The sequence below is a fragment of the Limosilactobacillus reuteri subsp. reuteri genome, assembly GCF_000016825.1.
GTDB classification, from domain to species: domain Bacteria; phylum Bacillota; class Bacilli; order Lactobacillales; family Lactobacillaceae; genus Limosilactobacillus; species Limosilactobacillus reuteri.
In genome coordinates, this window is the sequence record NC_009513.1 from 57,672 (window position 1) to 115,342 (window position 57,671).

44 protein-coding genes and 1 pseudogene (2 of these 45 cut by a window edge) are annotated in these 57,671 nt (G+C 40.1%); 34 read left to right on the forward strand and 11 right to left on the reverse strand.

Annotated features, from left to right (window positions below; all coding sequences use genetic code 11):
• The 14 genes and pseudogenes from LREU_RS00255 to tnpA (LREU_RS00320) all read left to right on the forward strand — a co-directional run.
• On the forward strand, positions 1–2,186 hold the 3' portion of the coding sequence (locus LREU_RS00255; protein WP_003669564.1) for a PD-(D/E)XK nuclease family protein. 1,597 nt of this gene lie to the left of the window's left edge; the window shows 2,186 of its 3,783 coding nt (coding positions 1,598–3,783); the start codon falls outside the window, past its left edge; the stop codon is at positions 2,184–2,186.
• Positions 2,186–6,364: a helicase-exonuclease AddAB subunit AddA gene (addA, locus tag LREU_RS00260; protein WP_003669565.1), complete on the forward strand. Its 4,179-nt coding sequence runs from the start codon at positions 2,186–2,188 to the stop codon at positions 6,362–6,364. Before LREU_RS00255 ends, addA begins: the two co-directional genes overlap by 1 nt.
• Positions 6,365–7,300, forward strand: coding sequence for a LacI family DNA-binding transcriptional regulator (locus LREU_RS00265; protein ID WP_003669567.1), 936 nt, complete (start codon positions 6,365–6,367; stop codon positions 7,298–7,300).
• Positions 7,301–7,363: 63 nt separating this feature from the next.
• Positions 7,364–8,542 carry an acetyl-CoA C-acetyltransferase gene (locus LREU_RS00270; RefSeq protein WP_003669568.1) on the forward strand — a complete coding sequence of 393 codons (1,179 nt, stop codon included), beginning with the start codon at positions 7,364–7,366 and terminating at the stop codon, positions 8,540–8,542.
• A 311-nt stretch (positions 8,543–8,853) separates the two neighbouring features.
• A complete protein-coding gene (locus LREU_RS00275; protein WP_003669570.1) occupies positions 8,854–10,203 on the forward strand; it encodes an SLC45 family MFS transporter in 1,350 nt (449 codons plus the stop codon).
• An 88-nt stretch (positions 10,204–10,291) separates the two neighbouring features.
• Positions 10,292–12,544: a glycoside hydrolase family 65 protein gene (locus LREU_RS00280; RefSeq protein ID WP_003669571.1), complete on the forward strand. Its 2,253-nt coding sequence runs from the start codon at positions 10,292–10,294 to the stop codon at positions 12,542–12,544.
• Positions 12,545–12,562: 18 nt separating this feature from the next.
• Positions 12,563–13,225, forward strand: a complete 663-nt coding sequence (pgmB, locus tag LREU_RS00285) for a beta-phosphoglucomutase (RefSeq protein WP_003669573.1) — start codon at positions 12,563–12,565, stop codon at positions 13,223–13,225.
• A gap of 76 nt (positions 13,226–13,301) precedes the next feature.
• A complete protein-coding gene (locus LREU_RS00290; RefSeq protein ID WP_003669575.1) occupies positions 13,302–13,784 on the forward strand; it encodes an Lreu_0056 family protein in 483 nt (160 codons plus the stop codon).
• Between the two features lie 87 nt (positions 13,785–13,871).
• Positions 13,872–14,493: pseudogene (locus tag LREU_RS00295) on the forward strand (GTP pyrophosphokinase).
• A gap of 1 nt (position 14,494) precedes the next feature.
• On the forward strand, positions 14,495–15,160 hold the full coding sequence (locus tag LREU_RS00300; protein ID WP_003669577.1) for a response regulator transcription factor: 666 nt from the start codon (positions 14,495–14,497) through the stop codon (positions 15,158–15,160).
• 11 nt (positions 15,161–15,171) lie between these two features.
• Positions 15,172–16,419, forward strand: coding sequence for a sensor histidine kinase (locus LREU_RS00305; RefSeq protein WP_011953360.1), 1,248 nt, complete (start codon positions 15,172–15,174; stop codon positions 16,417–16,419).
• Between the two features lie 2 nt (positions 16,420–16,421).
• Positions 16,422–17,603, forward strand: a complete 1,182-nt coding sequence (locus tag LREU_RS00310; RefSeq protein ID WP_003669581.1) for a chloride channel protein — start codon at positions 16,422–16,424, stop codon at positions 17,601–17,603.
• Positions 17,604–17,754: 151 nt separating this feature from the next.
• Positions 17,755–19,095, forward strand: coding sequence for a glutamate--cysteine ligase (locus tag LREU_RS00315; RefSeq protein ID WP_003669583.1), 1,341 nt, complete (start codon positions 17,755–17,757; stop codon positions 19,093–19,095).
• A gap of 245 nt (positions 19,096–19,340) precedes the next feature.
• Positions 19,341–19,799 (forward strand): IS200/IS605 family transposase, encoded by a 459-nt coding sequence (gene tnpA, locus LREU_RS00320; protein ID WP_003664118.1) that lies wholly within the window; start codon positions 19,341–19,343, stop codon positions 19,797–19,799.
• 198 nt (positions 19,800–19,997) lie between these two features.
• On the opposite strand, the gene LREU_RS00325 is transcribed toward tnpA (LREU_RS00320), so the two are convergent.
• Positions 19,998–20,726 carry a gamma-glutamyl-gamma-aminobutyrate hydrolase family protein gene (locus LREU_RS00325; RefSeq protein ID WP_011953361.1) on the reverse strand — a complete coding sequence of 243 codons (729 nt, stop codon included), beginning with the start codon at positions 20,724–20,726 and terminating at the stop codon, positions 19,998–20,000.
• 118 nt (positions 20,727–20,844) lie between these two features.
• Between LREU_RS00325 and LREU_RS00330 the strand changes: the two genes are divergently transcribed.
• On the forward strand, positions 20,845–21,711 hold the full coding sequence (locus LREU_RS00330; RefSeq protein ID WP_003669587.1) for an aldo/keto reductase: 867 nt from the start codon (positions 20,845–20,847) through the stop codon (positions 21,709–21,711).
• A gap of 138 nt (positions 21,712–21,849) precedes the next feature.
• Positions 21,850–23,637, forward strand: a complete 1,788-nt coding sequence (locus tag LREU_RS00335) for a glycerophosphoryl diester phosphodiesterase membrane domain-containing protein (RefSeq protein WP_003669589.1) — start codon at positions 21,850–21,852, stop codon at positions 23,635–23,637.
• Positions 23,638–23,689: 52 nt separating this feature from the next.
• Here the strand turns inward: LREU_RS00335 and LREU_RS00340 are convergent, their stop codons facing one another.
• The gene (locus tag LREU_RS00340) at positions 23,690–24,187 is read right to left on the reverse strand and encodes an ECF transporter S component (RefSeq protein ID WP_003669591.1); all 498 of its coding nucleotides are present in this window, start codon (positions 24,185–24,187) and stop codon (positions 23,690–23,692) included.
• 268 nt (positions 24,188–24,455) lie between these two features.
• Here LREU_RS00340 and LREU_RS00345 point away from each other — a divergent pair, with 268 nt between their 5' ends.
• Positions 24,456–25,805, forward strand: coding sequence for an FAD-dependent oxidoreductase (locus LREU_RS00345; protein ID WP_003669593.1), 1,350 nt, complete (start codon positions 24,456–24,458; stop codon positions 25,803–25,805).
• A gap of 59 nt (positions 25,806–25,864) precedes the next feature.
• On the opposite strand, the gene LREU_RS00350 is transcribed toward LREU_RS00345, so the two are convergent.
• Complete coding sequence (locus tag LREU_RS00350) at positions 25,865–26,839, reverse strand: GMP reductase (RefSeq protein WP_003669595.1); 975 nt, start codon at positions 26,837–26,839, stop codon at positions 25,865–25,867.
• 195 nt (positions 26,840–27,034) lie between these two features.
• Between LREU_RS00350 and LREU_RS00355 the strand changes: the two genes are divergently transcribed.
• The 3 genes from LREU_RS00355 to pyrR all read left to right on the forward strand — a co-directional run bounded on the left by LREU_RS00355 (position 27,035) and on the right by pyrR (position 29,931).
• The gene (locus LREU_RS00355; protein WP_003669597.1) at positions 27,035–28,333 is read left to right on the forward strand and encodes an adenylosuccinate synthase; all 1,299 of its coding nucleotides are present in this window, start codon (positions 27,035–27,037) and stop codon (positions 28,331–28,333) included.
• Positions 28,334–28,443: 110 nt separating this feature from the next.
• Positions 28,444–29,229, forward strand: a complete 786-nt coding sequence (locus LREU_RS00360; RefSeq protein WP_003669598.1) for an immunoglobulin-like domain-containing protein — start codon at positions 28,444–28,446, stop codon at positions 29,227–29,229.
• Between the two features lie 165 nt (positions 29,230–29,394).
• The gene (gene pyrR / locus LREU_RS00365) at positions 29,395–29,931 is read left to right on the forward strand and encodes a bifunctional pyr operon transcriptional regulator/uracil phosphoribosyltransferase PyrR (RefSeq protein WP_003673063.1); all 537 of its coding nucleotides are present in this window, start codon (positions 29,395–29,397) and stop codon (positions 29,929–29,931) included.
• A 118-nt stretch (positions 29,932–30,049) separates the two neighbouring features.
• Here pyrR and LREU_RS00370 read toward each other — a convergent pair whose 3' ends face one another.
• Both LREU_RS00370 and LREU_RS00375 read right to left on the reverse strand, forming a co-directional pair.
• Entirely contained in the window at positions 30,050–30,436 is a 387-nt protein-coding gene (locus LREU_RS00370; protein ID WP_003669602.1) for a hypothetical protein, read from the reverse strand.
• 248 nt (positions 30,437–30,684) lie between these two features.
• Entirely contained in the window at positions 30,685–31,941 is a 1,257-nt protein-coding gene (locus LREU_RS00375; RefSeq protein ID WP_003669603.1) for an RNA-guided endonuclease InsQ/TnpB family protein, read from the reverse strand.
• A 74-nt stretch (positions 31,942–32,015) separates the two neighbouring features.
• On the opposite strand from LREU_RS00375, the gene tnpA (LREU_RS00380) reads away from it, so the two are divergent.
• The 5 genes from tnpA (LREU_RS00380) to LREU_RS00400 all read left to right on the forward strand — a co-directional run bounded on the left by tnpA (LREU_RS00380) (position 32,016) and on the right by LREU_RS00400 (position 35,842).
• Positions 32,016–32,471, forward strand: coding sequence for an IS200/IS605 family transposase (gene tnpA, locus LREU_RS00380; RefSeq protein WP_011953362.1), 456 nt, complete (start codon positions 32,016–32,018; stop codon positions 32,469–32,471).
• Between the two features lie 127 nt (positions 32,472–32,598).
• Positions 32,599–33,330, forward strand: a complete 732-nt coding sequence (locus tag LREU_RS00385; RefSeq protein WP_035164208.1) for a gamma-glutamyl-gamma-aminobutyrate hydrolase family protein — start codon at positions 32,599–32,601, stop codon at positions 33,328–33,330.
• Positions 33,331–33,335: 5 nt separating this feature from the next.
• On the forward strand, positions 33,336–34,730 hold the full coding sequence (locus LREU_RS00390; protein WP_003669609.1) for an APC family permease: 1,395 nt from the start codon (positions 33,336–33,338) through the stop codon (positions 34,728–34,730).
• Between the two features lie 471 nt (positions 34,731–35,201).
• Complete coding sequence (locus LREU_RS00395) at positions 35,202–35,399, forward strand: hypothetical protein (protein WP_003669611.1); 198 nt, start codon at positions 35,202–35,204, stop codon at positions 35,397–35,399.
• The gene (locus tag LREU_RS00400) at positions 35,387–35,842 is read left to right on the forward strand and encodes a TetR-like C-terminal domain-containing protein (protein WP_003669612.1); all 456 of its coding nucleotides are present in this window, start codon (positions 35,387–35,389) and stop codon (positions 35,840–35,842) included. Before LREU_RS00395 ends, LREU_RS00400 begins: the two co-directional genes overlap by 13 nt.
• Positions 35,843–35,906: 64 nt before the next feature.
• Here the strand turns inward: LREU_RS00400 and LREU_RS00405 are convergent, their stop codons facing one another.
• Positions 35,907–36,311, reverse strand: a complete 405-nt coding sequence (locus LREU_RS00405; RefSeq protein WP_003665350.1) for a hypothetical protein — start codon at positions 36,309–36,311, stop codon at positions 35,907–35,909.
• Positions 36,312–36,449: 138 nt separating this feature from the next.
• Here LREU_RS00405 and asp1 point away from each other — a divergent pair, with 138 nt between their 5' ends.
• From asp1 to LREU_RS00430, 5 genes are all read left to right on the forward strand, one after another.
• Positions 36,450–37,991, forward strand: a complete 1,542-nt coding sequence (gene asp1 / locus LREU_RS00410; protein ID WP_003669615.1) for an accessory Sec system glycosyltransferase Asp1 — start codon at positions 36,450–36,452, stop codon at positions 37,989–37,991.
• Position 37,992: 1 nt separating this feature from the next.
• Positions 37,993–39,495 carry a glycosyltransferase gene (locus tag LREU_RS00415; RefSeq protein ID WP_003669616.1) on the forward strand — a complete coding sequence of 501 codons (1,503 nt, stop codon included), beginning with the start codon at positions 37,993–37,995 and terminating at the stop codon, positions 39,493–39,495.
• A 111-nt stretch (positions 39,496–39,606) separates the two neighbouring features.
• Entirely contained in the window at positions 39,607–41,424 is a 1,818-nt protein-coding gene (locus LREU_RS00420) for a fibrinogen-binding adhesin SdrG C-terminal domain-containing protein (protein ID WP_011953364.1), read from the forward strand.
• Between the two features lie 183 nt (positions 41,425–41,607).
• The gene (locus LREU_RS00425) at positions 41,608–43,290 is read left to right on the forward strand and encodes a glycoside hydrolase family 13 protein (protein WP_003669620.1); all 1,683 of its coding nucleotides are present in this window, start codon (positions 41,608–41,610) and stop codon (positions 43,288–43,290) included.
• Positions 43,291–43,307: 17 nt separating this feature from the next.
• Positions 43,308–44,693 (forward strand): SLC45 family MFS transporter, encoded by a 1,386-nt coding sequence (locus tag LREU_RS00430; protein WP_003669622.1) that lies wholly within the window; start codon positions 43,308–43,310, stop codon positions 44,691–44,693.
• A gap of 77 nt (positions 44,694–44,770) precedes the next feature.
• Here the strand turns inward: LREU_RS00430 and carB are convergent, their stop codons facing one another.
• From carB to rlmD, 5 genes are all read right to left on the reverse strand, one after another.
• The gene (gene carB / locus LREU_RS00435; protein WP_003669623.1) at positions 44,771–47,941 is read right to left on the reverse strand and encodes a carbamoyl-phosphate synthase large subunit; all 3,171 of its coding nucleotides are present in this window, start codon (positions 47,939–47,941) and stop codon (positions 44,771–44,773) included.
• Complete coding sequence (carA, locus tag LREU_RS00440; protein WP_011953365.1) at positions 47,934–49,022, reverse strand: glutamine-hydrolyzing carbamoyl-phosphate synthase small subunit; 1,089 nt, start codon at positions 49,020–49,022, stop codon at positions 47,934–47,936. The genes carB and carA overlap by 8 nt, the downstream gene beginning before the upstream one ends.
• A 381-nt stretch (positions 49,023–49,403) precedes the next feature.
• Positions 49,404–50,777, reverse strand: a complete 1,374-nt coding sequence (locus LREU_RS00445) for an SLC45 family MFS transporter (protein ID WP_003669627.1) — start codon at positions 50,775–50,777, stop codon at positions 49,404–49,406.
• A gap of 159 nt (positions 50,778–50,936) precedes the next feature.
• Complete coding sequence (locus LREU_RS00450) at positions 50,937–51,947, reverse strand: LacI family DNA-binding transcriptional regulator (RefSeq protein WP_003669629.1); 1,011 nt, start codon at positions 51,945–51,947, stop codon at positions 50,937–50,939.
• Positions 51,948–52,085: 138 nt separating this feature from the next.
• Entirely contained in the window at positions 52,086–53,492 is a 1,407-nt protein-coding gene (rlmD, locus tag LREU_RS00455) for a 23S rRNA (uracil(1939)-C(5))-methyltransferase RlmD (protein ID WP_003669630.1), read from the reverse strand.
• 255 nt (positions 53,493–53,747) lie between these two features.
• Here rlmD and LREU_RS00460 point away from each other — a divergent pair, with 255 nt between their 5' ends.
• The 4 genes from LREU_RS00460 to ltrA all read left to right on the forward strand — a co-directional run.
• Positions 53,748–54,320: an NADPH-dependent FMN reductase gene (locus LREU_RS00460; RefSeq protein ID WP_003669634.1), complete on the forward strand. Its 573-nt coding sequence runs from the start codon at positions 53,748–53,750 to the stop codon at positions 54,318–54,320.
• A complete protein-coding gene (locus LREU_RS00465; RefSeq protein ID WP_003669636.1) occupies positions 54,320–55,570 on the forward strand; it encodes an NAD(P)H-dependent oxidoreductase in 1,251 nt (416 codons plus the stop codon). Before LREU_RS00460 ends, LREU_RS00465 begins: the two co-directional genes overlap by 1 nt.
• Positions 55,571–55,572: 2 nt before the next feature.
• Positions 55,573–56,499: an FAD:protein FMN transferase gene (locus LREU_RS00470; RefSeq protein WP_003669637.1), complete on the forward strand. Its 927-nt coding sequence runs from the start codon at positions 55,573–55,575 to the stop codon at positions 56,497–56,499.
• Positions 56,500–56,996: 497 nt separating this feature from the next.
• On the forward strand, positions 56,997–57,671 hold the 5' portion of the coding sequence (gene ltrA / locus LREU_RS00475) for a group II intron reverse transcriptase/maturase (protein WP_003666987.1). The gene runs 708 nt beyond the window's last position; the window shows 675 of its 1,383 coding nt (coding positions 1–675); the start codon lies at positions 56,997–56,999; its stop codon lies off the right edge, out of view.

Genomic DNA, 57,671 nt, shown 5'->3' on the forward strand with positions numbered 1-57,671 from the left:
AAACAGGACAAGAACTTGCCACTGCGTTATACCAGTTCTTAGCTGCCATGGGAGTTACAGACCGGTTATATGCTTGGCAGCAATACCAGAGTACCCGAGATTTAGATCTCGCGCGCCAACCACAACAAGTCTGGACTACCTTTTGCCAAATTCTCCAAGAATATGTGGAAATCTTGGGCCAACAAGAACTACGAGATGGAACTAATGAGGTCCTTGCAGATTTCAGTGAATTGCTCCAGGCAGGTTTTGCGGCGGCCCAGTATTCTCAGATTCCGGCAACGTTAGACCAAGTGGTAGTCTCTGAAACTGGAATTGTCCAAAGTGAAAACCGAAAAGTAGTTTTTATGATTGGGTCAACTGATGATGTGATGCCTGAGATGCAAGAAAGTGATAGTTTGCTAACGGACCAAGATAAGGATATTTTGAGTGCTTATCTTGATGAAGATTTCCAATACCTTCCTGGAACGGCAATTGACCAACTGATTGATGAGCCATTTGTCCACTATACTGGCTTTATGAACGCTAAGGAACAGTTGATTTTCTCGGCACCGCAATCAGATAGTGATGATAAGGAACTCAGTATATCGCCATATATGCACGATATGGCTCGCTACTTTGGTCAACCGGTTCGTGAATATCCATTAGCTACTAGCAAGGCCGGACAAGACAATGCTATTGATTTTGTTAGTGCCCCGCTTGCAACAATAAACCGGTTAGTTGAAGTTAGCCGACAAATTCGTGATGAGCAAGGGGTTGGCATTGATCGTCAACCGGTCATGCCTGTTGGATGGCAAACAGTTGCTGAATCGTTGGTTAAGTTAGCTAAGCAATGGCAACAATCAGCGGATGCTAAGGTTCAAGCAGAAGGAATATCACTAGGTCAGCGTCTATCTTTAGTTGCTGCTGGTTTCCATTATCAAAATAAGATTGATTCCCTGGGAAATAAATTGGCTCAGGCACTTTATCTCCGGGCAGCTCCAGATGATGAGCGCGGGCGGGTATTATATGCCTCGATTTCGCAGTTGCAAGATTTTTATATTAATCAGTACGAATATTTCCTTAAGTATGGCTTGAGGTTGCAAAAACGAGATGAGTTAACCTTATCTAATGACCGTATCGGTACCTTCTTCCATAAAGCAATGGAGACTTTTGTTACAACAATTCGAGAAAATAATTTGTCATTTGCAGACCTTGCCCACAAAGATAATCAGATGCAACGTGACCAGCTGATTGACCATGCATTAGTTACAGCGCAAGAGAATCAGCCAACTTTATTGCGTCTCATTAATTCTTCAGCCCAAGCCCAATTCCAATATCAGCAATTAACCGCCATTGTTAAAACAATGTTAATTACATTATGCCGCCAAGCTGAATATACCGGCTCGCAGCCAGTAAAAACCGAAGTTCAGTTTGGAAGAATTGGTAACCAACAGCCGGGCAACCTTGGTTCTCTTGATTATCCGCTTAAAGATAATCATCATATTTATCTGCGGGGACGAATTGACCGAATCGATAATCTTAAGCAAGGAAACAATAATTTCTTGACGGTCGTTGACTATAAGTCGAGTAATCATCTTTTTGACCTCACTTCGGCTTATTATGGACTCTCTCTCCAACTTTTAACCTATCTTAACGGGTTACAGGCAAACTTAACTGAATTGGAAACGAATAATCCTCGACTGGCAGGGGCATTATATCTTCGTTTGAATAATCCGACAATTAAGGCTGCTGAGTTAAAGAAAAGTTCCCTTGATGATTTGAAATTAAAAGAGCACCAATACAAGGGAATCCTCTTGAATGATCCACAATTATTGCGGGAGTTAGATAAGAGCTTAGATAAACAAGCATTCTTATACCCACTTAAGGAATATAAGAATGGAAAAATCAAAGCTAATAAAGAAGCGCTTCTCGTTACTCCGCAGCAACTTGATTGGCTGCAAAACATGAATAAGGAACTTGTAATTAATGCGGGTAATCAAATTTTGAGTGGTGACTTGAAACTGAATCCTTACCGGTTATTAACTGGAAGCAACCGCCGCACAGGACTTGATTATAGTGACTTTTTAGATGTATTTCAGTTTGATAATATGCTTGACCAGCAAAACTACCGCGACTTAAATCCTAATTTAGCAAAAGAAGCATTTGATAATGTAGTCCAAGACGATGATGAGGAGGATAAGAAGTAATGGCTGGATTTAAACCAACGCCTGCTCAATCCAAGGCGATTAATGACCGTGGCGAAAATATCCTAGTTTCAGCTTCCGCGGGATCAGGAAAAACGGCTGTGCTAGTAAATCGGACAATTGAATTGATTAAAGAAGGGCAAAGCATTGATCGAATGCTGCTCGTAACATTTACGGATGCAGCAGCAAAGAATATGCGGGATAAAATCAGGGCAGCCTTGCAGAAAATAGTACAAGATTCCGCTAATCCCAAAGATTTACGTGACCGGATGAGTAATCAAATTAACCGGCTTGCGGCTGCAGATATCAGTACAATTCATGCTTTTTGTTTAAAGTTAATAAAGCGCTACTACTACTTAATTGATCTTGACCCACAATTTCGGCTTTTAACTGATGAAACGGAGCGATTATTACTTCAAGAAGATGTCTGGCATGAAGTTAGCGAAGAATTATATAGAAATGCTGAAGAAAAAGTTTCGGGAAAAGCTTCCTTTAGCGAACTAGTCCTCAACTTTTCTAGTGATCGTGATGACCAAGGACTCGACGACTTGATTTTACGATTATATGAAATTGCTAATGCCCAGCCTGACCCCGAAAAGTGGCTCCAAAAATTACCAGATAATTATGATTTAGGGTCGGGCTCACTATTAGAATCTAATTTTTATCAACAACAGCTAAAGCCCCTAGTCATCGAAAAGCTCAATCAGTTCATTCAAGATTATCGTGAATTAGTAACAAGAGCTAGTGATAACGGACTAGACCAAGCAGCCGAGGTTATTAAGAGTGATGAAGAGTTGATGCACCAACTTCTTTCTTCACTAGGGGGGATTACCGTCAGTGATGTTTGTCAAATGATGGCGCAGCAAAAGTTTGGTAGTTTTCGGGGACGACCAGCGGCAGATGATCCACGGATTGATGTATTTAAAGACATTCAAAAGCAGCGTAATCAGCTAAAGAAGCAGTGGGAACAAATGGTTAGTACTTACTTGGGAAAGCAGGAAGCACAGGAACCAATTGCAAAAGAAGAGCTGCTAACTGAGCTAACGACTTTCAGTGATCAATTTACAGACTTGTTAAGCAAAGCAACGGAAAGTCAATTAGACGCTAAAACTGTTGATTCATTGCAAAAAGACCAGCAGATGATGCAGGAGCTTTTAGACTTATTGCAGCCACCTACTTGGAATACTATTCGGGACCTATTTGCTAATGCTAAATTTGCACGAATGGGTGGTAAACCGAAAGACGATGAGCTAGCTGAGGAAGTATATAAATCACTAGGAAGTGCTCGCACAGGGATAAAAAAGCAATTTGATCAGTTAGTCGATCGCTTCTTTAATTACCGTGAAGACCAATTTCGATTAATTTCAACGCATGCCCAGGAACTTTTACGCGAATTGAGCGCGGTAACGATTAATTTCCGTCGGCGATACCAACAAACTAAGCTGAATCGGCATGTCCTTGAATTTAGTGACTTGGAGCACTACGCGTACGCCATTTTAACGCCACCAGACGACCAGCCAAACTGGCAAACCCTTGTCAAAGATCTGCAAAATCATTATCAGGAAATTATGATTGATGAATATCAGGATACGAACCGTCTTCAGGAAAGTATTTTGATGAAATTGACATCTCCTGAACGCAAGAACCTATTTATGGTGGGGGATGTTAAGCAATCGATTTACCGCTTCCGTGAAGCTGATCCAACATTATTTCTCGGGAAATATCAAAACTATCGTCAAGGCAGCGACGGGGAAGCGATTGTTCTGGGAGAAAATTTCCGGTCGATGACTAATGTAACGAGCTTTACCAATATTCTTTTCGAACAACTCATGGATAGGGAAGTTGGTGAAATTGATTACGATGAAGATGCCCATTTAAAATATGCGGCAACTTATTACGAAGAAAATCAAGATAATAAGGTTCACCCAACAGAAGTGTTACTGTATGACGCTAATGCCCTTGATCCAGAAAAAGAAGATGTTGAACATGAGGATGATAAATTAGCTGGAGAATTTCGGATGATCGGGATGCGAATTAAGCAGATGGTCGAAAATCAAGAGTTAATTTTTCATCCAGAAGATGGGCAGATGCATCCAATTCAGTACGGTGATATTGTTTTGCTTGAGCGGACAAAGGCAATTAATAATTCATTGATGGAAGAGTTTAATAAACTTAATATTCCATTGACAGTTCACGATGTTGAAAGCTATTTTCAAGCTACTGAAGTGCGAGTAATGATGTCCTTGTTGAAGATAATTGATAATCCACAACAGGATATTCCATTAGTTGCGGTTTTACGGTCACCGATTGTCGGGTTAACTAATCAAGAATTAGCTTTTATCCGTCTTCAGAATCGATCTGTCGATTACTACGCCGCCTTGCAAACATTCATGAGTAATTACCAGCGAAAGGCTCTTCGCCATCAATCGCTTCTTACTTCTGAACAGGTAAATGCCCTTTATGAAAAAGCAGATCACTTCTTAGGTTTGCTTCGTGTCTTTCGACAAACAGCTCAGCAACAAACCCTTGTTGACTTGATTTGGCAGATCTATGACCAAACAGGTTACCTTGATTATGTCGGAGCAATGCCAGGAGGCCACCAACGACAAGCAAACCTTCATGCCCTTTACCAACGTGCGCACTCCTATGAACAAAGCAGTTTTAAGGGCCTTTACCAATTTATTCGCTTTATTGAGAAAATGCAGGAACATGATAAAGATTTAGGAGTAGCACCGACACAGTTAACTGCAAATACGGTTAATGTTATGACAATTCACGGAAGCAAAGGTCTTCAATTCCCCGTGGTCTTTCTAATTGATGCCACGCATGGTTTTAACAAAGGAGCAGCTCGTGAAAATGCAGTTGTCGATGCTGTTGCCGGGGTAGGAATTCGTTACATGGATGATCAACGGGTCATTTATGATACGCCACAACGACAAGCAGTGATTGAAGAAATCCAGCGCGGCGAACGGGCAGAAGATCTTCGAGTTCTCTATGTTGCACTGACCCGTGCGGAACAACGATTAGTTATTACGGGATCCTTTAATGAAGAAATGCGGACACAAAGTCTTGCTGGGTCATGGCAGCGGTGGCAAAAAGCTTATCAGAGTAAGAATTTACTAATTGGCCCGCAGCCACGGATCACTGCAAATTCATTTATGGACTGGGTCGGCCTTGCCCTGGCTCGTTATCCAGAATTCAACGCGCAACAATTGAGTCGTGGAAATGTCACGTTAGAAGAAAGCACACTTGCTGATACTAAAGTTACTGGTTTGGCGGCTGATCCTCACTTTACTGCAAAAACATATACCGCACTTGATGTTAGCGATGGATTGGCAAAAATTGGGCAAAATGCTAGTGCTAATGTAACGGAAAAGAACAATACAGTCGCAACTGATGCTTCTGAACAAAAGATTGAGCAAATTTTGCGCTATCGTTACCCCCATCTTGTCGCTACTAAAACAACTGCTTACCAATCTGTTACAGATGTAAAACGAGTCTTTGAAGATCCTGATACACGTGATATGGCGCGGTGGGATTATGATCAACAACAAAAGGTAAAGACACAAGGGATTTATTTAAATAATAACTTTGATGTCCCGGCTTTCATCCAACAGACTACTCATGAACCAGTAGCAACAGAAATTGGAACAGCAACTCACCTTGTTTTCCAAAAACTTCCGCTTGATGAAGGCCTGATTAACGTTGAATTTGTTGATCAAGAAATTCAAAAATTGGTAGGAGAAAAATTGATCAATCCAGTTGTGGCAGCACGGATCAATCGTGAGGGAATAGTGGCCTTTTATCAGACCGCTGTTGGTCAGAAGATCTTAAAGCATCCCGCAGATTATCATCGCGAAGTACCCTTCTCAATGATTATGAATGGTCATGAATTATTTAAAGGGGTAAATGTTAGCGATGATGAGCGTATTTTAATTCACGGAATCATTGATGGCTACTTAAGAACTGACGAGGGAATTATTCTAGTTGACTATAAGAACGATCACCTTAATAAAGATTACCGCGACTTTGATCTGGCACGGATAAAGGACCGCTACCGGGGACAATTAGAGCTCTACAAAGAAGCTTTGAACCTAATGGAAGGGATTCCAGTTGTCCAAATGGGGCTTTACCTGTTAGAATTAGGAGAGTTCGTGTTATTTACAAAAGAGGGTGATTAGTTGGCGACAATTAAAGATATTGCACAAAAAGCAGGGGTATCGGTTTCGACTGCTTCTCGAGCTTTAAACCATAATCCACGAATTAGTGAAAAAACACGACAACGAATAGCGACGATTGCTAAAGAGTTGGGCTATCAACCAAATTACAATGCACAGAACCTAACACGGGGCGAATCAAACATGGTTGGAATTATTTTTCCGGTAACCAGTGATACAGCACCTGCCAACCCTTTCCATATTGACCTGTTACGGGGAATTAGCATGGCATTAAAGCCGATTCACTATGAAATGGTTGTGGCAATTGCGCCAACTACGACCGACCTTTTACAAAGCGTAAAATCGATGGTCGAACAGTCGAAGGTGCATAACTTTTTAGTACTTTATACGGTTAAGGATGATCCCATTACTAATTACCTGCGCCAAAATAACCTTAATTTTGTGGTAATCGGTCACCCGGATAAGGTCCAAGATCGCTTTGTCGACAATGATAACGTAGCGGCAGGGCAAGCGGCGACTGATTATCTGATGGATCATCAGGAGGTCAGTCACCCCGTCTTTCTTCAATCTGCAAGTAATTGGGCATTTGAACAAGATAGGCATCAAGGTTATGAGCAGAGTATGCAAAATCATCAACTTCCTGCTCTTAGCTGGCGATATTCACCAACGGGGACCGCAGTTAAAGATTTTATTAAACAACATCCGCAAATCGATTCAATTGTTTGTGTTGATGACTTGTTACTGGTACGATTAATACGGCAACTACAAGAATTTAATTTACCAACTATTTGTTTTAACAATAGTCGGTTGATGGGGATGTTAATTAATCAAGAAGAAAAGGTTGACTTACAACCCCGCAAATTGGGTCAGCAAGCGGTCGAATTGCTTTTTAATCCAGAAGAGCAGTATCGGATTGTTGATTTTAAAATAAATAGTTGATAGAAAGGACCACGGAATTATTTGCCACGGTCCTCTCTTATTTTTACATGGAGGGAAATCGGAATGGAGAAGGTTTACATTGTTGCTGCTCAGCGAACACCAATCGGTAAGTTTAACGGTCAGTTAGCTTCAAAGTCTGCAGTTGAATTAGGAGCGATTGCAATTAAAGCGGCTGTTGAAAAGGCAAAGCTCAGCGAAAACGATATTGACCAAGTGTTAATGGGGAATGTTATTCAAGCAGGAACGGGACAAAATCCAGCGCGTCAAGCATCAATGGCCGCTGGATTAGGTGAGCAGGTTCCGGCAATAACGATTAATGACGTCTGTGCGTCGGGAATGTCCAGTGTTGACCTGGCAGCAAGTTTGATTCGCGCAGGACAGGCTAATGTAATTGTTGCCGGGGGGATGGAAAGTATGTCCCAAGCTCCATATGTTCTTCCTAAGGCACGGAATGGCTATCGATTTGGGAATGGAACCTTGCTTGATGCGATGCAAAGTGATGCATTAAATGATGTTTATGGCGGTTATCCGATGGGAATTACTGCTGAAAATATCAATGATAAGTATCAGATTACTCGTCACCAACAAGACGAATTTGCTTTGATGAGCCACCAACGTGCGGTAAAGGCTCAAAAAGCAGGCTATTTCGATTCAGAAATTGTACCAGTTGAAGTTAAGCAGAAACGAACAACAGTGACTGTAACTGTTGACGAAGCTCCACGACCAGATACTTCACTAGCGGCTTTAGCAAAATTAAAACCAGCTTTTAAATCTGACGGAAGTGTGACTGCAGGGAATGCCTCGGGAATTAATGATGGTGGAGCTGCCTTGGTTCTTGCTTCTGAAAGTGCAGTCAACCGATTAGGATTAACTCCATTGGCTGAGTGGCAAGGATCTGCAGTTGTTGGTCTTGATCCAGCATTGATGGGTTTGGGACCATATTATGCAATCAAGAAGCTCTTAAAAAATCAGCAGCTGTCGGCAGATGACGTAGATACTTACGAAATTAATGAGGCGTTTGCGACCCAAGCCCTTGTCTGTCAGAACTTGCTTCATCTTGATCCTAGGGCTGTCAATCCTTGGGGTGGGGCAATTGCATTAGGCCATCCTGTTGGGTGTTCAGGAGCACGAATTATCGTCACGATGATTAGTGAAATGCATAGGGATAATCATGAACTCGGCATTGCTTCGCTGTGTGTCGGGGGCGGAATGGGTGAAGCGGTTCTGCTTAAGAAAATTTAGTACCAAGAATAACTTTCATCGTAAAAGGCAAGTAATTGAGGAAACTTGAAGTTTTTCTCTATTACTTGCCTTCTTTATTTTATTAAGCTAAATATGTTTTAAATAATTAACTATAACGGACCTGCTTGGCGGAAACTAAACAGTAAGAACTTTAAATTATAAAAATCTGCAACCGTTTTCTAAAATTTTGCGCAAGCGGTTGCGCAAAATTTTTAAATTTGATATTATTAATATTGCAATAATTCATGAAGCGCTTACAATAATCACAAGTGTCTTTTAGAACTATTTTATAAGTTAAGGAGTTGTTAGCAATGAGTCAAGAAAAGTCCACGGGGGCTGGATTACCTACTCTATCAAAGAGTACCATCTGGATGATCAACTTTGGATTCCTTGGTGTTCAGACAGCTTTTACTCTGCAGAGTTCTCAAATGAGTCGGATTTTCCAAACTATTGGGGCCGACCCTAACAACCTTGGCTGGTTCTTCATCTTACCACCATTAGCTGGTTTGATTGTTCAACCAATCATTGGTTATTATTCAGACCGTACATGGGCACTAAAATTAGGTGGTCGGCGGTTGCCATACTTACTATTGGGAATGATTGTAGCTGTTATCGTTATGATTTTGCTTCCTAATTCAGGAAGTTTCGGTTTCGGGTATGGTTCGCTTGCTGCCCTTTGGTTCGGTGCAATTACTGTTGCTTTACTTGACCTTTCATCAAATGTGGCAATGCAGCCATTTAAGATGATGGTTGGTGATATGGTTAACGATGACCAAAAGAGTTATGCCTATGGGATTCAAAGTTTCTTATCTAACACAGGTGCTGTGTTAGCTGCTGTTTTCCCATTTATCTTAACTGCTTGGTTTGGGGTTCGTAACACTGCAAAACGAGGCGTTGTTCCAGATTCAGTTATTATCGCCTTCTACGTTGGAGCAGCCTTGTTAGTTGTTACTAGTTTGTTTACAGTTTTCCGGGTTCATGAATATGATCCAGCAACTTATGCAAAGTACCATGGCATTACTGAAGATGACAACAAAGAAGGTGGAAACTGGTTTACACTTTTGAAGCATGCTCCAAAAGCATTCTGGACAGTTACCCTTGTTCAATTCTTCTGCTGGTTTGCATTCCAATACCTTTGGACATACTCAGCTGGTGCTATTGCCAAAAATGTTTGGAATACTGTTGATGCTACCTCTGCTGGTTATCAGGCTGCTGGTAACTGGTACGGTGTGCTTGCGGCTGTTCAATCAATCGCTGCGGTTATTTGGTCATACGTATTAGCTAAGGTGCCAAACAAGTACCACAAGCTTGGTTACGGTGGTAGTTTACTTCTTGGTGCTCTTGGGTTCATTTCAGTGTTCTTTGTTCATGATCAATGGACGTTGATTGTTTCATACACCCTTGTCGGAATTGCTTGGGCTGCGATGAACACTTACCCATTAACAATTGTTACAAACGCATTGACTGGTAAGCACATGGGTACATACCTTGGATTATTCAACGGTTCAATTTGTTTACCACAGATTGTTGCTTCAATATTGAGTTTTGTTTTATTCCCATTATTTGGACACTCACAAGTTCACATGTTTATCCTTGCTGGTATCGTAATGGCTCTTGGAGCTCTTTCAGTTGCCACAATCAAGGAAACTTATGCTGAATAGGAGTTATTTAATAAAACAAATTAATTAAGTTATAATAAAGGCAGGTTAAAGACTACCTTTATTTCAGATGAAAGGAATTGAGATTTAAATGAAACGTACATTTGATATTGCCCCTTGGCATGTTGCTACTCACAAATGGGACCCACAAGACAAGCGTTTACAAGAATCAATGACTAGTTTAGCCAATGAAAATCTTGGTATGCGTGGCTTCTTTGAAGAAGGTTACAGTGGTGACCACATGGAAGGTATCTACCTTGGTGGAGTTTGGTTCCCTGACAAGACTCGTGTTGGTTGGTGGAAGAATGGTTATCCTAAGTACTTTGGTAAGATGATCAACGCTGTCAACTTCATGAAGTTAATCATTAAGGTTAATGGTGAACAACTCGACTTAGCAAAGCAAACACCAAAAGACTTTAAGCTTGATCTTGACATGAAGCGTGGTGTTTTAGAACGACGCTTTACTGTTGAAATTGGTGGTACTGAAATGTACTTCAATTTTGAACGTTTTGTTAGTGTTACCCAAAAAGAATTAGTTGGTCAACGTCTCCACATTAAGAACCGTGGCGACAGTGATGCTAAGGTTGAAATTACCAGCATGATTGATGCTGATGTATATAACGAAGACGCTAACTACGATGAACAATTCTGGAACGTTTTAGGCAAGTCTGCTGATGGCGAACATGCTGAATTAACTTCTATGACTAAGAAGAATGATTTTGGTACTCCACAATTCATCGTTGGAATGAAGACTACTTCAAAGACTAACCTTGACCACGTAGATGATGGTACTGACGAAAAGCACGCTTACAACACATTTGCTGGTACTGTAGCTGCTGGTAAAGAAGTTAACTTTGAAAAGCGTAGTATCGTAATGACTTCTCGTGATTACGATTCTCAAGCAGATATTGAAAAGAACTTGGATGTATTAGGCGACCAACTTGATAATCAAAGTTTTGACGATTTACTCGATCCACATATTAAAGAATGGGCAGATCGTTGGGTTAAGTCTGATGTTGAAATTGAAGGTGACGAAGGAGCTCAACAGGGTATTCGTTTCAACCTCTTCCAACTCTTCTCTACTTACTACGGTCAAGATTACCGTCTTAACATCAGTCCAAAGGGATTCACCGGTGAAAAGTACGGTGGTGCTACTTACTGGGATACTGAAGCTTATTGTATTCCAGTTTACCTTGGGGTTGCAGACCCAGAAGTTGCACGTAACTTATTAATGTACCGTTACAAGCAATTAGATGGTGCCTTTGTTAACGCTAAGGAACAAGGACTTGATGGTGCATTATTCCCAATGGTTACCTTCAACGGTATCGAATGTCACAACGAATGGGAAATTACCTTTGAAGAAATTCACCGTAACGGGGACATTGCCTTTGCCATTTACCTTTACACTAAGTACACTGGCGACAAGTCATACGTTCTTAACGAAGGGGCAGAAGTTCTTACTGAAATTTCTCGTTTCTGGGCTGACCGTGTTCACTACTCCCAAAACAAGAACAAGTATATGCTTCATGCCGTAACTGGTCCTGATGAATACGACAACAACGTAAACAACGACTGGTACACTAACCTTCTTTGTCGCTGGACTCTTCAATACACCCTTGACATCTTAGACCAAGTAGATGAAAAGGTAGCTAAGAAGCTTAATGTTTCAGAAGACGAAAAGCGTAAGTGGAAGGGTATTGTAGACAACATGTACCTTCCTTACGACAAGGAAAAGGACATCTTCCCAGAAAACGATGGCTTCATGGACAAGGACTTGACTCCAGTTTCTGAAATTCCAAGTGACCAATTACCACTTAACCAACACTGGTCATGGGATAAGATCTTACGTTCACCATACGTAAAACAAGGTGACGTTATCCAAGGTCTCTGGGACTTCATCGATGACTTTACTAAGGAAGAAAAGAAGAACAACTTCGACTTCTACGAACAATTTACTGTTCACGAATCAAGTCTTTCTGCTTCCGTTTACTCAATTATCGCTGCTGATATTGGTTACGAAGACAAGGCCGTTGAATTGTATGAACGTTCAGCACGTCTTGACCTTGATAACTACAACAACGATACTTCTGATGGACTTCACATCACTTCAATGACTGGTTCATGGCTTGATATTGTTCAAGGATTTGCTGGTATGCGTGTTCGTGATGGTCAATTACACTATGCACCATTCTTACCTAAGAAGTGGGATTCATACCAATTCCGTCAAATGTTCCGTGGTCGGATCTTGAAGGTTAAGGTTGACAAGCATGGTACTAAGATTGACCTTGTATCAGGTGACCCAATTACCATTGATCTTGACGGTAAGAAGCTTGAATTAAAGTAATTCTTGGAGGCATTTGAGATGAAGTTTGAAGATTTGAAAGGTTTTGCATTTGACCTTGACGGTGTTATTGCTGACACTGCTCGTTTTCATGGTCAAGCATGGCACCAATTAGCTGACAAGGTTGGAACTGAATGGACTCCAGAATTGGCTGACGCATTAAAAGGTGTTAGTCGGATGGATTCTTTGGAATTAATCTTGAAGGCTGGCGGTCATGAAAATGACTATACTCAAGAAGAAAAAGAAGCTTTGGCAACTGAAAAGAATGATAACTATATTAAATTAGTTGAAACTCTAACACCTGCCGATATTCTTCCAGGAATGAAAGACTTCTTAGATGAATTGAAAGCTAACGGTTACCACATTGTATTAGCTTCTGCTTCTAAAAATGCGCCAAAGGTTCTTAAGTATTTGCAATTAACTGATTACTTTGAAGGAATCGTTAATCCAGCAAACTTAAGCCATGGTAAGCCAGATCCAGAAATTTACCAAGAAGCAGCTAAATTAATGGATCTTCCAGCTGACCAAGTAGCGGGACTTGAAGATGCCCAAGCCGGAATTGAATCAATTAACCGTGCTGGTGAATTATCAATTGGTTTTGGTGCTGATTTGAAGGATGCTGATGTTAAGTTCGATAAGACTGGCGACGTATCCTTAGCTGCTATTAAAGCGCAAATGAATTAAGATCCAATTTCTCTCTTTTAACAATCCGTAAAGACGTACTTAGAATAATCTAGGTGCGCCTTTTTTATGTGAAATTATGAAAAGAAAAGTAATTATAACAATCATTATTTTAATTAGTTGCTTATGGGTGGCAGTTACAATTAACTTTAATCGGCCTTCCTCTCAGCAAGTTCAGGATGAAACACAGTCAAGTCAACAGCCACGGCCAAAATTTACCGACCAACAAATTGGGGTTTTAGCGGGATTGGCAATATCTCCCGAGTGGTTAAAACAAAATATTGCTGCAAATCAACTCGTTTATGGAATTGTTAAGCCCTCTGACACCGTTCCAGCAGGGGTAGATGATTATAGTTATTTAGTAGCCGCTGACGACCAAGATGGGACGATAATTTTCTTTAAAGCGGAAGGACAAACCGTGATTATAAAATATACTTCTCAGCGAAATACAAAACTAAAAGCAAAGGCCTTAACCTTATCGCAATTAAAAAAAGAATTTTACCAAACTAGGTCACAAAAAAGAGAAGTAGACGACTACGTAGCAGGATTGCGGACCGAATAAAATTTAAGGCATCTTAAAAATGCTATTTTTAGGGTATTCTTTAGTGGTGAGTACTGTATAATATTCAAATTAAAGGAGGAAAATGTGATGTCAATTTATGGCCCATATGAGCAGATTTTGTCAAATATTCTTTCCCTCACAACTGATCGGATCAAAGAGCTAAATCGGCAAACAGTGCAGGATAAGCAACCAAAACTTTATGAACATTTAATTGCTCGGGTGAAGACTTCCGAGAGTATGGCGGAAAAATGCCAACGAAAAGGCTATCCGGTCTCTACTGAATCGGCCTTACGAAAATGTCGCGATGCAGTTTGGAATCAGAATTGTTTGTAACTTTATCGATGATATTGACCGTTGCCTTTGCCAATTACGTCAAGCTGACTGGTGTGAGGTTATTAAGGAAAAGGATTATATTACAAATGCAAAGCCAAATGGGTATCGGAGCTATCATGTCATTATTGATGAAAAAGTTCCATATCAAGATATTGAAGGAAATAACCCGGGACATTTTTATGTTGAAATTCAGTTACGAACGATTGCAATGGATTCATGGGCAAGTCTTGAACATGAGATGAAATATAAACATAATATTAAAAATCCAGAGCGAATTGGTCGCGAACTTAAACGTTGTGCTGACCAATTAGCATCATGCGACGTTCAAATGCAAACAATCCGGCAATTAATTAATTCTAGTGAGGAAGGCGAATAAGATGCGAATCCTTGTAGCAGAAGATGAACAGCAGCTATCTCATGTATTAAGTTCAGCGATGACAGCGAGTGGTTATCAAGTTGATATTGCTAATAATGGCCAAGAAGCCGTTGAGCAGGCGAAAGAAAATGCCTATGATGTCATAATTTTAGACATCATGATGCCTGTTAAATCTGGACTGGAAGCATTAAAGGAAATTAGAGCAACTGGTAATCGAACATATATTATGATGTTAACGGCTATGGGTGAAGAAGATGATAAGGTAACTGGTCTTGATGCCGGTGCTGACGATTATTTATCTAAGCCCTTTTCCTTAAAAGAACTACTTGCTCGTTTGCGTTCCCGTCAACGCCGAGATGATTCTTACCAAGTAGATGTTCTTGAATTTGGTGATTTGACCCTTAACGGTAACGATCAATCGCTTGAAAGCCATAATTCGATTAGTTTAACGAATCGGGAAAATCGTTTACTTCAGTATTTTATTTTGAATGCTAATAAAGAATTATCAGCGAATGAACTTATTAACCACGTTTGGGATGAGAATGAAACCGCTGATCAAGAAGATCTCTGGATTAATATCTGTTATTTACGGCAAAAATTACAGGCAATTCAATCTCAAGTAACAATTAGTGGTGAAAAAACTGGACCGTTTATGATTGCATGCTAGGGGGTCAAGGAATGATTCAACGTTTTCGCTATAAATTTATTGCAATCTCAACTGCGGCATTATTATTTGTAATTTTGACAATTGTTGGCAGTATTTGCACCCTCACTTACTATCAATCGCACCAAGAAATTGAACGGGTATTGACGATTTTGGTAAATAACGACGGCCAAATTCCCCGAAAAGGGATCCGGACTACTGACAATAGTCAACCTCAATTTTCACGTGAGGGCCTTCATCAATATCGTTATTTTGCTGTACTGGTTGATAATAAAAATCAAGTAACGGAAGTGCAAGATGATCATATTGCAACGGTTACGCCGCAGGATGCCCGAGCAATGACAGACCGTCTTGTAAGAAGAAAAGTGCATAGCGGGCAGTTGCTATATCGAGGGGTAAATTATGCTTATAAGATTCGGAATAAAAACGGCGAGAAAGTAATTGTCTTTCTTGATGAATCACTCCTCATGGCCCGGACACGATCACTAATGCATACAGGGTTGATCTTAGGGGTAATTGTTTTAGTTCTGTATACCATTGTTTTAACCCTTTACTCGCGTCGTGCAATTCGGCCAATTATTGAAGCAGAGCAGCGGCAAAAAGAATTTATAACTAATGCTAGTCATGAATTAAAAACGCCATTGACAGTTATTTCAGCGAATAATGAAATGCAAGAGATTATCAATGGTGAGAATGAATGGACAACAAGCACCAAGCAACAGGTTACTCGCCTGACAAAGTTAATTAATAACCTGGTGTCACTTGCGCGCATGCAAGAACAACCGACATTAACGATGTTGCCGGTAAATGTAAGTCAAATTGCCGGGGATGTGGCTAGTAGTTTCAAGAGTGTGATTTCAACCGAACAGAAACAATTCAATGTACAGATTGATGAAGGCTTGGTAGCAAACGCTGATGAAAATACACTACGGGAACTGTTGAATATTTTGCTTGATAATGCGAATAAGTATTGTGATCCTCAGGGTGAAATTGATTTTACAGTGTCCTCGTCTAATCATAGTAAAAATATAGTTATTACGATTGCGAATAGCTATAAAGATGGTAAAAGCCTGGATGCTAAAAAATTCTTTAACCGCTTTTATCGGGTTGATGAATCGCATACTCAAGGAAAAAAGGCAGGCTTTGGTATTGGGCTTTCGATGGCTCAATATATCGTTAAACAATTCAAAGGGAAAATTACGGCGAAGTATACAAATGGTAAGTTAGCTTTTATCGTAACGTTAAAAGAAGTAGGAAAGTAAGAATGAAATTTTGGCGACTTAAGATTGGAATATATGCAGTTGTTTGGAGCCTAATAATTGGTATGCTGACAGCGGCGTATTTAAACTTAGTTAACTGGGTAATTGATTTAGTTTGGCATCAATACCTAGATCCGGCAGTTAGTAGTAAATGGTATCCGTTTTTAGTATGTATTCCATTGGGATTTTTGATTGGTTTCTTGAATGAGCGATGGGGTAATTACCCGTTAACGATTGAACAAGTGCTGACGCAAGTAAGGTTGAAGGGGCAATTAAATTATCATAATTGGTGGAAGTCTTTTATTCTTGGCTTATTGGCCCTCGGAGCAGGAGGAAGCATCGGGCCGGAAGCTTCTACAACAGTCTTAACTAGCAGCATGATTAATTGGCTTGGTGACCGTATGCGCTGGGCAACTTCAATGCGCCAGAAAGTTTCTCTTTGGTACGGTAAAATGCAAACGCAAGATTTAGCCCGTGCTCCTAGATTCAGTCAGCTTTTTAAAAATAAATCTCAACGAGTCTTTGTTATTTCAGGATTAGTTGGAATTGGAATAGTAGGCGCGGCGATTGTTTTTAAGCTTTTTCCTGAAGAAGGTGTTTTTGGGATTCATCACCGGATCATTAATTGGGAGTGGATCAATTTATTAACGAGTATTCCAACGATTATCATTGGGATTGCTTTTGGGTGGCTGTTTGTTCACTTAGAAAATTGGGCTGCACTGATAATTAATGCAAAAATAAGTAAGATTTGGCAAGGTGGGATTTTTGGGTTAATTTTAGCGATCAGCTCGTTGATTACAAGCGATATCTTATTTTCTGGTGAGTTTAGAATTGTTCCTTTTACCCACGAAGCCTTCAATCATTCAATCATCTTCCTATTAGTTGTAGCACTCGTAAAAGCCGTAATGAGTAATCTGGGTTTTGCAATGGGATGGCGGGGAGGAACTATTTTCCCGGCTATCTTTTCGAGTGTCGCGGTAGGAACTGCCTGTGCGATGATGTTGCCTGGAGACGTACGGATAAATGCAATTGTTGTAATCGCGGCAAGCCTTACCTTTATTTTAGAAAAACCGTTATTAACAATTATCCCGCTGTTATTATTGGTACCAATTGAACTAGCGCCGGTTATAATTGTAGTTGCATTTTTAGTAGGAAGGATTATTAAACTTTTTCCTGCTAGTGAATAGAGAATCTTTAATATCTTTTGTGTAATAAAGAAGATTGAGTACTTGCTAAGCGTGAAAAATTATTTAAATTTTATTTTATTAATATTTTGTTGTTTATATGAGAAAAGTCCTGTATCTTTATTAAAAAGCAATTAGAGAATGGGGCGATAATGTGTTTAGCAGAATTGGTCAATTAATATTCGATAATGAAGCTGTTGCAAAGACTTCTGATTTTACAATGGGTCTTGAGATTGAAATGCAACGAGTAGACGAAGATGGCAACCTAAGCCTTGAGCCATATCCGTCAGCGATTGGGGATGAGAAGACTAATCCATGGATTACCAATGATTTTTTAGAAACAATGGCTGAAATGGTAACTCCTTCTGCCCAACATGCTCTTGATGCAATGCATTATTTGTATGTTATCAATAATACATTGCGATCAGCTCTTGCTCCCGGCGAGTTATTATGGCCGTTATCCATGCCCCCACGACTTCCTAAAGATAAGACTAAATTACGGTTAGCTAAAATGGGACCGAAAAAAGAAGCTTATTTGAAGGAATGGGCAAAACGTCATGGGTACTCGCAAGGAACGCCTTGTGGAGCGCATATTAATTTGAGTATTGATCAGCACATTATTGAGCTAGTCCTTAATGCTTTCCCGGAACGCTTTAATAGTGAGCGTGAAGTGCGGAATTATTTATATACTATCTTGGCACAAGGTTTTGTCCGATATCGATGGCTTCTTACGTATCTTTATGGTGCAAGCCCAATTGTTGAAGGAAATTATTTTGAACCGGGAAAAGAGTTGCCTCATCCGATTCGGAGTGTGCGGCAAAGTCAATACGGCTTTGGGATCAAATTTACCGGTGATTTTACTAATCTCGATCGTTACATTGCACGGATTGAAGAAGGAGTTAAAGCAGGGATCTTAACATCGGATTACGAATTTCATGGTCCGGTGAGGTTCAAAGGAAACACGGATTTAAAAAAGTTGCCTGAACATGGAATTGAGTATTTAGAATTACGAATGCTCGATTTAGATCCTAGCAGTTCAGTAGGAGTTCGAACTGGTACACTAAGATTTATTCGTTTATTAGCAAGTTACTTGATCATGCAGCCACCATTAAAAGAAAACGAAGTAGAAGAAATATTGGTGACTGCCGATAAAATGAATGAAGTTGTAGCCGAGGAAAATCCCCAAGCAACTTGTAGATATCAGGCCAAAGCTCGTGCTGTCCTCAAAAGTTTAGAGCGGTATGCCAATCAAATCCAACTCGGTCCAGAATATTCCGAAGTTCTGGAAGACTTAGAAGATCGGGTCGAAAATCCGTTAACTACCCCGAGTGCTAAACTCTTAAACTATGTAAAGAATGGTTCACTCACCGAGTATGCGTTGCGTCGTGCCAAACGTTACCAACAAGCGGCACAGGAAACAATCCATCCTTTCAAAGGGTTTGAAGATGGACGAATCTATACTGCTGATGAGCTTCGAAAAGAATTAACATTGTAACCTTTTCAAGGAGAAGCTAGCTCCAGTAAGCAATAATAGGCCTCCAACGTTCGATTTTACCGGGCGTTGGAGGCCTATTATTAATGTCTTTAGACCTGGTTGAGTGCGCGAGCAGAGCGAGTGCACGAAACAAAAAACCACCTGCTATGCGGGTGGGCGATAAAAATTATATAAAAAAGGCCTCTTTTGCCTTAAGATGTAGGTGTTCAAGCCAAAGTCAATAAGGGAAAAGAGGTTATATAAATATGGCTAATAAATTAAATAGCTTAGCCCATACGAAGTGGTTATGTAAGTATCACATCGTATTCATACCAAAGTATAGACGTAAAGCGATCTTCAATCAATACCGAAGAGACCTGAGAGATTATATTCGTTTGTTGTGCAAATATAAGGGAGTAGAAATAATTGAAGGTCATATGATGCCAGATCATGTGCACTTGTTAGTAAGTATTCCGCCGAAGCTAAGTGTATCGCAGTTTATGGGATACTTAAAAGGGAAAAGTGCATTAATGATGTTTGATCGACATGCAAACTTAAAATACAAATATGGGAACCGACATTTTTGGGCTGAAGGCTACTATGTAAGTACAGTTGGATTGAATGAATCCACGATAAAGAAGTATATCCGAGATCAAGAGAAACATGATATAGCAATGGATAAGCTAACAAGTGTGGAATATTCAGACCCTTTTAAGGGTAAGTGAGGTAGTACAAACACCGCTTAAAGCGGTGGCAAAGTAGTCAGAGCATTTTGGCTTGAGCAAAGCGAAAGCCAGCGCCTTGAGACGCCGGCTTTTATTATCGGCTTATAGCCGATGTGCAAACCACCCGTTTGACGGGTGGTTATGATTCTATGTTTTTTTCTGAAAGTAACTTAGCTTATGTCACAGCCCCTCCACTATTTATTTAACCGCTTTTTTCGCTCTAGCAATTAAGTCAGCAAAAATAGCGCGCGAATAATCGTAATGTTTAAACATGTTTTCTGGATGCCATTGAACTGCTAAAATTTGATCAGAGTTAATGGTTTCCACGGCTTCTGGTACCTGATCATCAGCCCATGCCGTTACATGAAGTGGTTCAGCAATCTGATTTAGTGATTGATGATGACGTGAATTAACATATGGTCTGGGTCCTACTAAGTTAAATAATCGACTTGCCTTGTCTGTATTAACGTGGTGGGAAGGAAAATTTCCTGGGGCATCTTGGGAATGCTTAAGGGTTTGATGGGGATTTTCCGAAAGGTCTTGGTATAAAGTCCCGCCAAGCGCAACATTTAATACCTGCATTCCACGACAGATCCCCATTATTGGTTTTCCAGCATTAAATGCAGCTGTAGCAAGACTAATTTCAAATTGATCTCGTTTAAGATATGTGGGACCTAATTTTTGATGCGGTTCTTCGTTGAAAAAGGTTGGATCGACATCACTTCCTCCAGCAAAGATAATCCCATCAAAAAGATCAAGGTAGGATGGTGCTAGTGAAGCAGCAACACTAGGAAGAATAACGGGTAATCCTCCTGACTTGATAATGGCTTCGATTAATGGGCGAGGTGCGAAGGCAGCATTTCGCTCGTTAATGATGTTTGTAGCTTCAGTTAATGTATCTGCAGGAATAGCAATTCGTGGATGCATATAACCCCTCCTCATTTAGTTCTCATGATATTATAATCAAAGCATAATTCATTTGGAATAGCAATCAATATTTTTAATAAAAAAAGATATAATAGAAGAAGAAAGAAGGAATGTAAAGATGCTTGAATTAACTAATATTAACTCAACGTTCAACTTAAATAATGAGGTCAAGATTCCCTGTGTGGGATATGGTACATTTAGGACTCCGGCAGATGTAGCTGAACAGGCCGTGAAAGAAGCAATTGAAACTGGTTATCGACACATTGATACTGCGGCTGTTTACGGAAACGAAGAAGCAGTAGGCAAGGGGATTAAGGATTCGGGAATTAAGCGTGAAGACCTTTTTGTGACTAGCAAGTTATGGAATACTAATCGTGGCTATGAACAAACGAAGAAGGCTTTTCAAGAGACGCTTGATCGTTTGCAGATGGATTATTTAGACCTTTACTTAATTCACTGGCCCGCCAATGAAAAGCAGTTTGGAGATGATGCTGCCAAGATTAATGCTGAAACGTGGCGCGCAATGGAAGACCTTTACAATGAAGGTAAAATTCGGGTAATTGGGGTAAGCAATTTTATGCCTCACCATATTGCGGAATTAATAAAAACGGCCAAAGTAGCGCCAGCAGTTGATCAAATTGAGGTTCATCCGGGTTGGCCACATACGGAAGAAATTAAATACTTACAAGCACACAATATCTTAGTTGAGGCATGGGCTCCTTTAGGTGGTCAAGGTGCTAAAGTATTAACTAATCCAACAATGATTCAAATCGCTGATAAGTATCAAAAGACGCCAGCGCAAGTCTGTTTACGTTGGATTCTCCAACAGGGGATTCTTCCATTACCGAAGTCTGTCCATAAAGAACGGATGATAAGTAACCAAAATATATTTGATTTCGAATTAACTGATGAGGATATGCGCAAGATTAATTTATTGCCAAATCTTGGCGGTCAATGTGCTGATCCAGATGAGGTTGATTTTTAACGATAAAAAATATGAAATTGATGCAGTAGTATTGGGTATCCAGTCAAATAAAAATAGTATGCTAAAAAGTCTCGAACCTTCACGGAAGAGGCTTTTTTGATATAATTTCTTTTAGCTAATAATGAGGAGAATTTGAAAATGAAAAATGCTTATCGCGCTTTTCGCCAATACTCTTGCCAGTTCAGGAAAAATTGGCTTGAATATTTAATATTATTTGGCGGTCTTGATATTTTAAACCAGTTTCTGGTAATTCCATTTTTTCGCTGGATAACTACCTTTGTCCTGCAGGCAGGAGAAATTCCGTTTATTTCATATCAAAATATTGTAATTATTCTGACCCATCATCCATTAGTTGTAGTGAGCCTTTTAATTGAATTAATATGTCTAATGGTAATTATCTATGGCGAATTTATGCTCTTGTTGACGGGCTTTCGTGAAATTGGCTTGCCAGAGTTTAGCTGGCGCCGAATGTTTAGGCAAACAAAAGAAACTTTATCGTTACTAAATTTTGGATCGTTAATTCTATTATTAGGTTACTTTTTGCTTATTATTCCATTTGCGGATATCATCTTTCGAACTCCCCTGCTGGCGAAAATTCAAGTTCCTCAGTTTATTGTTGATTATCTTACCCGTAATGCATGGCTTATTGGTGGATTGACCTTGTTCTATCTTTTGATGACAATGATCGGTATTCGTTTAATATTGACAATGCCGTTAATGGCTTATCAACATTTACGGTTAAGAGCTGCTATGTCTCAAAGCTGGCAAATGACAAGTAAGCTAAGATGGTTGAAGTTTTTAATTCAAATTGTGCTGATGACAATAATTGTAGGTAGTATAACGGTTGTTTTTTACCTCATGATTTACATTCTCCAGGTTGTTTTGGATTTATTACCCGGGAAATTATCTTTGATTACTGCTATCTTTAACTTGTCGATCTTACAGCTTGGTGGGGAAGTACTAGCAGTATGGGCAGGAACAATTATCTTACTGGTAGTCGTTAACCCCTTAACTAGCATTAGTGAACTAGCGACAACTCCTGAACATCCATCACGAGGATTGCTAACTTCCTTTATGCTTGTCTTCCTTGTAATCGGCTTGGCGACTCTTGCAAATAATACTTTTTACATGATGGGAACGGGGATTAAACGCCCAATAACTATCTCTCATCGGGGAGTTACTGAAAAAAACGGGGTGCAAAATACTATTCCAGCAATGGAAAAAACAAGTAAACTTAAGCCTGATTATATTGAAATGGATTTGCATGAAACAAAGGATCACCGGTTTGTTGTGATGCACGATGAAAATCTTAAAGACCTAACAGGAGTAAATAAAACACCTCATGAACTAACATTGAAGCAATTAACACGACTAACAGCACGCGAAAATGGCTATCATGCTAAGGTTGCGAGTTTTGATCAATATTTAGCAGCGGCTGAGAAATATCATCAGAAACTTCTGATTGAGATAAAAACAACACCCCATGATTCAAAACAGATGCTCCAGAATTTTAATCGCCGGTATGGGAAAAGGATTTTGCAAGATCATGACCAAGTTCACTCGCTTGATTACAGTGCTGTGACTAAGCTAAAAAATATTAATCCGCGGTTAACAGTTTTGTATATTCAACCCTATAATTTGGGTAATCCCCAGGGAGTTGCTGACGGTTTTTCGATGGAATATTCAACATTAAATCAGGACTTCATTACTCAAGCCCAGTGGCAACATAAACCGGTATATGCATGGACGGTTAATGACACCGATTTAATGAAACAGACTATGTATAACCACGCTAATGGGATAATTACCGATGATTTAGGGGAATTAAATGCGGCAATAAAAGATTTTACTGGAAAGCAGAGTTATGCTAATCGAATTCTAAATTATATTATTGTCGTGCCCACAAGTGGGGGAATTGAACCGTAAAAAAATACTCGAGAACAGATAAGCCGTTAAGGCGATCAGTTCTCAAGTATTTTTATCCAACGTGATGCTTCTTCAATTGCCTAATAACAATTAACGCCACTATTCCACCGATCATTCCTTGGATAAAGTTTGAACCTAAACTTAAAAAACCAGTAATTACATGGTACATAACGGTATTGCAGATAAAGTAGATTGCAATCATTACGATTGTTCCGACCAAGATTGCGGTCCATTTGCCCCAGGTGGTGTTGCCATATTTTTTATAAATCCAGCCACTGATAAATCCTTCTAAACCATGAGCGGCAAAGGAAAATAAGGCATCTTGGGGGAAGCCGGAAATAAGGTCAAGGAACATTCCGCCAAAGCCACCAACAATTGTCCCTGCTCCTGGTCCTAAAAGCATGGCAGCAATGAATACACCAGCATCACATAAGTTGACGTTACCATGTGTCCATGGAATAGGGATAAGAAAGAAGCGGCCGAGGACAAGAGTTAATGCTAATAACATTGCGGCAATAATTGAGCGGCGTAACCGAAAAGTAGATTCCATATTAAAACTCCTAACATAGTCAATTGTGAGTAATTTTACAATAATTTTCAAAAAATTTCAGAGAAAAAATGTGTAGTTATTTATCTATCGATACAAACAAAAATTAACTTAACATCTTGTATCATAGTAATTACATTGAAATATTATGTAATAAAACTGATAATTGATTTTCAACTGATAATCAATATTCCTATTTTATATATTGATTAAATGAAAATAATGCGTATAATAAATTGTGAAAATCAGAACATGATATGAGGTGTGTGTTATGAAGGTTATTATTGTTGGTTGTACACATGCGGGAACAATTACTGCCACTCAAATTTTACAGAATCATCCAGAAACAGAAGTCACAATTTATGAACGGAATGATAACGTTTCATTCCTCTCATGTGGGATTGCAGTTTACTTGAGCGGTGATGTTGGTAATCCAGATGCGATGTTTTATTCAAGCCCTGAACAACTTGCTGCCATGGGTGCAACAGTTCATATGCAACATAATGTAACTGATATTGACCCTAAGACTAAGACAGTCACAGTGACAGACCTTGTGACAGGCGAAACAAAGACCGACCATTATGATAAGTTAGTTGATACTACTGGTTCTTGGCCAGTAATTCCACCAATTGAAGGTGTAGATGGCCCTCATGTTTATTTGTGCAAGAATTACCATCATGCTAAAGAATTATTTAACGTTGCTAAAGATGCGCAACGAATTGTTGTGATTGGTGGAGGTTATATTGGGGTTGAATTAGTAGAAGCTTACACTCGTCAAAATAAGGACGTTACATTGATTGATGGGTCTCCACGGATGCTTCATAAATACTTTGACCGCGAGTATACGGATCGAATTCAACAGGAATTTGTAGATCACGGCGCCCACTTTGCTTTTGACCAACGCGTAACTGGATTTGAAAACCACGAAAATGGTGTAACCGTTAAGACGGATAAGGGCAACTACGAGGCAGATATTGCTATCCTCTGTGTTGGCTTCCGTCCTAATACTGATCTCTTAAAAGGTAAAGTTAAGATGCATGATAATGGGGCAATCATTACGAACGAATACATGCAATCATCTGATCCAGATATTTACGCTGCCGGAGATTCAACGGCTGTTCACTATAACCCAACTGGCAAGGATGCATACATTCCATTAGCTACTAACGCTATTCGGCAAGGAACAATTGTTGGAACAAATCTCTTTGGTAATACAATGCGCGATATGGGAACCCAATCTAGTTCTGGCTTAAACTTATATGGAACAACGATGGTATCATCTGGCTTAACTTTGGAGAATGCCAAAGAAGCGGGCTTTGATGCAGCTGCGGTGACAGTTGAAGACAACTACCGTCCAGAATTTATGCCGACAACAACTCCTGTATTAATGACATTGGTGTGGGATAAGAAGACTCGGCAAATTCTTGGTGGACAGTTTATGAGTAAGCATGATGTTTCTCAATCTGCTAACATTATTTCCTTATGTATCCAGGATAAGCACACGATTGATTATTTAGCATTTGTTGATATGCTTTTCCAACCACACTTTGATCGTCCATTTAACTATGTAAATATTCTTGGCCAAGCGGCGGTAAAGAAACAAGCTGAATTAGAAAAATAATAACTAAAAAGGTTAGAAGAGAAAAAGTTTTCTTCTAGCCTTCTTTTTTACGCTTATTTTTAAAAATCGCCGTTCATGATTGAATCTTTTACAATCATATAATCGACCTTCCGAATAGCTTCAAGGTCACGACCACCCGAGTAAGAGATGGATGATTGTAAGTCTTCCTGCATTTCGGTTAAAGTGTCTTTGATGGAGCCACGGTAAGGAACGAGCATCTGCTTTCCTTCAACATTTCGATAAGCACCTTTTTGAACCTCAGATGCAGAACCCCAATATTGTTTGTATTGTTTTCCATCAATGTTGATGACATGTCCTGGTGATTCGAGGTGACCGGCAAGCATTGAGCCAATCATCACCATTGAAGCGCCAAAACGGACAGACTTAGCAATGTCCCCATTATGTCTAATACCGCCGTCAGCGATGATTGGTTTCCGCGCGGCTTTAGCACACCAACGAATAGCGGATAATTGCCAACCGCCAGTACCGAAACCAGTCTTTAGCTTAGTGATGCAGGCTTTACCGGGACCAACCCCAACCTTAGTAGCATCCGCCCCAGCATTTTCAAGGTCGCGAACAGCTTCGGGAGTTGCAACGTTCCCCGCGGTTACAAAAGTGTCGGGAAGTTTTTCTTTGATGTATTGGATCATTTTGATCACAAAATCAGAATGACCATGGGCAACATCAATTGTAATATACTCTGGATTTAATTGTTCGGATTTTAGTTGATCAATAAAATTATACTCATCATCCTTAATCCCGACCGAAATCGAAGCAAATAATCCTTTTTCGTGCATCATTTTAACGAAAGCTGCTCGTGTCTCTGGATTAAAGCGGTGCATCACGTAATAATAGTCATTTTGGGCAAGCCAAATTGCTAAATCTTCATCGATGACGCTCTCCATATTTGCAGGTACAACAGGGATCTTGAATGTGTGAGGGCCAAACTTGACGCTTGTATCTGCATCCTTACGGCTTTTGATCACACATTTATTTGGGACCAACTGAATATCATCATAATCGAATGTTTTCATTAGGGCAGCTCCTTTTTAAAAATTTACCGTAATTATTATGCGCTAAAATATATGAAGCGTCAATGAAAATAGCGTACATTTGCTGAGTGATATCAAAAAATAGTTCGATAAGCTGTTGACGACAAGGAATTAATCCGGTAGAATAGCGAAGTAAAAACGTTAATTTTAGAAAATATAACTATGAGGTGAAAATAAATGTCATCAGTTGTTATTGTTGGTAGTCAATGGGGCGATGAAGGAAAGGGTAAGATGACCGATTACCTAAGCCAAGAAGCGGACGTTGTTGTTCGTTCACAAGGTGGTAATAATGCAGGTCACACAATTGCATTTGATGGTAAGAAGTTTGCCCTCCGTCTAGTGCCATCTGGGATTTTTGCTAAAGACAAGTTAGCGGTGATTGGTAATGGAGTGGTTATTAATCCACCTGCATTATTAAAGGAATTGCATTATCTTCAAGACAACGGGATCGACATTTCAGGTTTACGGATTTCTAGTCGTTCACACATCACCTTCCCATACCATATTCTTCTTGATAAATGTCAAGAAGAGGCAAAGGGTGATCACAAGGTGGGAACGACCAAGAATGGGATCGGTCCTACCTACATGGATAAGGTTTCTCGTGTTGGTATCCGGATGTGTGACTTGCTTGAAAAAGATACCTTTAAGGAAAAACTTGAACGTAACCTCGCTGAAAAGAACGAATTATTCACTAAGTTATACCATGTTGACCCAATTAGCTTTGACGATATTTTTGAAAGTTACTACGAATATGGTCAAGAATTAAAGCAATACGTTACTGATACAGCTCAAATTGTCAATGATGCCCTTGATCAAGATAAGAAGGTCCTCTTTGAAGGGGCACAAGGGGTTATGCTTGATGTTGACCAAGGAACCTATCCATATGTTACTGCCTCTAACCCAATCGCGGGGGGAGTATGTACTGGTGTTGGCGTTGGCCCTAATAAGATCGAAACAGTTGTTGGAATTTGCAAGGCTTACTCTACGCGTGTTGGTGCTGGTCCATTCCCAACTGAATTAACTGATGAGATTGGTGATCAGATTCGTGAAACAGGTCATGAATACGGAACTGTTACTGGTCGACCACGGCGCGTTGGTTGGTTTGATAGTGTTGCAATGCGTCACGCACGACGGGTTTCCGGAATTAGCTGCCTTAGTCTTAACTTGCTTGATGTCTTGACTGGTTTGAAGACCGTTAAGATTTGTACCTCATACAAACTTGATGGTAAGCAAATTGATTACTACCCAGCTAGTTTGAAGGAACTTGAGCGTTGTGAACCAGTTTATGAAGAACTTCCGGGATGGGACGAAGATATTACTGGTGCGAAGAAGTTTGAAGACTTACCAATCAATGCTCAAAATTATTTGAAGCGGGTAAGTGAATTGTCAGAATCACCACTTGCAACTGTTTCTGTTGGTGCTGACCGGATTCAAACGATTATTGTTAAAGACCCTTGGGAATTCGCACATAAATAAAATAGATGAAAGCTTCTAATGTTTGAATAATCTTTAAGCATTGGGGGCTTTTTATTTTCCTTGATTCCTCTATGGTATAATCGAGGCAAATAAACGTTATAGGAGGCAAGATGATGACACAGCCAACACTAACAGTAGAAAAACATTATTTAAATTGGCCACTTAACCGTCCTTTAAATCAAGCTGACATAATGCACGAGTTGGGTGTGCATGCATCCGATGAAAAGGGCCAAGATTTAACGAGTAAGGTGATGATGAACCTAACTCAAGTAGATGTTAACAAAGCAGGAGAATACCCTGTGATGTTAAGTGTAATGGATAATAACGGGCAAAGTACTCAGGTAAGTATCACCTTAAATATTCAACCGATGCGGACACAGAATGCAACTCAGGAAACTGCAACGCCTCAAAAATCAAGACGGGGATGGTTATGGGTTATTATCGCAATTGTTGTTATCTTATGTGCATGGTGGGCAATTAGTTCTCATAACCGGCAAGCAGCCAACCAAGCGGCCACTGATAGCCAGCAAAGTAGTCAAATAAGCAATAATTCAAGCAGTATCAGCGATTTAACAAAAGATAATCAACGTCTCGCTAACCAAGTGGCAGAACTTAAAGGAGCAACTCAACAATATCAAAAGGACCATGACCAACAAGCACTAGAAAGTCGCCTTGATAAGATTCAAAGTCAAATTCAAGATTTGCAAAATCAAGTTCAAAGTAACAACGTGAAGCAAGATTTAAACCAAGTTAACGAAACGGTTAATGAAGTACGGGAAAACCCAGCGAATGGGACGAAAATTGTTAACAACCTAAAGAATAAGGGTGATTTTCAAGAAATCTGGGGAAATATTAGCCAAGAAGTGCAGAAGTGGCTAGATGAGTTTGCCAATTAGTGAGTTTGACAGCGACAAGCTAGACCCTTAAAATGGTAATAATAATTAGCGAGCTTTCCCGTTAAATTGTTAGGGAAAGACTCAAGTAAATGCTGGATCCTTCCTTAAATTAGCGGAGGGTCTTATTCTTTTGAAAGATTTTAAATTAATTAAGGAAGTGACATGATGGCTCATGAGATCTTAGACGGTTCAAGTATGCAACGTGCATTGACCCGGATTACTTATGAGATTATCGAACAAAATAAGGGTGTCGATAACTTAGTATTTGTTGGAATTAAGACGCGGGGGGTATATTTAGCAAAGCGCCTCGCCAAGCGACTAAATCAGTTGGAAAATGTAGAAATTCCTGTGGCACCACTTGACGTCTCACTTTACCGTGATGACCGTCATGTACCAGATCATACTCAAGAACCAACCGTAAAAACTGATCAATTAGATATTGATATTACTAACAAACATGTTATTTTAGTTGATGATGTGCTCTTCACTGGACGGACAGTTCGGGCGGCCTTAGATGCTTTAATGGATATGGGTCGGCCAACCCGAATTTCATTAGCGGTCCTTGTTGATCGGGGACACCGTGAATTACCAATTCGACCAGATTTTGTTGGAAAGAATATTCCAACTGCAATGAATGAGACTGTTCATGTAGCCGTTGAAGAATATGATGGCCATGAAGATGTAACAATCGAGCATAACTAAAAGGGGAACGAGGCAAAAGCTCCCATATAACAATAGGCCTCCATCGTTCGGTTTTACCGAGCGGTGGAGGCCATTAATGTACTGCGCTTGTTACTGTTACTTATTATGGAATTCCCTTTTATCTTATCTTACGCCACCAATCCACCGTTGAATGTTCATTAAATACCCGGGTACCAAATTTTTTTTGAAACCATCGGACTTGTTTGGGAGTAAATCCCCGGAATACTAATGGTAATTTTTTCCAATGAGAATAAAGGGCATAGAGAAGAAGAATGTATTGTTCTTTACTAATCTCATCTATTGGAATCTCACTAACCATAGTCATTGAAATGCCTGTTCCTAGGGCGGGAAAAGTATCAAGGCTAATCTTATAGATTGGGTTATTGCTGATGTTAGTAGTAAATACTATTAATGCTTGTTTCTGTCGCGGACGATAAACTTTTTCGATCCGCTTATTAATCTTATGGACTTGGCGTTTAGTTGGATTAAGAATTATATTCCGCATATGAAAGCCTCTGATCGAACATCTGTTTAGGGAATAGTATATCATAGCAGTAAATGGGATCAAGTCAACCACCATCGACTAAAGTCGATGGCTTGTGAGCAGACACCCCTATATTGAGTATCTGAACCACAATTTGCATAGATACGGATGGTTTATCCAAACAACCGTAGTTGTTTGGATAGTGACTATCTAATTACCAATGCCTTTTACATTCCCAGGTTGCCATAGGAATGAGTCTAGCCTTTGGGCTAGGATTTTTGTTGTTTCTGGAATCCTTTTTCCAGAATATTCAATGCTGCATTGTGATCACGAATATGATGAGTATGGCATTGCGGACACGTCCATTTACGATCTGCCAGTGTTAGCTTTTTAGTCCCACCACTACCCATAACAAAACCACAGTCATGACAGGTTTGGGTCGTATTTTTAGGACTGACCGTAATGAATTGACGCCCATAGAGATCCGCCTTGTAAGCCAACATGTTCAAGAAAGACCGCCAGCCAACGTCAGCAATGCTCATTGCCAAAGCATGATTCTTGAGCATGTTCTTACTACGCAACTCCTCAGCTACTACTAAATCGTGGTTCTTGATTAGTGCAGTAGAGATTTGTTGGAGAAAATTATGTCTTTGGTTCATTACTTTGACATGGAGTTTGGCAACTAACAAGCGTTGTTTTTGGTAATTTTTACTATCACGTAAAGAACGATGTTCTTTTTTGATACGTCGTTGCCGTCTAGATAAAATACGCTGTTCTTTGGCTAATTTGCCTTTAATAGTGCGATAATATCTTGGATTAGGAACTGTGTTACCTTCACTATCGGTTAAGAAATTATCAGTATTAAGATCAATTCCAATATGTTCGTGATTAGCTTTGGACACTTTAACAAAAGATTCATCAGAAGCTAGTTGCATTGATAGAAAGAAGTGATCTGCTGGATCTTTAGTCAACGTCACAGTACCAATTCTAGTCTCACACATTCTCTTCAAAAGACGTGCTTGAGAACCGGCAACCCGTAACTGTCCTATTTTAGGGACTTTGACATGGCTATTATCTAGAAAACAGACTGTACCGTTAGTTAGCAACGCAGTCTTTTGCCCTGGGTATTGACAATTGGTTTGATAACGCCAGCGATAACTCTTTCGATGAAACTTAGGAACACCAGCGGTGTGAACCTTCCGAAAAGAGTTCCAAGCTTTTCGATAGTTCTGAATGGCATTAGCTTTCGTCAAACTGTCAATTCGTTTATCTTCTAAAAATTGATAGTGATTCGACATTTGTTTAGCGTTTTGGCGCATAGTTAGTTGCTTAATACGATCTTGTACCGTATCAATTGGTAGTTTGACTCGGCTTAATTGCCAAAGTTCTTTACCAATTGCGACCATTTCGTTGTAAATAAAACGACTAGCATCACTATTAACCTTAATTATTTGTTTCTGTTGGTCACTAGGATAGCAACGCATTTTCAATCCATAATGGTATTCCAATTGTGCCATTGACTTCATTTTATTTCACCTCCTTTATTGATATAATATAATCATATCATCAGACAATGACTATAACAATTGAGGTGTTATTAATGGCAAAAGAAAAGATCCAAGACGCTATTTATACCCGTCGTTATGTCTATAATTTCCATTACCATTTAATCTGGGTAACTAAGTATCGCCACCAGGCTTTTTCAACTAAGGAACTGGTAGACGAAATGAAAGACATATTGCGAATGGTTGCAAAAGATAACGAAATTGTAATCGAAAAGATGGAAGTAATGCCAGATCATGTTCATGTACTGATCAGTTTTCCACCTAGCAAGGCGCCAACCAGCGCTATCAAAGCACTAAAGGGGCGTAGTGCATTTATCTTTCTCAAACGACATCCAGAAATTCGACAATCACAATATTGGGGTGGTCATTTATGGTCGCCTAGTTACTATATGAGCACGTTAGGTAATATGAGTAAAGATGTAGTGGAAAACTATATCAACAATCAAAAATACAATGCACTCCAAAAGAAAAAACGTCCAAATGGACGTTGAGTGAGCCTATCCATCCCATGACTAAAGTCACGGGATTTCCGGCTAAATATGATTAAAAAACGTTATTTACTTATTTTTTATAAACATTTATCATAAATCTTATGAAAATTAGGGAAGGAGAAAAATGATGACAAAACCGATTATTGGAATATCAGGCTCACGGATTATTGATCAACAAGGACCATTCCCCGGTTATCGCCGGAGCTATGTAAATGAAGATTATGTTAATGCAGTGATTCAAAATGGTGGAATTCCTTATATTATTCCATTTAATGAAGATCCAGAAGTGACAATTGCACAAGTTGCAACCGTTAACGGGCTTATTTTGTCTGGTGGCCATGATATCGATCCACGTCTATATGGCGAGGAATCATTGCCTCAGATTGGCGAGATTTGGCCACAACGGGATGCGTTTGACCTCTTATTGCTTAAAGAAGCGGAAAAACGCCATAAGCCAGTTCTAGGAATTTGCCGAGGAGCACAGTTGCTCAATGTCGCTCATGGTGGTTCGCTTTATCAGGATATTAGTTACCGTGACGAACCAACACTTAAGCATAGTCAGGGACACACTACTAACCTTGAAACCCAGACAATCATCCTTGCTTCTGACAGTTACCTTGCAAGCTTATTTGGTGAAGAGCAGCTGAGCGTTAATTCTTTCCACCACCAATTAATTAAAACAGTGGGGAAAGATCTTTATCCAGTTGCCAAAGCAAAGGATGGAGTAATTGAAGCAATTGAAAATGGGGATGGGTCAGTGCTTGGCGTTCAATGGCATCCAGAAATGCTTCATTCTAGTGATCAGCAAATGAATAAATTATTTAGTGATTTAATAACTAAATCAATGAAAGAAGGTTAACAAGCATGACAAAAACTAAATTAGGTTTTTGGTCAATCGTATTATTAGCGATCAATTCAATCATTGGGTCGGGGATTTTCCTGACACCGGGCTCGGTTGTTTCAATGGTTGGAACTAAGGCGCCACTTGCTTACTTTTTTGCGGCAATTTTTGCTTCAATCTTAGCCATCACGTTTGCGGCGGCAGCAAAATATGTAAATAAAAGCGGGGCGGCCTATTCTTATGCAAAGGCTGCATATGGTGAAAATATGGGCTTTTACATGGGAGTGGTGCGATTCTTCTCAGCATCTGTTGCGTGGGGAGTAATGGCTGTTGGGGTTATCCGGACTACCTTTTCAATTTTTGGCTGGAATCAATCGTTTGGCAATATCACCTTAGGATTTGTGGTGTTAATGCTGATTATCATGGTAATTAATATGATGGGAAGACGGATTTTTACAATCATCAATGACCTATCGACAGTCGGGAAATTAGGAGCTTTGGCATTAATTATTATTGCTGGAGTTATTATCCTTCTTAAGACTGGTGAAAATCATTTTAACGAACTTAATCATTTAACTGATAGTACGGGAAAGTCCTTGATTCCTGCGTTTACAACGTCTGGATTCGTTATGGCCGTTATTTCAGCATTCTATGCTTTTACTGGATTTGAAGCGGTAGCAACTGGTTCTGAAGATATGAAAGATCCAGAAAAAAACCTTCCACGAGCTATTCCTCTTGCTATCCTAGTCATTGCAATTGTCTATATTTGTACGATTGCAGTAGCGATGATGGTTAATCCTGCTGCAATGGTAACAACGAAGCAGGTAGTTGCCCTTGTTGCAATTTTTCATAATAAAGTTTTGCAAGATGTGATTTTAGTTGGTGCCATTATTTCAATGTTTGGAATTAACGTGGCATCATCCTTCCATACTCCCCGAGTTTTGGAAGCGATGGCTAACGAAAATCAAGTCCCCCAATTTATTGCGCGACGGACAAAACGGAACTTTCCGCTAGTATCCTTTATCATTACTTTAGTATTAGCGGTTGGAATCCCAATGGCTTTTCAATATAACTTGCCAACAATCATTGTGATTAGTGCAACGGTGCGTTTTTTTGAATTTATTGTTATTCCACTTGGGGTGATCCGATTTTATCGGGGAACAAATCGTGAGAAAATTTTACCAGCTCATAAAAATTTCTTTACTGATGTAATTTTGCCAATCCTTTCCGTTGTAATTACACTATTCTTATTAATGCGGTATGATTGGATTAGTGAGTTTAGTATTAATCGTGCAGGACATCTAATGCCAAATTGGTTTGCAATTTTTGGAATGGTTTTTGGATTTGTGATTTTACCGTTAATCTTATTCTGGTTAACGCGTCGTGAGCGAGCTGAAAATGATGAACGAGTAAAATAGAAGAATAGAAAAAACGCTCAATGACTGCACAAATCATTGAACGTATTACTTTAGGGAATAATAGTAGCCGATATCGCACATTATCTGCTACTAGTAAAATGTTAAGTCTAATTGAGGCGAATAACTAAAAACAATTATTGGCACCACCCTAGAAGAAAGAACAATTTAACTTTGGGAGTTTATTAGGATTTTTGTCCTTATTAAAATGAGAAAAAGTTAAGGACACTTTAGAAGTCATTAAGTAATAAAATTGATCTCTTCACGAATTGCTTTTGATGTTAAAGCTTCAATTCGTTGATATTTTACCAAGTAATTTATCAATAGTTAATAGTTTTACGAGATTATGCACTCACTGTGTACAAGGAACACCAAGAATATACTTTGTTCTAATAAGAGTGTTATTTTACTATATTTTTACTAATTGTTTATACTAAGATAATATAGTTTGGAGTTTATATAGGAGAAAAAAAGATGGATATTCGTAAAATTAATACGTTAAATAGAATTAAGGAAGGATTTATTACTGTTTTAGATACTAAAAAATTATCAGAATGTACTACTAATGATATTGTAGATAGCGCTGAAATTAGTAAAAAACTTTCTACAACTATTACCAAAATAAACAAGATCTTCTCCATGAAATTGAAAATGATCTATTGGGAGGTCTAAAAGAAGCTCTCGTAATTGATCGGGAGGAGCTAAAAGATGTCAAGCATTTACCAAGTGCAGACGAAATTAAGGAATTAGCAGAAGTGGCATTTAATCATACGTTGGCTTTTTGTAATGAAAATAAGCATGCGTTGTCAAATTTGCTTTCCTCAAATGGAGATATGCAGTTTTATCAAATGATTATTGAAGTAGCAAATAATGAATTTGATGCGCGAGTTCCATATTTGTTTGGGGATATAAATATTAAAGAAGCTAATGTAAAATCGTCATTGCCATTCTCATTTATTAAAACCCTCTATATCAATACAAGTGTTAATTTGTTAATGCTTTGGGGTGCCGCACCAGACTCTTTAAGCATTAATGAAATTAAGTCAATTGCAGGCTTGATTCAAACAAAATCACCAGTTGAATTGATTCAAATTTATAAATCATATTTAAACTAGAAAATGAGGAGCCGAAAATTTTTTCTCGGTCTCCTCATTTTTATTATCAAAAATTCTTTTTAAATTAATTGCCCTTCCAATAACGTGCCCGGGTAAGCAGTTCCCGTGAACGCTGGTCAGCTGGTCGATAACCCTTAGTAAATAGGTGTCGGAAGTACATCATATTATAGAAAAAGCCAAAGAAAACAGAAGGCCATGGGAATTGGAGCAGGGCATTAAGTCCAAAGAAAAGGGCTACCAAAGCATAATCGAGGGTTAATACAATCATTAAAATGAAATTATAGTAATCCGCGCGAAAAAGAGCTGGCAGTGGCCCGAACCAAAGAGTTGTCCAAGAAAAGCCGACTTTGGCGATTCGGATATCCCCCTGGTCATTAACGATTTTAGCGTAATTTGGTGGGAGGGGGAGATTGTTTAAGTTAAACGGATTTTGGTTATCATTATTGTTATTACCAAATGGGTTTTGCATATCTCGTCCACTTCTTTCTATAAATAATAATATTAACACATTGAGTGAGGGATAGGAAACGTCTCTATTAGGCTTTCAAGGAATGTTAACAATTATATGGTAAACTCAAAGCGATAACCATGAAAGGGGAAATCAAGGATGCTTTTTTTCCTAAACGATAATATTCAACGAAACAAATCAGGAATTGAGCATGCGCAAATTAAGCGTCTGCATCTGTTTGAAAAATATCATCAACCAGCTAAGATTGTTACCCGGCAATATTCGAATGAATTACACTTGGTAACAGCAGAAGCAGGGATTGATGATCGTAACTTTATTAACTTGTTTGATTATTTTCAAGAGGCTTGTGAGGTCCCGCAAAAGAATATTCGGATTAAAGATATTCCGGTTAACCCCCATTGGGAGCGCAAAGCTGATGGGATTAATTATAATTATTATCAAAATGGCAAACGTATTCTCTATATTCGTCGGCGCAGTGATACTGATCGGCGGGTAATTAATATTCAATATTTTGATCATTATGGAAAGCTTCTCAAAGTTAGTTGGTTTGACAGCCGCGGTTTTATCTCGGTCGAACAACTTTATGACTGGGATGGAAAAATGGCAACGGAAAACTATTACCGTCCAGATGGAACCTTAGCAATCCAGTTAGCCCACCAGCAGGATAAGCGGGGAAATGAAATTAAAACTTATCATCTCTTTAATTATCATGGTCATGACTACCAGTTTAGTGGATTCGACCAGTTAACCCGGTTCTTCCTTGATGAGCTGGTTGCTGATAAACAAATCTGTGGTGAAGGTCCGATTGGCTTTATCGTTGACCGGGTTTATGAATTAGGCTGGGCAGTTCTGCACATGAAACATCATGTTTTTCGGGTTCTCCAATTGCATAATGACCATGTCAATAATCCTGATGATATGCTTCATTCTCCCCTTAATTATAACTATGATTGGGGACTTAAGCACCTCCAAGATTGGGATGGGGTCATTGCCTTAACTCCGCAACAACAAGAAGATCTTCAAGACCGGTTTGGCAAGTTTGGTGTAAAGATCTACCGGATTCCTGGTCCGATTGTTCCGGCGGCAGTTATTGATAAGCGCCATGTTCCATTTAAAAAACGAACGAAGAAACAAGTTGTCATGGTCGCCCGCTTGTCTCCTGAAAAACAGCAAGATCACCTATTAAAAGCATGGCCACAAGTACTAGCAGCAGTTCCAGACGCCAAACTTGATTTTTGGGGTTATGCCAATGATGACTTTGACAAGACACTCAATAAAATTGTAAAAGAGGAAGGGATTAATAGTTCTGTGACCTTCCATGGGTATACAGATGACGTCAATTCGGTTTACGAAGATGCGCAATTACTTATTTTGCCAAGTCGAGCTGAAGGGTTACCACTATCTCTAGTTGAGGCCCAATCCCATGGTTTGCCGATTATTGCTAATGACATAAAATATGGTCCTTCAGATGTCGTTATTGATCGACAGGATGGATTGCTGACCAAGAACGGTGATATTGATGGACTGGCTCAAGCGATCATTCGCTTATTGCAAAATCAAGAGCAGTTAGCGCAGATGAGTGAAAATGCGTATGCTGATAGTGAGCGTTATTCTGAACCAAACGTGATGAAGCTATGGAATGAACTAGTTAATGACATGAAGGAAAAGGGAGAAGAGTAAAGTGTACTTTTTTGTAAATCAATACTTATTAAGTAGCAATTCCAGTGTTGAACACGCTGAATTAAAACGACTAGCCCTATTTAAAAAGCATGGGAGGAAAGCTAAATTGGTGACCCGTGACTTTGACCTCGTTCTTCATGATACAATCAAAAAATTTGGCTTAACTAACGACCAGATTGTTAATATGTATGATTTTTTTGCAAATACGACTGATTACCAAGGCGAAAAGCTCCATACTGAGGATTTGCCTTTACCAATTGACTATCAAGTAGGAACTGGAAATAACTATCGCGAAGTAAAAGACGGTGACCGACTCGTTTGCGAAGTTCACTTTGCGGCTGGAACGATTGGGCAAGTTAACCATGTTGATTACTTTGACATTGCTGGTAACATGACTCTTCGCCAACAATATGATATTCGTGGCTTTAAGGCAGCTGACGAATTCTTTGGTGAAGATGGACAAGAATATTACGCGCGTTATTATCGCCCAGATGGAGAAACGTATCTTGAACGGTATTTTGTAAAATCGGTTGAAAATACCCCCATTAATTCGCTGAATGTCTTACGTAATTATCAGGGGCAAGATCGCTTTTTTGATTCTTTAGAAGACCTCTTTATCTTCTTTTTAGATGAATTGAATAAGGCGAATGGCGAGAACAATGTGTTTATTGCTGACCGACCAGCTGTTGCGATTAAACCGGTTCAATCAATGATGACAAAAGCAAAGAAATTTTTGTGGCTTCCGATGAACCAGATTAACGATGGTCAGAACTTAATAAATGGTCCCTTAAATCCGATGTTGCAAGGTCCTGTTACTACGGATGCGGACAAGTGGGATGGTGTAATCGTCATGACTGCTAAACAAGCGGAGATTCTCCAGCAACAAATTCACAATACTGTGCCAATCTATGTAATTAATGGGAGCCCCGTTCTTGCTAACTATGCACGGATTAATGAAGCTGATCGGACACCGGGTCAATTGATTTACGTTGGAAGATTGGCAGAAGATAAGCAAACTAGTCAACTAATCAATATGTTTGCGCAGATTCATCAGCAAGTACCTGAAAGTAAGCTAACTTTCTATGGGTATGGCACTGGTGAAGATATGGATAACTATAAAAAACAGGTTAAAAGCCTTGGATTAGACGAGGCAATTGAGTTTGCCGGTTACCAAATATCATTAGATGAGGCATATGATCAAGCTCAATTATTTGTTGATGCAAGTCGAATCGATGCACAGCCATTAGCGATGGGCGAGGCCTTAAACCATGGGGTACCAGTGGTTTCTTATGATTACCTTTATGGACCACGTGAAATGGTAACTTCAGGTAAAAATGGCGAGATCATTCCTTTGAATAACCAGGGACAGTTCATTCAAACCGTTGTCAAATTATTACAAGACCAAGATAAACTGCAAAGCTTGAGTACTGGTGCCTATGACAATCTAGATGAATTGGCAGAAGAAAAAACTTGGAAGCAATGGCAACAACTATCAGCTATTTAGTCAAAATTGGTTATAATATATTCAGAAGACGAAAAGCAGAAAATAATCAAATGTTTTTGAAGCCTTTGGTCGTTATCCTTTGATAATCTAAAGACGGAAAATGAGGACGGAATGATGGATAATTATCAAGCAATGAATTTTTACTATGGACTTCTTAATTTGCGTGCCGGTTTTTTTAAGGCTGACTTATGCGAAATACTAATGGCGATCGCACAGAGCGTACCTGATAAAAATCGACAATCAGCAACGGCATACCATACTGTAGAAGAGAATTTAAGTCAAGACCGTGAACAATTGAAGCATGATCAAGTTGAATTTGGATCATTTTATGAAGATGGTCATATTTTACATAATGTCAAAATTAATACCCAATCAGACTTTTTCCTCGATCCGACCCGGGAAGATACCGTCAAGTGGCATGTTAGTTTCACGGTTGCTAAAGATGTCCGACCAGCCGATCAATTTACTATTCAGCTATCATCAAATTTGATGGTTGCGCCTAATGGTCATCCTGAAAAACCAGTTCCTGACTTTAGTGATCAAGATGGGGTTGTTATTGCGATGGGGGCCTATGACCGTGATAAGCACGAACTTGTCTATACTTTTACCAATTACGTAACCGAGCATCGCCAAATAATTGGTGAATTAGAGGGAGAATTAGCAATTGATCCACTCACAACTCCAGAGAACGAATTTGGCTTGGAATGTTTTATAAGTGTTGATGATCACCGAAAAGACTTTACGATTGATATCGACTATCCAGATCTTGCTAACGACATGTTTCTCGGGATTTCTAGCCGGATGATGCATTTTGATAAGGATCAGCAGCTCTTTGAGGACATTATCTATGTTAATCCAGCACAAAAAGACCTTAATCATGCCTATATTGTCTTTAACACGAGTGACCTAGTAGAAGAGTTATCTAATGCCGTAGTAAAACCGTCAACAATGCGGGTTGAGATTTATCGTAATTCACGGGGATTAAAATTACCTCAATCATATGGGGTAAACCTTCAGCGACTGCGGGATATTACTAATCGATTCCCGGTAGTGGAAGGCGATCACCTTGTCGAGGCACCTTATACAATGTCCTTTGCTGATAACAAGATGCGGTTGAATTTTGGTGCAGACCAGACTAATGATTCCTATATTATTAGGGTGGTTGGCCAATATAATGATGAGCTTGATGGAACAGTACGATTACGGGCTCGTTTATTTGGGATGGACCAGCAAAATGTTTATATGAGTAATTCTACGGCTGCAACAGCTACTGGCACTTCGATGGTCGCAAGTGGTCATGCTATTTCTAAGGAGAAGTTAGCGGAGGAGACAGCGGACACAACAGAAGACTTGAAGCAAGAAGAACCTTTTGAATCTTCAGCAATTGAAGGAGTGGCGGAAGATGTTGGTATTCCATCTGCTTCTGATAGTCAGGAACAGTTTACTAGTTCTCAAGCGGAAGAAGAGGAAATGCCGATCGAAGAAAACCAGGAAGATATCCCGATTAATGATGTTGCTGCAGAAGAGCAAGTTGAACCTCAAGAAGATTTCCCGCAAAGTGCAATTTCAGTTCCAGATGATGCAGCCGTTGAAGAAGAATCTGACTCATCAGCTTATATAATTTCATTTAATTCAAATGATGAAGAAGAGGCGACTGCTGCTGAACAAGAAGGAAATCAGGCGGAAGCTCCTACAGTCAGTGCAGCAGTTGGTGGGGATGAATTATCAATCTCCTTTGATATCACTCCGCAAGCGGCACCAGCAGAGACTAAAGAAGATCTAACAGAAGAAACTGAATCTTCAGATGGGAAAGAGGAGACAAGCGCAGCACCATTACCAATGCCAGGACGACGACCACCCCGCCGGCACAGTCGTTTTCAAAATACAACACGGTCGAATCATTCGTTGCGTCATTTGCGGAGATTCTAATAGAAAAAATAAAGTGTCAGGAGAGATTATCCTGGCATTTTATTTTTACTAAAATGTAATCGTTTACATAAAATGCTTGTAATTAAAAATATAGGTGTTAATATTTAATTAAAGTTAAGTAAACGTTTACATTAATAGTTAAAGTGAAAATTATAGTAGTTTTATGGAGAGAGGTTTTATTTTATGGAAAACAATCATTGGTGGAATAAATCGGTTGTTTATCAAATTTATCCCAAAAGTTTTCAGGATACCAATCATGATGGTGTCGGTGACCTTCGTGGAATAATTGATCGTCTTGATTACATTAAAAAATTAGGCGTTGATGTCATTTGGTTGAACCCCATTTATGAGTCGCCACAAGTTGATAATGGTTATGATATTAGCAACTATGAAGCAATTAACCCAACTCTTGGCAACATGGATGATTTTCAAGAATTGATTGATGGCATCCATGAACGTGGAATGAAATTGGTCATGGACTTAGTTGTTAACCATACTTCTGACCAACATGACTGGTTTAAGGAATCACGAAAGAGCAAAGACAATCCATATCGTGATTATTATATTTGGCGTGATGGTAAGAATGGTGAAGAGCCAAATAATTGGGGATCGTATTTCTCTGGAGCTGCTTGGAAATATGATGATGAATCCGGCCAATATTACCTTCATCTTTTTGCTCCAGAACAACCAGATCTAAATTGGGAAAATCCGAAAGTTCGGCACTCTGTTTATGACATGATGAACTGGTGGGCTGCGAAGGGTGTCGATGGGTTTCGGATGGACGTTATTAACCTAATTTCTAAGCCGGATGGATTGCCAGATGCTAACAAGAACGAAGATGAGAAATACGCCAATGTTGAGCCATTAGTATCAAATGGTCACCGCATTCATGAATTCTTACAAGAAATGAATAAGAATGTTATGAGTAAGCATAAAATGGTGACAGTTGGTGAAACACCGGGCGCTACACCGGAAGATGCCGAGAAGTATGCCAGTCTTGATAATAAGGAATTAAATATGATTTTCCAGTTTGAACATATGGGCCTTGATAGTAATCCTAATCCAGCCCTTGGCAAGTGGGATGATCGCAAGACGACCCTTAAAGACTTACGGGCAAACTTAACGAAGTGGCAAGAAAAATTGTATGGCAAGGCTTGGAACTCCCTTTATTGGAACAACCATGATCAGCCACGCGTTGTATCACGTTTTGGTAATGATCAGACGGAAGATTATCGAGTTAAATCTGCCAAGATGTTAGCGACTATGACCCATATGATGCAAGGAACGCCATATATCTATGAAGGGGAAGAAATTGGCATGACTAACGCCTATTTCCCAAAGCTTGAAGATTACGTCGACCTTGAATCGATTAATGCCTACCACCAACTTGTTGATGACCAACATTTACTTGATGGCAAGACAATGATGAAGTACATTGCAATTCATTCTCGGGATAATGCACGGACACCAATGCAATGGGATGATAGCGAATATGCAGGATTTTCCGACCATACCCCATGGGAAAAGGTTAATCCAAATTACAAGCAGATTAATGTCAAAGATGCATTAGCTGATAAGAATTCAATTTTCTATTACTATCAAAAATTGATTGAACTACGACACTCAATGCAGGTAATTACTAATGGAAAGTATGCGTTAGTTCCTGGTAATGAAGATGATGAACAGATCTTTGCATATACACGGCAAGATGATAACACTACTTTGTTGGTAATCTTGAACTATACTGATGAGACTGTTAACCGCCATTATAATGTGCCAGCTGATGCGAAGTTACTAATTAGTAATTATGAGGATGATCAAAATGATACTATCCGGCCATACGAAGCTAAGGTTTATCAATACTAGAGTGGGGATGAATAATCATGGATAAATCACTTTCGAATTCGAAACAAAAAGTTGAAACGAAGCAGGTTGATCTGGATACAGGAATGCCAGATTTACCAAAGAAAGAGCTATTTGCGATTACATTTGCTTTTTTGGGAATAAACATGGCTTTCTCACTGCAGAGTTCTCAGATGAGTCGGATTTGTCAAACGATTGGGGCAAATCCTAACAACCTTGGCTTCTTCTTCATTTTTCCACCATTGATGGGAATGATTGTGCAACCGATTATGGGGAAGATGTCAGATCGGATGTGGAATCGCTTTGGTCGCCGGTTACCATATCTACTGTTTGGGACACCAATTGCGGCATTAGTTTTGATTATGTTACCATTCTCTGGTTCCCTTGGTTTCGGCTATGGTTCAATGGCTGCGATGATTTATGCTGCGACGGCGGTATGTTTGATGGACTTATTTAGTAATATTTGCATGCAGCCATCACGGATGATTGTTGGTGACATGGTTAATAACAAGCAGAAGAACTTTGCTTGGTCATGGCAACAGGTCTTTTCTAATGGTGGGGGAATTTTAGCAACGATCTTGCCATTTATCTTTACGATGTTCGGGATGTCCAATACTGCTAAACGAGGAGTTGTGCCAAACACCGTTATCTGGTCATACCTTTGTGCAGCGGCGGTTCTCCTGTTTACTGGATTATGGACGGTCTTTAATGTTAAGGAATATGATCCGGAAACATATGCAAAATACCACCACATTGATCCCGAAGAACAAAATAAATCAGTCAGCCTTTGGAAATTGATTAAGACGGCACCGCGCGCTTTCTGGGAAATCAACTTGGTTCAATTGTTTAGCTGGTTTGCGATCATGTACGTTTGGACATACACGACTGGAACCTGTGCTCGTAATATTTGGCATACGTCTGATGTTACTTCTGCTGGTTATCAAGCTGCCGGTAACTGGTATGGGATTTTAACTGCTGTTTATAGTATTGCTGGTATTGTTTGGGGATTAATTTATGCCCATGCCAAGGCTGGCTCACGGAAGAAGTGGTACACATTTGGAATGATCGTCGGTGGTTTAGGGTTAGTCTGGATGACCTTTGTAACAACTAAGACTACTTCAATCATTGCAATGATCATGTTTGGGATTGGTAACTTCAGTATCAACACGATTCCATTTACCCTCCTTACTTCATCTTTGAACGGGAAAAATGAAGGTGCCTACCTCGGACTCTTCAACGTTGGAATCTGTGTACCGCAAATTGTTGCATCGTTATGTAGCTTCTTCCTCTTCCCACTTGTTGGTCACAATCAACCAATGATGCTTTTGCTTGGTGGCATCTCCCTTCTTATTGGGGCTTTAGCTGTCCAAGCAATTCATGAAGGGGTAACGGTTAAAGAAGCATAGCACTAATTAAATCTCTCCTTAAATATAGAATAGTTAAAAAGCGGGACTGGAAATCTATCCGGTCTCGCTTTTAATGATTATTTGATTGTTATTGCTTCCAAAGATTGATCTTCTTTAACGCGCAGCAACGCATTGACTGTATCAAGTGAGGTCATCAATGGTACGTTTTGCGCGATTGTACTTTGGCGGATCTGAAAGCCAAGTGAATCTTGTTCATAATCATGGCGCATGGTGTTGATAACAAGGTCGATCTGCCCGGCTTTTAGGAGGCAGTTGAGTTCATCGATATTGGATATTTCTTGATGAATGTGAATTCCGTTATCTTTAAAGTGCGATGCTGTTTGCGGGGTAGTGAAAACTTGGTAGCCAATCTGAGCAAACCGTTTTGCTAGTGGGAGAACTTCTTTTTCATCCCCGTTTTCAATCGTAAAGAGAATTTTACCATCGTTAGGGACTTGAATATGTGCGCCAGAAAAGGCTTTATGAAGTGCTTTTTCATAGGTGGTATCTGTCCCCATCACTTCGCCTGTCGATTTCATTTCTGGACTGAGGTAAGAATCAACGTTCGCTAACTTGTTAAAACTAAAGACAGGAGCTTTAACATGAATGGTTTGTGGTTCTGGATAAAGACCGTTAGTAAAGCCTTGATCAGCAAGGGACTGGCCAAGGATAACTCTGGTAGCGACTTGGGCCATTTCGATTCCCGTAATCTTGCTGAGGAATGGCACTGTTCGACTAGCTCGCGGATTAACTTCAAGGATGTACACCTCATGATTATGAACAATAAATTGGATGTTCATGATGCCGATACATTTAAGCGCAACTGCTAATTTTTCGGTAGCAGTAACGATTTGTCGTTTAATGTCATCATTAAAATGTTGTGGGGGATAAACTGCCATTGAATCTCCTGAGTGAACGCCCGCATGTTCAATATGTTCCATTATTCCAGGGATAAGGACGTCCTTTCCATCGCAAATTGCGTCTACTTCACATTCCCGTCCTTCAAGGTAGGCATCGATTAAAATAGGGTGATCAGCAGTAATGGAGGCGTTTTGTTGAAGGTATTGTTGCAGTTCTTCTTGATTATAAACAGTCTCCATGGCCTTACCACCGAGAACATAACTTGGACGAACAAGAACGGGATAGCCGATTTTTTCAGCCGCTTTGATAACGGCAGAGTGAGTAGTTGCGGTTAAACCGATTGGCTGCTTAAGATTTAGATCAGTGATAACTTGATCGAATACTTCTCGATCTTCAGCGGCATCAAGATCGTCAACGGTTGTTCCAAGAATATTAACCCCATTTTTAGCAAGACCTTCTGCTAAATTAATCGCTGTTTGTCCACCAAATTGCACGATCACGCCTACTGGTTGTTCGAGATCAATCACGTTTAGGACATCTTCAAGCGTGAGGGGCTCGAAATAGAGTTTATCTGAAACCGAGAAATCTGTCGAAACAGTTTCTGGATTCGAATTGATGACAATTGCTTCATAGCCAGCCCGTTGAATTGCCTTAACGCTATGAACGGTCGCATAGTCAAACTCAACTCCTTGACCGATCCGGATTGGCCCTGAGCCAAGGACAAGGATAGATGGCTTCTTTGTCCGTTGGCTTTCATTTTCATGGTCATATGCGCTGTAGAAATAAGGGGTTGAAGAAGCAAATTCAGCAGCACAGGTATCGATCATCTTATATACGGGGAGAACTTCATTTTGTTTTCGGAATTTCCGAACTTCTTGTGAGGAAGTATGCCAAAGGCGGGCAATTGTTGCATCGCTAAAGCCGTATTTTTTGCTGGTTATCAGTGTTTCCACATCAAATGGCTTGGTACTAAGATCGTCTTCAAGTTCCACCAAGTGTTTGACGATATCGAGGAAATAAGGGGAAATCTTAGTTAAGTCATGAGTTTGCTGAAGGGAGTACCCACGCCGAAATGTTTCTGCTAAATAAAATAACCGATCATCTTGGGGATAACGTAACTTCTTTTCAAGCATATCTGTTGGCGCATGATGAGCTTCTGCTGAAAAGAGGTCTTTTTCATCAATTTCAAGTGAGCGGACAGCCTTATGGAGAGCTTCCTCAGCTGTCCGACCAATTGCCATTACTTCTCCCGTGGCTTTCATCTGGCTGCCCAGGTGTCGATCAGCCTGAGTAAACTTATCAAACGGCCAGCGGGGAATTTTGCAGACAACATAGTCAAGTGCCGGTTCAAATTCAGCAAAAGTCGTCTTGGTAACGGGATTCTTAATTTCATCGAGGGTAAGGCCAACCGCAATTTTAGCAGCCATTTTAGCGATTGGATAACCCGTTGCCTTCGAAGCAAGAGCAGACGAACGGGAAACCCGTGGATTAACTTCGATAACGTTATACTGGAAACTTTGCGGATCAAGGGCCAGTTGGACGTTACATCCCCCTTCGATTTTGAGGGCACGGATCAGCTTGAGCGCGCAATCACGGAGCATCTGGTATTCGCGATCACTAAGGGTCTGATTAGGGGCAAATACGATGGAGTCACCGGTATGAATTCCCACTGGGTCAAAGTTTTCCATACAACAAACGACCATTACATTGTCAGCTGCATCCCGCATTACTTCAAACTCGATTTCCTTATAACCAGCGATTGACTTTTCAATTAAACATTGGGTGACGGGGGATAATTCCAAGCCATTCTTGGCAACGGTACGCATTTCTGCATCATTATGGCAGATCCCACCGCCTGTACCACCCATGGTAAAGGCTGGACGGACGATTACTGGATATCCACATTGGTGTGCGAATTCGACTGCTTCATCAACAGTATTAACTGTCTGCGAGGCGGGAACAGGTTCACCAAGTTCATTCATTAATTCCTTAAATTTTTCGCGGTCTTCTGCTTCATCAATCGAATCCAGCTTAGTTCCAAGAAGTTCAATTCCTAATTCGTCAAGGAGACCAGTTTCAGATAAAGAGACAGCTAAGTTGAGGCCGATTTGTCCGCCAAGGGTTGGTAAAATTGCATCGGGATATTCTTGACGGATAATTCGAGAGAGGGATTCAACCGTTAATGGTTCGATGTAGACATGATCAGCAATTTCCTTATCAGTCATGATTGTTGCTGGATTAGAATTAACAAGGATGGTTTCGTATCCTTCTTCGCGGAGGGCAAGACAAGCCTGCGTGCCAGAATAATCAAATTCAGCTGCTTGGCCAATAATAATAGGACCAGACCCGATGACAAGAATTTTATGAATATCAGTTCGTTTAGGCATAGGTGAGGACCTCCTTATTACTGTCAATTAATGCCATGAATTTATCAAAAAGCTGTTCAGCATCGTGGGGTCCTGGCGCAGCGTCTGGATGGAACTGAACGGAAAATGCAGGATACTTTGAATGCTGGAGTCCTTCAACCGTGCCATCGTTCACTTCAAGGTGGGTGATTTGGAGGTCAGTATCATCAATGGAGGATGGATCAACCGCAAAGCCATGATTTTGGGAGGTGAATGCGATCTTTCCTGTTTGGAGATTACGGACGGGATGATTAAAACCGCGGTGACCAAATTTCATCTTATAAGTTTTGGCACCATTAGCTAGGGCAAAGATTTGATGGCCCATGCAAATGCCGAAAATGGGAAGATGTTTTTCTAATTCCGCGACGGTTGCAGCTGCGTCTGTCATTTCAAGCGGATCACCAGGCCCGTTGGAAAGGAGGATACCGTCTGGATTGAACGCCATTATTTCACTGATCGAGGTGTTATAAGGAAGGACAATTGCATTGCAGTTTCTTTTATTTAATTCACGGAGAATGCTATTTTTCATCCCGAAGTCAAGAACAACAACAGTTCGCTTAGTTCCCGGATTAGCGTAGGATTCCTTAGTAGATACTTTGCTAATAATGTTCTGGGTTGGCGAAGTTTGTTTTAACTGTTCAATCTTATCTTTAATATCGGTAATATTATCGGTCATAATTCCGCGCAATGTTCCATATTGACGAAGCTTACGGACTAGTTCACGTGTATCAATTCCTTGGAGGCCAGGAATGTGGTGCTTTGCTAAGAAATTAGGGAGTGAGTCGGTCATGCGCCAGTTGCTGGGAACACGAGCAACATGATGACAAATTACGCCCTTGATTTGAGGATACAATGTTTCGTTATCTTCACTATTAATCCCATAGTTGCCAATGAGGGGATTGGTAAAGACTAAAATCTGATTGGCAAATGATTGATCGGTAATTGCTTCTTGATAGCCGACCATCCCTGTTGTGAAGACAACCTCACCAAGAGTTGCCTTGGTAGCGCCAAAACCCTCGCCGGTATAGACAGTACCATCTTCTAGAATTAAATATCGTTTCATGAGTTTCATCCTTTCTTGCAAAACCCTTCCACTGATCACATAAACTAGTTGCACGTTGTAAAAAAGTTTAATAAAAAACGCTTAAACCATTGGTAATGGGCTTAAGCGTATACGAAAAATTGAATATATATGTATGATTCAATGTTAGTAATACAACGCTGCCCTTGTTAGCCTCACGGGACCAAATTAAAGGATAATGATTGATACTAAACTACTGTAATTTTATGCTTTTGTCAAGTTATTAATGAATTTTTATGCAAAAAATATGTTTATTATAAACAAAAAACTGCATAAAGACTTTTAGGTATTATAACAAATCTTATTTAAAATAAAAGTAGAGTCTGCAAATTTTGTCTGCAAACTCTACTTTATTTAGAATAATTAGGCTTGGTAAGTTTCCTTGATAAAGAGAACTGAAATTGCACCTAAGAGGGCAGAAATACCGGTAACAAGCATCATGTTGACTTGGGAACTACCAAGTAATGGGAAGAGACCAAAACTAAGTAGTGAGGCAACCATTTGTGGTACACAGATTGAACCATTAAATAGGCCAAGGTAAGTACCCATGTGTTTACCAGATAAGGCATTTGTAACCATTGTTAATGGGTAAGTGTTCATTGAAGCCCAAGCAATTCCGATCAAAACGAAGGAGAAGATAAGGGCGTTTTGTGAATGGATAAAGAAGATTGATGTGTACCCAATAGCCCCGAGCAAAAGACTGAAAGCATAGCCAGCTTTGTGGTGGTTATTAGGAACTTTAGCCAAAACATATGACCACACAACTGCCGCAATTGATTGAACCGCAGTCATAACACCGTACCAGTTACCAGCAGCTTGGTAGGCAGCAGAAGAAGCATTCGTGGTTAACCAAACATTCTTAGCGATGGCCCCAACCGCATAAGTTGAAAGGTATTGGAAAGAGAACCAGCAGAAGAATTGAACTAATGCGACATTCCAAAATACCCGTGGAGCATGCTTTAAGAGGGTAAACCAGTTTCCGCCTTTTTTATTATCTTCCTCTGAAATGCCATGGTAACGAGCATAAGTTGCGGGATCATATTCGTGAACCCGGAAGATAGTAAAGAGACAGGTGATGACTAAAATAACAGCGCCAACGTAGAACGAAATTACAACTGATTGGGGAACGACACCCTTTTTAGCAGTGTTTGATACACCCCACCATGTCAAAAGGAATGGGAAAATGGCTGCTAAAACGGCACCAGTATTACAAATTAAACTTTGGATCCCGTATGCATAACTCTTTTGGTCATCATTAACCATATCACCAACCATCATCTTGAATGGCTGCATTGCCATATTTGATGAAAGATCAAGGAAGGCAACGGTAATAGCCCCAAACCAGAGGGCTGCTAACGAACCGTATCCAAAGCCGAAACTTCCTGAATTAGGCAGTAAAATCATAACGATGACGGCAATGACCATCCCAATTAACAAGTAGGGAAGACGCCGACCACCAAGCTTGGGCGCCCATGTTCGGTCAGAGTAATAACCAATGATTGGCTGCACGATCAATCCTGCAAGTGGTGGAAGTAAGAAGAACCATCCCAAATTATTAGGATTAGCACCAATTGTTTGGAAAATCCGGCTCATTTGCGAACCTTGTAACGTAAAGGCGATTTGAACCCCAAGGAAACCAAAGTTAATCATCCAGATGGTACTCTTTGGTAAGATTGGTAATCCAGTCGTCGAAGTTTCTTGGTCTTGGTTAAGTACAACAGACTCATCTTGACTCATGAAAAACAACTCCTAACGAAAAAATGTATAAAATAATTGCAATTCGAGCTGGTGTAAGCTCTTACACGATTAATATAACAAACTTATTCTTTTTGTGCAACCGCTTGCAAAAAAGAATGATAAAAAGTCGCGGTTTGTTTCAATTAAAATCGCGACTTTCTAATATTCTAATGATTTTTCGCTTAGGAGTCTTACGCTATTTCGCGGTGTGATATGGACTGGGATAAATTGTGAGTCATCATCGTTCAATAGGCTCCTAACTGCAATGAGTCCCATTTGATAAAAGTCCTGGGTTACGCTTGTAATAGTTGGAATGGTGATATCACAGAGAAAAGTCCCATCGATACTAATAAATGATAGGTCTTTCGGAATATCAAGGCCTAGTAAATGAGCCTCTCTGATCATGCCCACGGCCACCATATCACTAGCTGTGATGATCGCGTCAAGATCCTTATTCATTAGTGTTTTGAGCATGTTTTGTTGAGGACCAAAACTGTAATCGCCATATTCAACCCATTCCATATGAGGAATCAAGCCGTGTTCAGTCAGTGACCGTTGGTAGCCATGAAGTCGCTGCTTTCCAGTTGAAGAACGATCAATGCCGGCTAATCCAATTCGGGAGTGTCCGCGTTCAATTAAATAGTTAGCGGCTGAATAACCAATTTCCTCGTTATTTGAACTTGTAAATTTAAATCCAGTATACCGGGGATCATCTTCATCATAGACCGATACTAACCGGCAAGGAGTATTACTTTCTCGTAGGGTGCGAGCGGCTTGTTCATCGAGGGAAGTTGCGACTAGCAGAATACCGGCAACGTGTCGTTCGAGGGCAACGCTAATTGCTTGATTAAGCAGTCGGGCATCATGGTTCCCGGCGTAAAGAATAAACATTTGGTAACCAGCTTTATCTGTTTCTGCTTGAATAGCAGCGATGATATCATTTGAAAAATTCGTTTGAGTATTATTTAAGATGACGGCAATTAACATACTGCTGTTGGCAGCTAATTCAGCCGCTGCGAGGTTTTTCTTGTATCCTAGTTCTTTAGCGATTGCTTCAATCTTAGCCGCAGTTTCGGGACGGTAGGATTTCGCTTTTTTGGATAAAACACGAGAAACGGTGGCCGTTGAAACATGGGCCCGTTGAGCAATATCTTTAATTGTTGGCTTCATAATCGGGCTTCCTTTATTATTTTCCTTATTAAATCTATTATAAGAAAATAACAGCTCTTTGTAAACGTTTTCAATCAGGGCTTAATCATTATTTAAAACAAAAATAGGCCGAAAGAAAAATTCTTCCAGCCTACATAGCTATTCTTTATTTCCGTTTCGTAATGATAATTTCACGACTGCCTCACAGCGTGCTGTTTGGGGCATCATGTCAATTGGTTGAATGTAGTCAACGTGATAGACACTAGTTAACCGCCGTAAGTTGCGGGCGAGAGAAGCCATCCCACATGAGACGTAGGCAAACTTTCGCGGCTTAACTTTTAAGATTTGCTTGATTAATTGATCATCTAACCCGGTTCGCGGAGGATCAACAACAAGGGCATCAAAGTTGAGTCCTTCTTTTTGCCAGCGGGGAAGAACTTCTTCTGCTTTGCCGACTTCATATTTAGCGTTAGTGATATTATTTAGCTTGGCATTTTCGTTCGCATCAGCCACTGCTTCGGGGATGATTTCCATTCCGCGAACAGCTTTCACCCGCGATGCAAGTGAAAGACCGATTGTCCCGATCCCGGCATATGCATCAATTAAGGTATCATCTTGGTCTAGTTCAAGGGCCTTAGAAGCTTCTTCGTACAATACCTCTGTTTGTTCAGGATTTAGTTGTAAGAATGAACGTGCTGAGAGTTTAAAATCAAGCCCCATCAAGCTTTCAAGGATTGAATCTTTTCCAGCGAGGTGGATCATTTTATCACCCCAAACTAAGGGTGTATCACCTGGGTTAACGTTTTGCATAACTGAAACAACTGCTGGTAGTTCTTTTTCAATGCGTTCAAGCAATTCGCGTTTGTGAGGAAGTTTAGCAGAATTAGTAATGAAGGTTAATTGGACTTCCCCAGTTGACCATGATTCCCGAACGGCTAAGGTCTTGACGATACCGCTATTGTGCTTTTCATCATAAACCGGGATTTGCAAGTCTTCGATCATCTTTGTAACGGCGCGAACTGTCTCCATTGTACGGGGCATTTGAACAGCACAAGTCTCCATATCAACAAGGGTATGACTGTTTGGTTGGTAAAGACCGGCTGCCACTTTGCCGTTGACCATCCGCACCTGGAATTGGGCCTTGTTACGGTAACCGTATTCTTCAGGGGCTGCAATAGTTGGGCGAACATCGTAATTACGGTAGCCGTATGGTTGAAACTTTTCGAGACTATCGATGATTACTTGCCGTTTAAACTTTAATTGTTGTTGGTAAGCGAGGTTTTCAAGTTCAAAACCACCAGCGATATCAGCGTACTCATCTCGTGGCGTTACCCGATCCCGACTCTTTTTCCGGATCCGGTGAATTTTAGCTTCAAGGTAGCGCGGGAGAACGCGTGTAACTTCCGCGACCACGACTTCATTTGGCAGGGCACCAGGGACGAAACATACCTTGTGCTTATAGTAGCCGATTCCGTGCCCGTTAACGCCAAGGCGACGAATCGTGAGGGGGAATCGTTTCCCAACCCATACATCAACATCTTGTTCATGTTGTTTAGTTTGTGTCATATTATTTCTCCGTTCTATTAATTCAATGTGTTGACTATTTTAGCACATCTCTAAATACCACTGGACAAATATGTCAGAGATGAAAAATCGCGTAATTAATTTTCGGAATGATAACTTAGCCAAACTTATAGTCAATTATTATGGAAATAGTCAATTAAGTGTGCATATTACTAATAATATGTTTTTTGAACGAGTAAAATATAGTAGAATAACAATGTGAAATGTTGCATAAATAACTTAAAGGAAGTGACACGTTTGAAAATTGCTGCAATTGCCGGGTCAAATGCTAATCATTCATACAACCGGATGTTATTAGAATTTATTGCCCGTCATTTTAGTGATGATGATATTGATGTGATTGATATTCGTCAAGTGCCAATGTTTAATGAAAATTATAAGGGAAAGATTCCTGAGGCTGTTGCTGATATTGATCGTCGTGTTTCAAGCGCCGATGCTGTTATCATTGCCAGCCCAGAATACAACCACTCTGTTACCTCTGCTTTAAAGTGTGTAATTGAATGGCTTTCCTATGAAGTTCATCCATTAGAAAATAAGCCAGTCATGATCATCGGTGCTTCTACCCATGACCAAGGCTCATCCCGTTCTCAAGTTCAATTACGAGATATTTTGATCTCACCAGGTGTTAATGCTTATATTTTCCAAAACGAAGAGTTCTTTATGAGTGATGCCGCTAATATCATTGATAAAGATGGTGACATTACTAACGAAACGACTATTCATTTCTTAGAAAAATGTATGCGTGAATTCAAACACTACGCCAAGGCAATCAATCGTATGGTTGCTGAAAAGAAGGAGGCGAAGAAGTAATGAAAATCCTTGCTTTAGTTGGAACTAATGCCAATTTCTCATATAACCGGATTTTGCTTAAATACATGAAAAAGCACTTCCGTCAAATGGCTGATATTGAAATTGCTGAAATTAGCCAATTGCCACCATTTAGCGTTGATGCCCCTCTTTCTGAACAAACAGAGGTATGGAAGTTAAAGCAAAAAGTTAAGGCTGCAGACGGAGTTATCTTCTCAACTCCTGAATATGACCATGGGATTCCAGCGGCCTTAAAGAGTACAGTAGAATGGCTTTCTTACAAGACTGATGTATTAAAACGCAAGCCAGTTATGGTTGTCGGTGTATCTTATGGACGCCAAGCTTCTGCAAGATCTCAAGTTCAAATGCGGCAGATTCTGGTTTCTCCTGATTGTGATGCTAACCTATTACCAGGAAATGAAGTTCTGATTGGTAATGCTAGTCATTCCTTCTCCAAAGACGGTCGGTTAATTAATGCCGAAGCACGTGATAACCTTGAAAACTGCTTTACCCATTTTGTGGAATACATTCAAATCTTTGAAAATGCAAATAAGGAGGGACTGGATATGTCCGTTAAACAACCAACGATCAGTGAAGCTTACATTAATTTCCCTACTGGTCGGTTGACATTAAAAGAAGTTCAACAAATCTTCAGTACAATCCCATTTGAAATTGACTTAATTGACAGTACTGACCATTTCGCATGGTTCTCTGACAAGCCAAATCGGGAACACGTTCGGAATGTAGCTTCTCTCGGGGAAACTGTTCAAGAATGTCATCCACCGTTGGCTGTTCCGGCTGTTATGAAGATTATTAACAGTTTCCGGAATGGTGAAAAAGACGTTGTTACCCGTCCATTATGGATGAATGGTCACCGTTCATTGATTCAATACTACGCTTTACGTGATGTTAATGGTCATTACCTTGGAACCATCGAATTTACTGGTAGTGTGGAATACATTCTTAACCTCTTCGAAAATGGTGCATGGAGTACTGATGGTAACACTGGTGCATCTAAGCATGAGAATGCTAATGACAACAGTGAAGAAGCTGACAGCGTTGATGCATCAACTGGTGCTTCAGAATCAAGTGATGATGATAACGCCGACAGTGTTAGTGAAGTGGTTGCAACCCCAGCACCAGCAGCAAACGATGATACTGATGCGGACGCTACAACAGGCGTATCAGATGCAGGCAGCGTAGACGCAAATGATGATGAGGCAGATGCGACAACAGGTGCATCCGAGAACTAATTATGAATAATGAATTGATGGCGCAACGGCATGTGATGACTCATCACGCTCTTGGAACTCGCATAAATTTAACGATTTTTGGTAACGAATATTTTTCGTTGTTAAAGAAATCAATGGACCTAATTGACCACTATGAGGATCAATTAACGGTTAACCGTAATGAATCAGAAGTAATGTCGGTAAATCATGGTGCAGGGAAAACCCCGAAAATGGTATCGCCAACGACTTTTGACCTCATTGAACTGGCAGTGAAATATAGTCGTGAAAACTTTGGCTTTAACGCTTTGATCGGCCCGTTAGTAAAACTATGGAAAATCGGTTTTGCGGGAGCACACGTGCCAAGTGATGCTGAGATCAAAGAGCGGTTAAAGTTGATCGACCCTTATAAAGTATTGCTGAACCGAGACGCACGGACGGTATATTTAGAAGAGCCGGGGATGGAATTAGACCTTGGCGGGATTGCAAAAGGCTATATTGCGGACCGTATTCGTGATCTTTGGATTGAAGCCGGCGTTCCCGCGGGAATTATCGACTTAGGGGGAAATCTCTTATTTGTTGGTAAGTCGCCACGGCGGGATGATGGGCAGTGGATCATCGGTGTGCAGGATCCGCAACTGCATCGTGGTGAAAATTTGGCAACTGTCCGTGAGCCGGCTTGTTCGGCAGTTACATCTGGGATTTATGAACGATTTTTGATCAAAAATGGTCGTCGTTATCACCATTTACTAGATCCTCGGACTGGATACCCGTTAGAGACTGATTTGAGCAGCGTGACTGTTTTTACTGATCAATCGGTAATGGGTGAAATTGAGGCCAAGCGACTCTTCTTCAATGGTGAACCAATTACAGGCTGGAAAGCGCGTCCTGGTAACCGTGGCGCTATCTTTATTCATAATGATGAATCAATGGTAAATGTTGGTTTTGAATAAAATTTAATTTCATTTAAGCGTAGGTAAACGAAATGTTTACCTACGCTTTTTTGTGTGCGCCCGGCATGGGTATTAGCTAGGCGGTGAGAGTCCGCTATGGGCCGTAGTAGTCGGAACCATGAGCTGAGGACAAGGGTGTCCACTGTGAGGTTGAATCTGAAGGAAGTCTAAGGCAAAGTACTGCACCGATGAACAAGAAGTAGCTATAAGGCTGGAACTAACTGGATAAGACTGCATGACAAGTTAAAGTCCAACACTACTCGAAGTTACTTTCAGTAAAGCTACCGGTGACATGGTACGAAAGTTAATATCCTTACCCGGGGAGATCTGGCCTACACGTTTCCGACAAGAGGAATAAGTTTAATTTCCACAGAAACAAGCGGTGCAGTGATGTAGCGTTGAGTAAGCCAGAAGTCAGCCGAGGTCATAGTAGTCTGAGTAATCAGATGAAGGACTGAACGACAATAACTTGTAACTTATATCGGAGGTGTAATCAGGTGCGACAATCGCAGAAAACAGAACAACAAGCTGACCGCTTGTCGAGGATAGGTTTGGAAAACCGAAAGTACACAAGGGCGCGTAGTACCGATTATGGTGAAGGTAAAGGTATGAGTGTCACTATCCAAGACTTAGTCTTGGACCGCAATAACCTTAATCAGGCTTATTTGCGAGTTAAGAGAAATAAAGGGGCAGCAGGCATTGACGATATGACAGTCAATGACCTTCTGCCATATCTCAGAGAAAATAAGACGGAATTGATCGCTAGTTTGCGTGAGGGCAAGTATAAACCAGCACCAGTCAAACGGGTAGAAATTCCGAAGCCTAATGGTGGAGTAAGAAAACTCGGAATACCAACAGTGGTGGACCGAATGGTTCAACAAGCTGTGGCCCAAATTCTTACACCTATCTTTGAGCGTGTTTTCTCTGATAATAGTTTTGGCTTCCGCCCTCACCGTGGGGCTCACGACGCTATTGCAAAAGTAGTAGATCTTTATAATCAAGGTTATCGAAGAGTTGTCGACTTAGACCTAAAAGCCTATTTTGATAATGTTAATCATGACTTGATGATTAAGTATCTTCAACAATATATTGATGACCCATGGACACTAAGGCTCATTCGTAAGTTTCTAACTAGCGGAGTCTTAGACCATGGGCTTTTCGCTAAGAGTGAA

Bases quoted from the DNA above. Each gene is read 5' to 3' on its own strand.
- addA (WP_003669565.1), top strand. From the start codon at position 2,186: ATGGCTGGATTTAAACCAACGCCTGCTCAATCCAAGGCGATTAATGAC.
- LREU_RS00270 (WP_003669568.1), top strand. From the start codon at position 7,364: ATGGAGAAGGTTTACATTGTTGCTGCTCAGCGAACACCAATCGGTAAG.
- LREU_RS00275 (WP_003669570.1), top strand. From the start codon at position 8,854: ATGAGTCAAGAAAAGTCCACGGGGGCTGGATTACCTACTCTATCAAAG.
- LREU_RS00280 (WP_003669571.1), top strand. From the start codon at position 10,292: ATGAAACGTACATTTGATATTGCCCCTTGGCATGTTGCTACTCACAAA.
- pgmB (WP_003669573.1), top strand. From the start codon at position 12,563: ATGAAGTTTGAAGATTTGAAAGGTTTTGCATTTGACCTTGACGGTGTT.
- LREU_RS00290 (WP_003669575.1), top strand. From the start codon at position 13,302: ATGAAAAGAAAAGTAATTATAACAATCATTATTTTAATTAGTTGCTTA.
- LREU_RS00300 (WP_003669577.1), top strand. From the start codon at position 14,495: ATGCGAATCCTTGTAGCAGAAGATGAACAGCAGCTATCTCATGTATTA.
- LREU_RS00305 (WP_011953360.1), top strand. From the start codon at position 15,172: ATGATTCAACGTTTTCGCTATAAATTTATTGCAATCTCAACTGCGGCA.
- LREU_RS00310 (WP_003669581.1), top strand. From the start codon at position 16,422: ATGAAATTTTGGCGACTTAAGATTGGAATATATGCAGTTGTTTGGAGC.
- tnpA (WP_003664118.1), top strand. From the start codon at position 19,341: ATGGCTAATAAATTAAATAGCTTAGCCCATACGAAGTGGTTATGTAAG.
- LREU_RS00325 (WP_011953361.1), bottom strand. From the start codon at position 20,726: ATGCATCCACGAATTGCTATTCCTGCAGATACATTAACTGAAGCTACA.
- LREU_RS00330 (WP_003669587.1), top strand. From the start codon at position 20,845: ATGCTTGAATTAACTAATATTAACTCAACGTTCAACTTAAATAATGAG.
- LREU_RS00335 (WP_003669589.1), top strand. From the start codon at position 21,850: ATGAAAAATGCTTATCGCGCTTTTCGCCAATACTCTTGCCAGTTCAGG.
- LREU_RS00340 (WP_003669591.1), bottom strand. From the start codon at position 24,187: ATGGAATCTACTTTTCGGTTACGCCGCTCAATTATTGCCGCAATGTTA.
- LREU_RS00345 (WP_003669593.1), top strand. From the start codon at position 24,456: ATGAAGGTTATTATTGTTGGTTGTACACATGCGGGAACAATTACTGCC.
- LREU_RS00350 (WP_003669595.1), bottom strand. From the start codon at position 26,839: ATGAAAACATTCGATTATGATGATATTCAGTTGGTCCCAAATAAATGT.
- LREU_RS00355 (WP_003669597.1), top strand. From the start codon at position 27,035: ATGTCATCAGTTGTTATTGTTGGTAGTCAATGGGGCGATGAAGGAAAG.
- LREU_RS00360 (WP_003669598.1), top strand. From the start codon at position 28,444: ATGATGACACAGCCAACACTAACAGTAGAAAAACATTATTTAAATTGG.
- pyrR (WP_003673063.1), top strand. From the start codon at position 29,395: ATGGCTCATGAGATCTTAGACGGTTCAAGTATGCAACGTGCATTGACC.
- LREU_RS00370 (WP_003669602.1), bottom strand. From the start codon at position 30,436: ATGCGGAATATAATTCTTAATCCAACTAAACGCCAAGTCCATAAGATT.
- LREU_RS00375 (WP_003669603.1), bottom strand. From the start codon at position 31,941: ATGAAGTCAATGGCACAATTGGAATACCATTATGGATTGAAAATGCGT.
- tnpA (WP_011953362.1), top strand. From the start codon at position 32,016: ATGGCAAAAGAAAAGATCCAAGACGCTATTTATACCCGTCGTTATGTC.
- LREU_RS00385 (WP_035164208.1), top strand. From the start codon at position 32,599: ATGACAAAACCGATTATTGGAATATCAGGCTCACGGATTATTGATCAA.
- LREU_RS00390 (WP_003669609.1), top strand. From the start codon at position 33,336: ATGACAAAAACTAAATTAGGTTTTTGGTCAATCGTATTATTAGCGATC.
- LREU_RS00395 (WP_003669611.1), top strand. From the start codon at position 35,202: ATGGATATTCGTAAAATTAATACGTTAAATAGAATTAAGGAAGGATTT.
- LREU_RS00405 (WP_003665350.1), bottom strand. From the start codon at position 36,311: ATGCAAAACCCATTTGGTAATAACAATAATGATAACCAAAATCCGTTT.
- asp1 (WP_003669615.1), top strand. From the start codon at position 36,450: ATGCTTTTTTTCCTAAACGATAATATTCAACGAAACAAATCAGGAATT.
- LREU_RS00420 (WP_011953364.1), top strand. From the start codon at position 39,607: ATGATGGATAATTATCAAGCAATGAATTTTTACTATGGACTTCTTAAT.
- LREU_RS00425 (WP_003669620.1), top strand. From the start codon at position 41,608: ATGGAAAACAATCATTGGTGGAATAAATCGGTTGTTTATCAAATTTAT.
- LREU_RS00430 (WP_003669622.1), top strand. From the start codon at position 43,308: ATGGATAAATCACTTTCGAATTCGAAACAAAAAGTTGAAACGAAGCAG.
- carB (WP_003669623.1), bottom strand. From the start codon at position 47,941: ATGCCTAAACGAACTGATATTCATAAAATTCTTGTCATCGGGTCTGGT.
- carA (WP_011953365.1), bottom strand. From the start codon at position 49,022: ATGAAACGATATTTAATTCTAGAAGATGGTACTGTCTATACCGGCGAG.
- LREU_RS00445 (WP_003669627.1), bottom strand. From the start codon at position 50,777: ATGAGTCAAGATGAGTCTGTTGTACTTAACCAAGACCAAGAAACTTCG.
- LREU_RS00450 (WP_003669629.1), bottom strand. From the start codon at position 51,947: ATGAAGCCAACAATTAAAGATATTGCTCAACGGGCCCATGTTTCAACG.
- rlmD (WP_003669630.1), bottom strand. From the start codon at position 53,492: ATGACACAAACTAAACAACATGAACAAGATGTTGATGTATGGGTTGGG.
- LREU_RS00465 (WP_003669636.1), top strand. From the start codon at position 54,320: ATGAAAATCCTTGCTTTAGTTGGAACTAATGCCAATTTCTCATATAAC.
- LREU_RS00470 (WP_003669637.1), top strand. From the start codon at position 55,573: ATGAATAATGAATTGATGGCGCAACGGCATGTGATGACTCATCACGCT.